Genomic DNA, 40,472 nt, shown 5'->3' with positions numbered 1-40,472 from the left:
GTCGTGTCACCGTGACCTGGTGTGAATGGTTTTCCTACTCCGTGTTGTGGTGGTGTTGGTGCTATAATCGGCCCCTACACCCCCGGGGGACGCCGAAGGCGCACTTGACGCACACCACCACGACTAGCACCATCACGCAGCCCGGAGACAAACCACATCCCCTCCAAAGGCCAACCACCACATCACGTCCGCAGCTCGACGTGATCCCGACACATCCGTGAGTCGGCGTGACCGCGTGACGTGCGTGGGCTGGCGTGACTGCGGGACGCGCGGAGGTCAGCGCGGCCGCAGCACCTCCGTGGGTTGGCGTGGGCGTGGCATGTCCGTGAGGCGGTGTGGTCGCGGCATGTGGTGGGGGGTGGGTGGAGTTGGGTCGGCTGTCGCGGACGTGGTGGGTGGGGGTGTCAGGCCAGGGTTGAGAGGTTTGAGGTTGGGCCGTAGAGGGCGGCGGGGTGGTGCTCGAGGTAGGCCCAGTAGCGGTCGCCGTAGGACCAGTGCCACCACTCGGTGGGGTAGTTGACCAGGCCGGCGGCGGTTAGTACGTCGGCCAATAGCGCGCGGTTCGTCCGGGCTTCGCGGGTGATGTCGGTGGCTGCGAAGAAGCAGGCGCTGTTGCTTTGTTCGGGGGTCGCGTCGATCGGCGTACCGAGGTCGAGGGGACCGTGGGTTCCGACCAGCGTGAGGTCGGCCGCGGCGCCGGCGACGTGCGGCGCGACTTCGACGGGGGAGACGAAGCGGCTCGCCAATATGTGTACGTCGTCAGCGGAGATGCCGGGGTGGAGGCGCTCGAGCTCGGCGCGGTAGCCGTCGTAGATCTCCTGCTGGGTCTCGATAGGACGCGACCCTTCCACCACGTGCAGCCGGATCCCCGCCGGCAGGAACGTGTCTGCCACCGCCAGCCGGTCCGCGACGCTCTCCCGGACGAACTGCCGGCCCGTCGTCGCGATGCCCCGCGTGAACAGGTCGACCAGCGGCTCACCACTCTCGATCGCCGGGATCCGCGCGATCCGCTCGTCGCTCAACAGAACGGTCACTGCTGCGTCACCGCCATCCGCGCGATCCGCTCGCCGCGCGTGAAGGGGTCGACCAGCGGCTCGCGGCCCTCGATCGCCGGGATCCGCGAGGTCCGCTCGTCGCTCGACAGGACTGTCATCCGTTGGCCACCGCCGTGCGGAGCAGGGTGTCGACTACCTCGGCGTACGACATGCCGGCGGCCGCCCACATCCGGGGGAACTGCGACGCCGGGGTGAACCCGGGGAACGTGTTGATCTCGTTGACTACCGGGTCCCCGTCCGCCGGGACGAAGAAGTCCACCCGGGCCAGCCCCTTGCACCCGAGCACCTCGAAGACGTCCAGAGCAGTACGCCGCAATCGCTCAGCCAACCCTGGTTCCAGCGGCGCGGGTACGACGAATCGCGTGGCACCGCTGTCGTATTTGGCGGTCGCGTTGAAGAACGGCTGGCCCGGATCGCTGTGGATCTCCAGCGCCGGCGCGGTCTCCACCCGCCCGTCCGGGAACTCCAGCACGGCCAGATCGATCTCCCGGCCGACCATCTCCCGCTCGACCAGCACCTGCGGATCGAGTACGGCGGCATCCGCGATTGCGGCCAGCAAGGTCGGCAGATTCGTCGCCCGGGCCACGCCGAAGCTCGAACCGCCGTTGCCTGGCTTCACGAACAACGGGAAGTCCAGACCGGCTTCCTTCAGCTTCTGCGTCGCGGTCTCGGTGTCGGTCAACTCCGATCCGCGCAGCGTCACGCCGGGGGTGACCGCGATCCCATGAGCCTTGAGGACTGCCTTGGTCAGGTGCTTGTCGAGCCCGACCGCGCTGGCTGCGACACCACTGCCGACGTACGGGACCTTCAGTTGTTCGAAGAAGCCCTGCAGTACGCCGTCCTCGCCGCCGTCGCCATGCAGGGCCGGGACGGTGACATCGCACGCCTGCAGGATCTCGATCGCCTCGTGCTGACCGTCCGACCAGTTGCCCTCGGCATCGATCATCAGGGGGATCGCGGTGTGGCCGAGGATCTCGACCGCCTTCGCGATGCCTTTGCCGCTGGCCAGCGAGACCTTGTGTTCGGGGCTCGCGCCGCCCATCACCACCGCGACCTTCATTGGATGCCTTCCTCGTAGCGTCGGGGCACCCGGGATCCGATGCCGCAGTAGATGTCGTGCGGGATGGTCCCGGCCCACTCGGCCCAGTCGAGCGCTGTCGGTGCGCCGTCCGACCCATCGCCGAAGACGGTCACGGGCTCACCGGGTTCGACCGCGAGGTCGCCGGCGTCGACGACGAACTGGTCCATCGCGATCCGCCCAATCACGGGCATCCGGACGCCCCGGGACAGCACGCTGGCTTCGCGTACGGCGACTCGCGGGATCCCGTCTGCGTACCCGAGCGGAACGAGAGCGACCGTGGTGTCCCGGTCCGCGATGTAGTCGTGCCCGTACGAAACCCCTTCGCCGGCGCGGATCCGGCGTACCTGGGCCAGCTTGCTCATCAGCCGCATCGCCGGCCGCGGCCCGATGCCGGTCTCGTCGATCCCGTACAGGCCGGCGCCGATCCGGACCAGGTCGCAGTCGGGCGCGTCCAGTGTGATCGCGCCGGCCGAGTTGGCCAGGTGGACGACGCTCGGCCGCAGCCCGGCGCGGCGGGCGAGGCTCACCCCGGTCCGCAGGAGCTGTAGTTGTCTCCTGCTCTGCAGGGCCTCGGGGGAGTCGCCGTGCGAGAGGTGAGACCAGATCCCGCGGACCGCGACGGCGCCGAGCGCCTCGTAGTGCGCCGCCGCCCGGGTGAGCTCGATCCACTGGTCAGGTGCACTGCCCGCCCGGTGGAGTCCGGTGTCCAGCTTGAGATGCACGTTGTGTACGGAAGGGATGGAGACGACGCGCTGGAGTTCGGCGACGGTCGAGACGCTCACGTCCACGTCGAGATCGCCGAGCAGCATCAGTTCGGCCGCGTCGTACAGCCAGGTGAGGATCGGAACAGTCAGGCCGCCCGCGCGCAGTCGCAGCGCCTCGTCGGTGCGGGCGACACCGAGCCAGGTCGCGCCCGCCTCGACGGCGGCCCGGGCCACCGGTACGGCGCCGTGCCCGAAGGCGTCGGCCTTGACCACGGCCAGGACGTCCTGCGGGATCAGTCGCCGGAACGTGCGGACATTGTCACGAATGGCAGACAGATCGACGACAGCTTCGGACAACGTCCCACGGACTGCCCGGCGATCGAGAGACTGCACCAGGTTCATGTCCGTCATTGTTGTTTCCAGCAACCATTGGCTTCATCGGATCGCGGACGGATGTTGTTCCACCCCGGCGTACGACCCTGGTAGCACGCACCGGCATGCCCTGGTCTGACCCGCCTCCTCCGCATGAATGACCGCGAGCACCCGGGGTCTCGTCATAATGGGTGGGTGGAGGCCACGGATCACCTGAAGGCGTCGCTGCTCGCGGCGATCGCGCTGGCGAACGCCTTCGGATCCGGTTCGCGCCAGGGGCGGCCGGCGGTTCCTCCCGACGACGATGCCATCCAAGCGATCTTGCGGTTGACGACCAACCGCGTCGAAGCAGTGGACGTCGCGGACTACGCCGCCGGCGGAAAGACGTTGTACGACGCTCTGAGCCGGCTACCGGATATCGACGGGGCCGTCGACCTGGTGAACGAGTTGCTCAGGGATACCGAGGCAGCACCGCAGCTCGTGCGCCACGAGGGCGCGCCGTGGCATCTGCACTTCGGTGCCGGCTGGTTGGCCGAGTTCGCGACCGCCGTCGCGATGCTGCTCGGGAGTGATGACGTCGAACGCCTCAGGCAGTGCGAGGCGACCCGCTGTGATGACCTCTTCCTCGACTCGACCCGGAGCCGCACGCAGCGGTTCTGCTCAACGGCCTGCCAGAACCGCACCAAGGTCGCCGCCCACCGCGCGCGCGTCTCCTGAGCCCGTGACCATGGTTGCCTCAGGCAACCAGCCGAGCTTCCGGTACAAGTGGAACCCATCGGTGGTGGCCATCAGCAACCCCGTACGAGCGCCACGCTCGAGCGCGCGTTGACTCAGAGCGCCCATCACCACGCTGCCGAGCCCACGTCGCCGATGCGCCGGATCGGTGACGATGTCATGCATCACCGCGTCGTCGCCGACGATCGCCACCATGCCGCGAGCCGCCACCGTGCCGTCCGTGGCATGCAGACGCACGTACTCCAACGGACCCTCGGCGCTGATGTCGAGCTCGTACTCGGTCGCCGGGTGAGGATGCTCAGGCAGCTCAATCGACATCAACGTCTTCTGCTCGTCGAACGGTCGCACACCCGCGGCAGTTAGCCGCTGGGCGATGACATCGCCGTGCTGCGTGGTCACCGTCAGCCAGATGTCCCCGGCGACCTGCGCGGCCAGCCGATCCACAGTCGCCGGGTCGTCAGCGAGCGCGAACAACTCCCGCTCGCGTCCGGGCAACCGCAGTACGGCGGCGACAGCGTCGTCGTACTCGATCAGTGGTCCCAGTCCGCGGCACAGCCGCCACCCTTCCAGCCATCGCCTCACCAAGTCCATGGCCGCGAGTGTAACTGTTTATCTGCGAATAGTCAGTTACTCAGATCCGAGCACGAAGGTCTGGATCGCGACCACCGCGGCGCCGCGGGCCCATTCGCTGAAGTCGGCGGGCTGCAGCACCATCGGCAGTTCCGCGGCGGACGGATGGCGGTCCGCATGCAGGGCTGCGAGCAGCTCGTCGTGCGCGACCTCGGCGAGCCGGACGCCTTCGCCGCCGAGAACGACCAGGTCAGGCATGGTGAAGTTCGCGGACGCCGCGATCAGCTTGCCCAGTGCGCGGCCGGCCCGGTTGATCACCACGCTGGCCTGGGGATCGCCCTTCGCCGCGAGCTCGAGAGCCTCGTCGTAGTCGACCGCCCGGCCCAGCGCCGTACTGACCTGCTCGATGATGGCGCTGACGGTCAGCAGACTGAGCGCGCAGCCGTGGTGGCCGCGGTCGCAGCGCGGGCCGTCCGGGATCAGCGGGTGGTGCCCGATCAGGCCGATGGTGACGTCCGGGCTGTCGACGGTCCGGTCGTGGACGACGAGGCCGTACCCGACGCCGGCGCCGATCGTGAGCAGGACGAAGCGGTCCGAGTTCCGGCCGGCGCCGAACCAGTGGGTCGCCTCGGTCAGCGAGGTGAGGTCGTTCGCGATCACGATCGGGACGCTGGTGTGGGTGGCGAGGATCTCGCCGAACGGTACGTCGACCCAGTTCAGGTACGGGCCCCAGCGGACCTCGGACTGGTTCGCGACGCGACCGCCGAGGGAGACGCCGAGCCCGGTGATCGGGGTCCTTCCCGGCACCTGGACCGCGAGATCGTCGGTGAGCTCGAGGACCAGTTCGGCCACCACGGAAGGAGTCGGGTCGGTCAGCGGGCGCTCGGCACTCGCAATCACCTCGGCGCGCAGGGTAGTCAGTACGCCGATCGCCGTGTCACCCGTGAGCTTGATGCCGACGAAATGGTGAGCGCCCGGGTCGAGATCGAGCGGCTGCGACGGCCGGCCGACGCGCGCGTCCGTGGGACCGGCGTCGACCTCGACCAGCAGCCCGGACTCGACCATCGGCTTGGTCAACCGGGTCAGGCTGCCCGGTGACAGCCCCACCCGGCGGGACAACTCCGCGCGCGATAGCGGACCGTCTCGCAGGATCTCCAGCGCAACCTGCCGCGAAGGTCCTGAGAGCGGCCGCCACTCACCCATTTCGCCAGCGTAACCGTGCAGGCACGAGTTGGACGCCGGGACGTGACCCGGTCCGCGGTTCTGGCCGCACAAATCCCGGCGTCGAGCTCAACCCAACGGCGTTTAGATGTCCACACCCCTCAAAACTGTGGACAACGTGCTGGCGCGGTACCCAATTCCTTTCGAAGTATGCACCCGATTTCGGTGGATGCCTCCTGGACAACGGTGTCAGATTCGGCCTCGCGTCCGGAGTCCGGGCAGGACCAGCGTGAGCCAGCGTGCGCGAACGTCAGCCGGCTGGTCGGTAGGGGCGGACGAGATCAGTAGATAGAAGTCGTCGACGGTGACGTCCGGGTGCAGATCGCCGTCGGCCTGGGCGATCTGGATCAGACCGCCGAGTGCTGCGCCCGCCCGGTCCTCCGCGGCCTGGTCGCTGGGATCGGCGCCGAGGGCGCGGGCGGCGGCTTTCACCGCGTGATCAGTGGCGGAGGCCTCGAGGACCCGGCCGAGCAGTTCGGTGATCTCGTCCATCGCGTGGGCGCCGGCCCGGACCCTTCCGGCGGCGGCCTCGATGTCGTCGGCGACGTGCCCCAGGTACTCCGAGATGACCGCGCTGACCAGGTCGGTCTTGTTCGGGAAGTGCCGGTACAGCGTGCCGACGGCGACCCCGGCCGCGGCGGCGATCTGGTCCATCCCGGCGTCCGGCCCGTTCCGGGTGATCTGGTCGCGGGCGGCGTCCAGGATCTTCGTCCGGTTCCGGACCGCATCGGCGCGCGGGCTCATAGATCTCCTTGAAATATTGTGAACCAGGGTTCATGATAATCGTGAACCGGAGTTCATCTTACCCTCCCAGGAGTGCAGACCCATGACCCCCAAGACCGCGCTCGTCACCGGTGCCTCGTCCGGCATCGGGGCGGCCACCGCACGCAAACTGCACGGGCTCGGCTACACGGTGTACGGCGCGGCCCGCCGGCTGGACCGGATGAAGGAGCTCGCCGAGGAGGGCATCCGGCTGCTCGAGCTGGACGTCACCGACGAGGACTCGCTGCGCGCCGGCGTCCAGCGGATCCTCGACGAGACCGGGCGGATCGACGTACTGGTGAACAACGCCGGCTATGGGTCGTACGGCGCTGTCGAGGAGGTGCCGTTGTCCGAGGCGCGGTACCAGTTCGAGGTCAATGTCTTCGGTGCGGCGCGGCTGATCCAGCTGGTGCTGCCGGGGATGCGGGCGCAGCGGAGCGGGACGATCGTCAACATCAGCTCGATGGGCGGCAAGATCTACACGCCGCTCGGTGGCTGGTACCACGGCACCAAGTTCGCCCTCGAAGCGCTGAGCGACTGTCTCCGCATGGAGGTCAGGCCGTTCGGGATCGACGTAGTCGTGATCGAGCCCGGCGGTATCCGGACCGAGTGGGGCGGCATCGCGGCCGCCAACCTCCGCAAGACGTCCGGCTCTGGCGCCTACGCCGCCCAGGCCGACGCGATGGCCCGCTCGATGGACTCCGAGTCCAGCGACCGCCGCAGCTCCCCACCCGAAGTCATCGCCGACACGATCGCCAAAGCCGTCACCGCCCGCCGACCGCGCACCCGCTACGCCGCCGGTTTCGCGGCCAAGCCGCTCATCGCGCTCCGCCACCTGCTCCCGGCCCGCGCCTTCGACACAGTCATCCGCAGAGCTACCGGCGTACCCGCTTAGTGAGGGAGTTTCCGGGTGTCGATGAGTTGCTGGGCGACGTCGCGGAGTTTGGTGTTGGTGTCCTGGGAGTAGCGCTTGAGGATGGCGAACGCGCGGTCGCCGTCGACGTCGAAGCGTTCCATCAGGATGCCCATCGCCTGGCCAACGAGCTTGCGGGCGTCGACGGCCTGGGCCATGGTCTCTTCGTGCCGGGCGGAGGCGAGCGCGACTGCGGCGTGCCGGGCGAGGATGTGGGCGATTGCTTCGTCGTCGGCGGTGAAGGCGTCGGGGTCGGGGCTGTAGAGACCGAGGACGCCGACGGTCTGGTGGGTGCCGCTGCCGGTGGCCAGCGGGACGTCGAGGACGCTGCGGACGCCGAGAGCGGCGACCTTGGCGGCCCATTCCGGCCAGCGCTCGTCGGTGGTGGTGTCGCGGATCAGGATCGTCGAGCGCTCGCGCATGGCCGAGACCAGCGGGCCGTTGTCGCTGGTGAGTTGCAGGTCGTACACGTCGGCGACGACGGAGTCGGTGACCGCGGCGATCTCCGGGTGGGAACCGCGGGTGTACAGGGCGACGCCCGCATAGGTGCAGCTCAGCGCCTGCAGGGCGAACTGGACGACCGCATCGATCGTCTCCTCCACCCCCGGCGCATCGTGCAACTCGATCGCGAGCCGCGCGAACGCGTCCGCGGACGTCGCGACAAGGTCTTGCTCGGACACAGGGGACTCCAGTCGTGCTCAAAGCCATCAAGCCATCGGGCACCCCGTGGCTGGAGTGGTCCTCAGGGGACATCATGCAGCCCAGGACCCCGGAAACGTTAGCTGAATCGGCAGCTGAAATTTTCTGGGTCCCTCAACCCAGATCGATAGAGTGATCCCATGACGGACTTCTCGGCGCTGCTGAGCGGCCGGACGCTGTGGCGGCGGGAGTTCGCGGCACCGTTGCGGGCCTTCCTGCGGACCGAAGCGGGCAGCTCCGGCGTCCTCGCCGCGGCGATCGTGGTCGCCTTGCTGTGGGCCAACCTCGCGCCCGGCATGTACGACGAGTTCTGGCGGACCGAGCTGTCGATCGGGCTCGGTCACGACGTCCTCAGCCTGGACCTGCGGGAGTGGATCAACAGCGGCCTGATGACGCTGTTCTTCCTGGTGGTGGGCCTGGAAGCGCGCCGCGAGTTCGACCTCGGCGACCTGCGCGAGCGCAGCCGGTTCGTGCTGCCGCTGCTGGCCGGTGTCGCCGGGATGATCGCCCCGGTGCTCATCTACCTGGCCTTCAACGCCGGTGGTGCGGGCGCGCACGGCTGGGGTGTCGCGATGTCCACCGACACCGCACTGGCCCTCGGCCTGCTCGCGCTGGTCGGCCGGGGCGTCCCGGACCGGGTCCGGGTGTTCCTGCTGACTGTGTTCGTGGTCGACGACCTGCTCGCGCTCGTCGTGATCGCGGTCGTCTACAGCGAGGACATCAAGCTGATGCCGCTCCTGATGGCCGTCGTGGCCTTCGGCGTCGTGCTGGTGCTCGCCTTCTTCCACGTCCGCAAGGCCTGGATGTACGTCGTTCTCGGTGTCGTCATGTGGTCGGCGCTGCTGACCAGCGGCGTCGATCCCGTGGTCGCCGGACTCGCGATCGGGCTGACGGCTTCGGCGTACTCGCCTGGTCGTGAGGAGCTGGAGCAGGCGACCGGTCTGTTCCGGTTGTTCCGCGAGCAGCCGACCCCCGAGCTGGCGCGCTCCGCGACCGTCGGGCTGACCTCGACGATCTCGCCGAACGAGCGGCTGCAGTACCTCTACCACCCGTGGACCAGCTATCTGATCGTCCCGCTCTTCGGCTTGGCCAACGCCGGCGTCACGATCGATGCGGACTTCCTCGGCCGCGCGTACACCGCACCGATCACGCTCGGCATCCTGGTCGGTTACGTGGTCGGCAAGCCGGTCGCGGTGACGTCGGTCTCCTGGGTGCTGGACCGCGCCACCCGGGGGAGGTTCCGGCCGCAGGTCGGCTGGGCCGCGGTGGTCGGCAGCGGCACCATCGCCGGCATCGGCTTCACGGTGTCCTTGCTGATAGCAACGATCGCGTTCGAGGGCCCGCAACTGGCGGAGGCGAAGGTCGGCCTGCTGTCGGCGGTCGTGGTCGCGTCGGCCCTTACCTGGCTGGTGTTCCGGGCGGCCAAGCTGTTGTCGCCGCCCAAGAAGGCGCTGGCGCTGCTCGGCGACGCGGAGCAGTTGCTCGACCTGACCGACCCGGTCGACCCCGAGCGCGACCACATCCGCGGGCCGGCGGACGCGTCGGTGACGCTGGTCGAGTACGGCGACTTCGAGTGCCCGTACTGCGGAATGGCCGAGCCCATCGTCCGTGACCTGCTGCAGGACGACGACCTGCGGTACGTGTGGCGGCATCTGCCGCTCAGCGACGTCCACCCACGCGCGCAGATCGCGGCGGAGGTGTCCGAGGCCGCGGACGCGCAGGGTGCGTTCTGGGAGATGCACGACATGCTGCTCACGAACCAGGAGAACCTCCAGCCGGCGGACCTGATGCGGTACGCCGACCAGCTCGGCCTGGACACCGCGAAACTGCACGACGACGTCAAGCGGCACGTGGCGGCCGCCCGGGTGGCGCAGGACGTGGAGTCCGCGGACACCAGTGGCGTGTCCGGGACGCCGACCTTCTTCGTCAACGGTCAGCGGCACTACGGCGCGTACGACGTCGAGACGCTGAAGACCGCGATCAGGGTCGCCCGGGCCCGCGCCAAGATCAGCGATCGGCGTGGCTGAATTTTGCTGTACTAGGGCATTTCTGCCACTGTCGCGGCGTGCCGCGGATGGCTGATGCTGGTGGCTCCCGATCACGAAGGAGCCTCGCATGACCGTTCAGACCTCGGCCATCCTGCAGACATCCGCCGCCGCGGCGGAGGCTGCCGTCGCGCACTTCGCCGGACGGCTGTCGTTCGAGGCGGATGTGTCGGACGTGGCCGCCGACATCGGCGCCGGCGTGACCGGGTGGGTGCTGGTCGACAGTCGCAGCCAGGAGAGCTGGGACCAGGGCCACGTGCCGGGCGCTCTCCACCTGCCGACCCGGGACATCGCGGCCCGCGCGGCGTCCGTCGTACCCGAAGGCGTCATGGTGGTCACGTACTGCTGGGGGCCGGGCTGCAACGGCGCGACGAAGGCCGCGCTGGAGTTCGCCAAGCTGGGCTATCCGGTGAAGGAGATGATCGGCGGCTTCGAGTACTGGGCTCGCGAAGGGCTGCCGGTGGAGACGGCCGACGGGATCGACCGGCGCCTGCCCGATCCCCTCACCGCGCCCCGCGGCGTCGCGTGTGCCTGCTGACGGACCGGGTTGTCAGTCGCGGGCGAACGCCGCCCGTACCTCCTTGTCGAGGTCGACCCAGGGGTCGCCGGAAACGTTCACGACGACCCGGTGGAGGGTTCCGCCGGTGAAGGCCCAGGGCGACGTGCCGGGGTAGTCGTCGGTGACGGGCGCGGCCCGGTCCCGTCCGATGTTGAGACCTTCGCCGGCGAGCGAGAACTTGCCGGGTTGGGTCCTGATCTTGGCCTCGCCGACCTTCTCCTCGTCGATGTAGAGGCTGAGCAGGCCCTCGGTCGGCATCCCGGTACCCGCCTTCTCGAAGGAGGCCGACAGGACGCAGTTACCCGTTGGGACAGGTTTGCTCGAGTCGACGATCTGCTCGAACTCGCCGACATAGTTGTAGGCGTACTTCAGCTTGCCGTCCCGGATGTAGAGGGCGTGGCCGCCGAACCGGGCCCCGTGCGCGAACAGCACCCCCGCCGCGTCGGTCGTGTCGATGGTGACCTCGGCCGCGATCGCGTACGAGCGGTTGCGGATACTCACCGCGACGGACTCGGGAACTTCCTCACAGCCCGGGTAGTACACGTACTCGTTGCGCGGCTTGGAGAGCTGTGGCCGCTCCGCCATGAGGATGGCCAGCGCGCCGCGGGACTCGAGCGGGAGAGCGTGGTACTTGCCCGCCTCCGACCACCACAGCGCGATCAGCTCCGCCAGCTTGGCCGGGTGTTGCTCGGCGAGGTCGTGGCACTCGCTCGGGTCGGTCTCGGTGTTGAACAGCTCCCACCGCTGCGTCGCGAACTCCGCCCAGCCGTCGGGTGAGGCCGGCGTCACCGACGCTGCCTTCCAGCCCTCGTGGTAGATCGCGCGAGTACTGAGCATCGAGTAGAACTGCGTCTGCCGGCCCTTCGCCTTCGGGTCGCTCAGGCTCGCCTTGAAGCTCTCGCCCTCGAGCGGGATCTGGGTGGCGCCCCGGTAGACCTCGGGCATCTCGACCCCGAGGCAGTCATAGATCGTCGGCACGATGTCGATCGCGTGCGTGTACTGGGTCCGGATACCCGGCGTCGTGATCTGGGCCGGCCAGGAGACGATCATCGGGTCGGCGGTGCCGCCCTGGTAGTTGGCGTAGCGCTTCCACATCTTGTTCGGTGTGTTGAAGGCCCACGCCCATCCGGTCGGGTAGTGGTTGTAGGTCAGCGGGCTGCCGAGCACGTCGGCGTACTTGAGGTTCTCCTTGATCGTGTCGGCGATGCCGTTGAAGAACTTGTTCTCGTTGACCGAGCCGTTCGGGCCGCCCTCGCCGGAGGCGCCGTTGTCGGAGACGAGGACGATGAGGGTGTTGTCGAGCTGCCCCGACTCCTCGAGGTAGTCGAGCATCCGCCCGAGCTGGTGGTCGGCGTGGCTGACGAAGCCCGCGTAGACCTCCGCCATCCGGGCGAACAGCTTCTTCTCGTCATCGGCCAGCGTTGCCCACGGGCGTACGACGTCGAGCGCGGGCCACTCCTGCCCCTGCGGTCCCTTCAGGTCCGTGTAGGGGTTGATCGGCGAGAGCTCGGCGTGCTCGGGGATGATCCCGAGCTTCTTCTGGTTGGCGAAGATCAGTTCGCGGTAGGCCTCGTAGCCCATGTCGAACTTGCCCTTGTACTTGTCCGCCCACTCCTTCGGCACGTGATGCGGCGCGTGACCGGCGCCGAAGGCGTAGTAGAGGAAGAACGGCTTGTCCGGAGCGATCGCCTTGGCGTCGCGGACGAACCCGATCGCCTTGTCGGTGATGTCGATCGAGAAGTGGTACCCCTCTTCCGGCGTCTTCGGCTGGTCCACCGGGTGGTTGTCGTAGACGAGGTCGGGGTACCACTGGTTCGTCTCCGCGCCCAGGAACCCGTAGAAGCGCTCGAAGCCGCGGCCGACCGGCCACTGCTGCCGGATCGAGGCCAGGTTCTCCTCGTCCTCGGCGCACAGGTGCCACTTGCCCACCATGAAGGTGTTCCAGCCCCGCTCGCCCAGCACCTCCGCGGCCGTCGCGCACTCCATCGGGATGTGCCCGTTCGCGTTCGGGAAGCCCGACGACGCCTCGCTGATACACGCCATCCCGTTCGTCGTGTGGTTACGGCCGGTCAGCAGGCAGGACCGTGTCGGCGAACAGAGTGCGGTGGTGTGGAAGTTCGTGTAGATCAGGCCGTTGTCGGCGATGCGCTTGATGTTGGGCGTTTCGATCGTCCCGCCGTACGACTCGAGCGCTGAGAAGCCGACATCGTCCAGGATGACGTACAGCACGCTCGGCGCCCCTTCGGCGGGCAGCGGCTGCCGGTATGGCTCCCAGTCCGGCGTCGAGTCCTGGATGTCGATGTTGATGGTGCCCCTGAACGGCTTGCCCATGTCCGTCACTCCTTGTCGTGTTACTGCTGTCGTCCAGCCGTCAGCCCGGACTGGAGCAGGACGGTGGCCGCTCACCCCGCCAGGATGCGCGCCGGCATCGGGCCAACGCTCCACCTCATCGGGGTGGAATCGGCGTCCGCGTTCACCCCCGCCGGATGAGGCGCAGGCGTGACGTGCCGCCCAGGCTGGAAGCTACGAAACGGACGCCCTGGTTGCGCGGGAAGGGGCTCAGCGGAAGAAGGTTGAAGATGGCAATCGGACCAGTGCAGCTCATCGTGCTGGGGTTCTCACAGCCTGAGTTTCACGGTGAGATCATCGCTGAGCTGGAGCGGCTGCGGGAGAGTGACACCGTCCGGGTGATCGACTCGCTGGCGGTCTACAAGAGCGCGGAGGGTGAGCTGGAGGCGGAGCATCTCAGCAACCTGTCCGAGCAGGAGGCGATCGAGCTCGGCAGCAAGATCGGGGCGCTGATCGGCCTGGGCTTCGAGGGCGAAGAGGGCATGGTGATGGGGGCGGAAGCCGGCGCCGAGGCCGTGCAGGAGCAGGGCGGCGTGAAGGTGTTCACCGAGGAGGAGGCGTGGGATGTGCTCGAAGACATCCCGAACGACTCCGCGGCGGCGCTCATCTTGCTGGAGCACCACTGGGCCGTGCCGCTCCGGGATGCGATTGCCCGGGCGGGCGGCTTCCGCATCAGCGACGGCTTCATCAGCCCGCTGGATCTGGTCGGGCTCGGGCTGATGTCGGCCGAGGAAGCCAAAGAACTGCACGACATGGAAAAGGCAGGCGCCGCCACCTGACCATGAGGTGTCTACCACCAGGAGGAAGCAGATGTTCGGATCACGCAGGGTCGCACGCCGTACCGGGCGGCGTACCGCACGGCGGGTTTCCCGCCGCAGGTAACGGATCACACCCGGCGGGCCCTGTCCGCCGGGACCACTGCCCCCACGCGCAGGGGCCGGGGTCGGGGTGAGCGCTGTGCGTCAGCAGGTCGGCCGGCGGCACCGCGCGGACCGTCCCGGGGCTGACCTCGTCGTCTCGAAACTGCGCCGTCCCGTGGTCCGGCTCGGGACAGTGCGCCGTTCGCCGCTGATCGAGCGGCTGGCGCGAGGCGACTCGCGTCCGGTCGTGTTGATGGTTGCGCCGCCGGGTTACGGGAAGACGACGTTGTTGTCGCAGTGGGCCGAGCGCAGCGACCGGGCGTTCGCATGGGTGTCGGTCGACGAAGCGGACGACGACCCGAAGGTCCTGCTCAGCTATGTCGCGGAGGCGCTCGACGCGGTGGAGCCGATCGATGCGCGGGTGTTCGACGCGCTGGCGTCTCCGGGGAGCTCGGTGACCGGCTCGGTCGTCCCGAGGCTCGCGGCGGCGTTCGCCTCGATGTCCACGCCGGTGGTGCTGGTGCTGGATGACGTGCATCTGCTGCAGGACCGGGCCTGCCGGGCGGCGCTGTCGGTGCTGGCCGATCACGTGCCGAGTGGCTCGCGGCTGGTGCTGGCGGGCCGGGGCGGACCGCTGCTCCGCGTCGCGCGGCTGCGCGCCGAGGGCAGGATCCTGGAGATCGGCCCGCGCGAGCTGTCGCTCACCGCCGAGGAGGCGTCAGCTCTGTTCCGCACTGCCGGCCTCACCCTGGGCGAGCAGGAAGTGGCGGCGCTGCACGAGCGGACCGAGGGGTGGCCGGCCGGGCTGTACCTCGCGGTGCTCTACCTGCGAGAGGGCGGCCCGTTGGCGAGCGCGGCGGTCTCCTTCGGCGGGGACGACCGGCTGGTCAGCGAGTACGTCGAATCGGAATTCCTGGTGCGGATCTCGCGCCGGCAGCGGTTGTTCCTGACCCGGTCCGCGGTGCTGGAGCGGATGCGCGGGCCGCTGTGCGATGCGGTGCTCGAGCAGACCGGATCGGCCATGGTCCTGGCGGACCTGGAGCAGTCGAATCTGCTGCTGGTGCCGCTCGATCGGCGCAAGGTGTGGTACCGCTACCACCACCTGTTCCGCGACATGCTCCTGGCGGAGCTGGAGCGGATGGAGCCCGAGCTGATGCCCGTGCTTCATCGGAGGGCCGCGCAGTGGTACGAGGACAGCGGGGCACCCGCCGAGGCGCTGGGGTACTGGATCATGGCCGGCGACGTGGATGCCGCGGCCCGCCTCGTCGGCGCGCTGGCGTTTCCCACGTTCATGCGTGGCCGGGCCGCGACGGTGGAGCGGTGGTTCGGGTGGCTCGAGGACCACGGCGCCATGGAGAGTCATCCGGCGGTCGCTGTCCTGGCGGCGATGGTTCCTGCCTTGACCGGGAACCCGGCCGTCGCCGAGCGGCGGGCCGAGATCGCCGAGCGCGCGGTCACCGTCGCGAGCCGGCCGGACGAGGTCGCGTCGATCGAGCCGCGCCTCGCGCTGATGCGGGCGCTGCTGTGCCGTGACGGGATAGACCAGATGCGGGTCGACGCGGAGCTCGCGACACAGCTCCTGGCCAGCGGGAGCTTCTGGCGGGTGTCCTCGCTGCTGTTCCTGGGGCTGGCCCACCTGATGGCCGGCGACCGGGACCGGGCCGATGTGCTCTTCGAGGACGACGTCGCCGAGGGATCGGTCGCCGGGGGCACGATCGGCGTCTGCATCGCGCTCAGCGAACGGTCGCTGCTGGCGATGGCCAGGGGTGACTGGGATCTGAGCGGACGGTACCTGTCCGAGGCCCGGGCGGTGGCCCGTGAAACCAGGATCGAGGACTACCCCGCCATCACGATCATGTACGCGGTGGCCGCGCGGCTGGCGCTGCACCAGGCCGACCGGTCGTGCGCCCGTGCGGAACTGACCCGGGCGCAGCGCCTCCGGCCGGCCTTGACGTACGCCGTGCCGCACCTCGCCGCACAAACCCGGATCGAGCTCGCCAAAGTTCACCTCGCGCTCGCCGACACAGCAGGCGCGCGGACGCTGATGCGGGAGGTCCACGAGATCCTCCGGCGCCGCCCCGGCCTCGGTGTCTTCGCCCGGCAAGCCGAAGATCTCCGGCACGAGCTCTCCCAGGCGCGCGGTTCGTCTGCCCGGGGAGCCTCGGCTCTGACCGGTGCCGAGTTGCGTCTACTGCCGATGCTGCCCACCCACCTGTCGTTTCCAGAGATCGCCGCCGAAATGTCCCTCTCCCCCAACACCATCAAGTCGACGGTGCACTCGGTCTACCGCAAGCTGGGAACTTCCTCACGGAGCCAGGCGGTCTCCCGGTTGCGCGACCTCGGCCTCCTCGAAGCCTGATGGAGAAGGTCAAGCCCGCCTTCCCGACCTGACGTTGCGGACCATCGAGGAGATCCGCTCGCTGTCCCCGGCGAGCTGGAGCTTCTGGATCAGAGACCGGCCAGGTATTCGGCGTTGCCGCGGATCGCTGCCTCGTAGCGCTTGATCTCAGCGCTGTCGACCCGGTCGGCGATGACCAGCAGCAAGGTGGCGAGCGCCTTGTCCTTCTGGCCGGCCGCGTGCAGGGTCAGCGACTTGAACACCCGCAGCGAGTCCGACTCCGGGAACTCGGCACACGCCTGCTTGAAGATGTACAGCGACTCGTCGAACCGGTCGAGGTTGCGCAGCGTGCTCCCGTACTGCAGGAGGCACTTGCGGCGGATCTCTCCGGTCAGGTGCGGCAAGGCGCGCTCGTAGTACGCGATCGCCTTCTCCTCCTGGCCGTCGGTGTCGTACGACCCGCCGACCTCGTAGAGCACGTACGGGTTGTCCGGGTGCTCGGCGAGCAGCTTCTCGAAGAAGTCGATCGTCGGCTGCATGTTGTCCCGATCCCGCCGCGCGAACGCCGCCTCGATCGTCGCCGCCAACTCCGGCGTCAGTTCGGCCGGGGCCGCGGGCTGGGGAAGATCCTGACTGGTCACCCCTCCATCATGCCGCGCGTGTCACGCTCATTTCGCCGGCGCTGCTGCCAGGGCCAGGCGCCGGAGATCTCGACCTCGAGGGCGAAGCTGAGCACGGTCCGGATCACCACGATCAGGCCGAGGACCAGGACGGTCTCGAGGGACGTCTCGACGATGATCGTGCGGATGATGTCGCCGACGATCAGGATCTCCAGGCCGAGCAGGATCACCCGTCCGAGGTTGACCCGGAGTTGCTGATAGCTGCCCGTGCCCTTGCGGAGGAGGTCGATCACGTAGCGGACCAGGACGACGGCGAGCCCGATGGCCATGATGAAGACACCGGCGCCCTCGATCACCCGGGCGACATCGGCGAACACCGCCTCGAAGTCCACCCTCAACAGGTACCAGTCAGGCGGCGGTCTCGGTGGTCGCCTCGCCGGGGCGGATGTTCTGGTTGAGGTGGAAGACGTTGGCCGGGTCGTACGCCGTCTTGAGCGCGGTCAGCCGGGCCAGCTTGGCCGGCGGGAACGCGCGGTTGATCGGGTCGCCGTTGAGCGTGTTGACGTAGGCGCCGCTCGCGTACACCTCGAGCGTCGCGGCGTACTCGCGCAGTTCGGCGATCCGCGTCTCGTCTTCTGCCGGGTCCTCCCAGCGGGTCGCGGTGACGAACTCGAACAGCGTGTCCCGGTGGCTGAAGGCCGCGTCGTCATCGGGTACGTCGGCGATCGCGCCGCCGTACGCCTGCAGGCTCGCGGAGACTCCCGGTGTGCGGAGCAGCGCGCGGATCGCGTCGTCGGGGAGCGCCTTGAAGTAGTGGCCCTTCCAGTACCGGCGGTACCGGTGTCCCTGCACGTTGTCGTCCCGCGTCTGCAGCGCCAGGTACGACGTCTCTTCCACGGACTCGTCGCTGACCGGACCCAGCGCCCGGAACGCCGGCAGCAGTGCATAGCCGCCCTCGCCGACCCACACGTAGCCGACGGTGATCGAGTCGGCATTGATGCTTGCGGTGAACGTCGCCTCCCGCGGCGCACTCGCGTTCAGTTCGCGCCACCCCCGCAGTACCTCGAACCCCGCCGACGCCGGGTAGGTGAACTCGACGCTCAGCGCCCGCGTCCCCACCTGGTGCAGCCGGAACTCGAACGACGTCACGATCCCGAAGTTCCCGCCCCCACCGCGCAGTCCCCAGAACAGCTCAGGGTTCTCGTCGGCACTCGCCCGTACAACCGAACCGTCCGCCGTCACCAGCTCGTACGACGCCACGTTGTCGCAGGCCAGACCGAACCGACGGGCCAGCCAGCCCATCCCGCCGCCGAGCGTGAGTCCGCCGACGCCGGTGTGCGAGACGTTGCCGGCGGTCGTCGCCAGACCGTACTCCTGCGCGGCCTTGTCCAGCTCGCCCAGCAGCGCACCGCCCTGAATCCAGGCCAGCTGCCGCTCAGGATCGACGCGGACCGCGTTCATCGGCGTCAGGTCGATCATCAGCCCACCCTCGGGTACGGCGAGACCGGCGATGTTGTGTCCACCGCAGCGAACCGCGATCTCGAGACCGGCGGACCGGGCGAACCGGACGGCCTCGACCACGTCCTCGGTGCTCTCGCACCGGGCGATCACGGCCGGGCGGCGGTCGATCATCGCGTTCCAAACGGTCCGGGCCTCGTCGTACCCGTGGTCACCGGGGCGCAGCAGCGTGGTCATCGGTCTCCCTCTTCTCTGATCGGCTTGTGCTCACAACCCTGACAGCGAAGCGGTACTCCGATAAGGTCCAGTTGCGTGAGCCGAATCAGGACCAGTTCGGGGGCCGGCGAGTTGCTGGTCGAGCTCCGGCGGGACACCGGCGTACCGCTGCACCAGCAGCTGGAGAGCGGAATCAGGACGCGGATCCGGGCCGGTCTGCTGCGCGCGGACACCGTGATGCCGTCGACCCGGGCGCTCGCGCAGGATCTCGGGCTGTCTCGCGGCGTCGTGGTCGAGGCCTATCAGCAGCTGGTCGCGGAGGGGTACCTGATCAGCCAGGGTGGCGGCTACACCCAGGTCGCCGATATCGCCGTGGTCGAGGCCGCGGCTGTTCGTTCGCCCGTGGCCGGTCCGCCGCGGATCGACTTCCGCTACAGTCGGCCGGACGTCTCGCAGTTCCCGCGTGCGGCCTGGCTCCGGTCGATCCGCCGGGTCCTGAACGAGACGCCGTACCGCAGCCTCGCGTACCTCGACGGCCGCGGCACCATCGAGCTCCGTACGGCGCTCGCCGACTACCTGAACCGGGTGCGCGGTACGGCGGCCCGCCCGGAGCACATGCTGATCTGCAACGGGTTCGCCCAGGGATCGCGGTTGCTCCTGCAAGTCCTGGCTGCCCAGGGCTATCGACGGCTCGCGGTCGAGGACCCGTCCGACAACGACCTGCGGGACGTCGCGGCGAAGGCCGGCCTCGAGACGGTCGGCGTACCGGTGCTCGAGTCGGGGATCGATGTCGGCGCGCTGGAGCGGTCCGGGGCGGACGTCGTACTGGTGACGGCGGCGCATCAGTTCCCGACCGGGGCGGTGGCGTCGGCCGAGACGCGAGCGGCCTTGGTGGCGTGGGCGGCGCGGGGTGACCGGCTGATCTTCGAAGACGACTACGACGCGGAGTATCGGTACGACCGGGAGCCGATCGGCGCGATGCAGGGGTTGGCGCCGGATCGCGTGGCCTACGCGGGTACGGCGAGCAAGACGCTGGCACCCGGGTTGCGATTGGGGTGGCTGATCCTGCCGGCCCGGTTGGTCGAGCCGATGGCGGACGCGAAGCTGATGGACGATCGTGGTTCGCCGGTGTTCGATCAGCTGGCCTTTGCGGACTTCGTTGCCCGGGGTGAGTTCGACCGGCATCTGCGCAGGATGCGGCCGCGGTATCGCTTGCTGCGGGACACGCTGGTGGACCGGCTGGCGGCGCGGTTGCCGGAGTTCAAGCCGGTCGGGGTGTCGGCCGGGTTGCACGTGATGGCGTTCCTGCCGCCGGATCTGGCCGAGGAACCACTCGAGGCGGCCGCGCGCGAACGCGGGCTCGGGGTTTACGGGCTGGCGCCGTACTGGGTGTCGGCGCCGGGGCCGGCGGGGCTCGTCTTCGGGTATGGCTCACTCACTCCGAAGGAAGTTGTCGAGGGCATCGACCTGCTCGCGGACACGATTGCGGGCCTTCGCAGTCTGTGAATAATTATCCATTCGATTGCAATTTGATCCGGGCGGTTCTAATCTTGGCCGAGTGATGACCGCTGCTCGGATCAACCATCTGATGAACCAAGGCTGGCCCGCCGCGCACAGCGCGGAACTGGATGGCTGGCTGGTGCGACGCAACTCCGGCGTCACCATGCGAGCGAACTCGGTGCTTCCCGCGCGTGCGCCGTTCGACCTCGGAAAAGCCTTGGATTATGTGGAAAGCCTGTATCTGGCACACAGCATCACGCCGTGCTTCCAGATCAGCCCGGCTGCTCAGCCGACCGACCTGGACGCTCACCTCGAGGCGCGTGGCTACCAGGTGCGAACGCCGACGCTGGTGCAGTGCGCGGAGATCTCCGAGGTCCTCGCCAACCTTCCCGCATCGACCACCGAAGTGAATATTTCCTCGGAGCCGTCCGATGCCTGGATGGACTTCTGGTGGAGTGGCGACGGCCATGGTGGTGGTCCCGTCGAGCAGGCGGCCGCCCGCCAGATCCTCGACGGTGGCCGAGCCCTGTATGCCCTCGTCCCTGACGTGAAGGCGATCGGGCGGCTCGCCCTGGTCGACGACACCGCCGGGTTGTACTGCCTTGCCGTCGACGAGCAGTTCCGCCGGCAGGGCCTCGCGCTCGCCGTCATCCGTGCTTTGTTGCAGGAGGCAATGACTGGCGGGGTGCGCTGGGTCTGGCTGTCCGTTGTCGAGGACAACGAGCCGGCCCGGGCCCTGTACGACCGCCTGGGCTTCCGGACCGTCTCGCAGTACCACTACCGCGTCAAAGCGTGACCTTCTCCAGGTGATCGAGGGCGACGAACTCGGCTCCCGCCTTCTCCACCGACGCGCGGACCGGCGCCAGATCGGTCCAGGGGACGCTCGGCTTGTCCAGCGGCTTGTCGAAGTCGTCCCAGTGGGTCGCGATGACCTTCTTGACCTTGATCGTCTGCAGCAACCGATCGGTGATGCCCGGTTCGCCACCTGGTGCCGCGAAGGCCACGTCGACCTGGAGTCCGCGCAGTGCGTTCGGGTCGAAGTTCGCCGTACTCAGACTGAGGATGCGCAGGCCGCCGATCGTGATCACGTAGGCGAGCGTGCCGCCCTCGACCAGGTCCTCGATCACCCGCGGGCGAGGCGGTACGGACTCCAGGCGGTAGCCCGGGTACGCGTACGTGTGCCGCTTGCCGCTGCACGAGTGGAGCGACGGGAACACCTCGACGGTGAAGCCCTCGAACGGCAGGTATTCACCGCCGCGCACGGGTGACAGCAGTTCGGCGGGCGTGCGCATCGCGCGCAGCAGGTTGACGTGCGTCTGGGTGCCGAGAACGGTCGCCTGCGTTTTCTGCGCGACGTACGGCACGTCGGCCATGTGGTCGTAGTGCCCGTGGTGGACGAGGATCGCGTCGGCCGTGGTGAGGTGGCGGTCGATCACGTCGGGCTTGATCACCAGCTTGGTCTTCGGGTCCGCGCCCTCGGGGGTGAACGTGCCGGTCTTGAACCGGGTGAGCCAGGGGTCGGTCAGTACGACGCTGTTGCCGGACCGGAGCTCCCACGCGTGGGTCCCGAACCAGGTGATCTCCACTGGCGTCCTTGGTGTGCCCTGGGTTGCTTGGGTGTCCGCCTGTGTTGCTGTTTGGGTGTCCGCCTGTGTTGCTGTTTGGGTGTCCGCCGTGGCTGCCTCCTCGCGGGTCGCTGCACCGATCACGCCGGCCGCTCCGACCGCGGCCGCCCCCGTCAGCACGCCTCTCCGACTCACCTTCACCCTGTCTCCTCTCGTCGTACCGGAGGCCACAGTCAAGGCGAGGCCGCTGCAGGGTGTCGAATATGCTCTTACGCATGCGCCGATTGTCTGGAGATATAACCCCAGGTCAGCTGGGTCATGCTGACTGAACGGCATCTGCAGATCTTCATCGCGCTCGCCGAGGAACAGCACTTCGGCGACGCGGCCCGTGTCGTCGGCATCACCCAGCCGCCGCTGTCGCAGGGCCTGCGCCGACTGGAGGCGCTCGTCGGCGCCAAGCTGTTCGAGCGCGGTCAGGGCCGGGTCGAGCTGACCTCGGCCGGCGCCGCCCTACTCCCATACGCGCGGCGCGCGCTGACCTCAATGGAGGAACTGCACCAGGCCGCGGTCGCCCGCGATCCGGAAGGCCCCGAGATCCGGCTCGGCCTCGCCCCGGAGGTCCCGCCCTCGGCCGGTGCCGCTGTGGCCGCGGCCAGTGGTGCGGTGATCCCGGGCAGCCGGGTGACGGTCGTGTCCGCGCCGACCAGTTCGCTCGTCGGCCAGGTGTCCGCGGGTCGGCTGACCCTGGCCGTCGTACAGCATCCCGCCGTACTGGACGGCCTCGAAGCGGGCGCGATCACGCTCCTGCCGACGTGGGCGCTGGTACCCACCTCGGCGATCCCAGACGATGGCGCCGATGTGAAGCTCCGCCAGTTGAGTGGTCTCCCGGTAGCCGTCCGCCCGCGAGCCGAGGCCCCCGCGGCGCGAGACCTCTTCCTGGACACACTGGCCCTACACCGCCCAGACGGCGGAACAGTCGTAGTCACCGACGAACGAGCCGGCTTGGCAATGGCCGCCGCAGGCCAGGTCATCGTAGTAACAGCCGATCCCGCCCTGTCCGCCCCCGGCGTAGGCCGCCACCGCCTGCTCGACGACCCACTGCCGCTCCGACTCCGACTCGCCTGGTCCCGAACCCGCACCCCCTTCCTCCGCCCAACAGACGCCATGACCCAACTAACCAACGCCCTGGCGACCCCATGACCGCCCGGATCCGCGCGGTCTTCGAGGACGCCGGCGTTCGCGGCTGGTTGCACGCGGTCGCCCTCGACGCACCGGACTCGACGATCGCGGTGGACGCGGATGACGTCGTACCGATGGCTTCGGTCTACAAACTGCCGCTGCTGGCCGGCTTCTGCCGACTCGTGGATTTGGGTGAGGTGGACCCCCGCGAGCGGCTCACGCTGGATCCGTCAACGCGCACAGCCGGCCCGACCGGACTGTCCCTCTTCGCCGATCCGGTCACATTGTCGCTGCGGGACCTGGCCGTATCGATGATGACGGTCTCCGACAACGCCTCGGCAGACGCACTCCTGCACGTAGTCGGATTGCCAAGGCTGGCCGAGCTCCTGAAGTCCTTCGGCCTACAACGAACCTGGGTACGCCGGGGGGCCGCCGGGCAACTGCGTCACCTCCAGCGCCAAACCGGCGTGGACAGTCCAGACGCAGCCCTCGCCGTACTCGCAGACAACGACCGCACCGATCCAGCCGGGGTCTACGACGCAGCCAACGCATCGGCGAGCACTACCCGCGACATGACGTCGCTCCTACGGCGGCTGTGGGCGGGCGACTTGCTCTCACCCGAACAAACCGCGTTCGTGCTGGCAACGATGCGGCGCCAGGTGTTCCTCCACCGCCTGGCGTCCGGCTTCCCCCACGACGCCGTCCGCATCGCCGGCAAAACCGGAACCTACGGAGCCCTCCGCCACGAGGTAGGCGTAGTAACCCTCCCCGATAACGCAGCCTTCGCCGTAGCCATCTTCACCCAAGCCGCCCGCGGCGACCTCCGCCAACCCCGAGTAGACAAAGCCATAGGCGAAGCCGCCCGCATAGCAGTAGACCTCCTCCGCTAGCCCCACCCCGCCGACCGCACCCACCCGCGCTCTCTGGCCTCGAATGCTGCTGGCGGTCGGAAGGTGATGTGGAGGAGTGGGATCAGGCGACTACTGCGTAGGCCTCGACCTCTAGGAGGGCGTTGGGGCTGAAGAGGGCTACCACCTGGACGGCGGTGCTGGCGGGTGGGTTGGTGGTGTCGACGTACTCGTCGCGGGCTGCGCGGATGGCGGGCAAGTAGGCGATGTCGGTGACGTAGAAGTTCAGCTTCACCACGTCGGCAAAGGTCGCGCCGGCGGCCTTCAGGCAGGCGTCCAGGTTCGCGAACACCTGCCGCGCCTGCGCCTCCGGATCACCGACGCCGACGAACTTCCCGTCCGCATCCAGCGCCACCTGACCGGCAATCGCCACCCACTGTCCCGGCCCGGTCACCACATGGCTGTAACCGTTGCCCGGGGCAACACTATCCGGCTGCGGAAACGAAAGCTTGCTCAAGAGTTCCTCCGAAGAGTTGTCGGTTCCTCCATCCTCCCAGGGCGTACCGACGGACGGGAGGTGGTCGGCCCGGCGCGGGACGTTCAGGCGGGAGACAAGGTCACCGGCCGGCGGTGGTGCCCACCACTACCCGTTCTTCGGTACGACGGCTACCGGTCAACGGGCTGTTCGGCGGCGGGTTGCGAGGGTGGCGATGGCGAGGAGGGAGGGGACTGCGATGGCGACCGGTAGCGCGCCTCCGGTGTCGAGGGTCTGGCGGCGGGCGACGGTGATTCGGACCGGTGGGCCGGCGACGAGTGGGCCGACAACCGATCGACCGGGGACGGCGGGGCCGGAGGTGGGGATCAGTACGACGTACACGGCGAAGTGGCCGGGGTTGACTGCTTGGAACTCCCAGTCCAGTTGGGTTTCCGGGCCGGCCGGGACCGGTTGGGTGACGTCTTGGGTCCAATCCTCCAGGTCGACGTACACCCCGTCGAGGCTGACCACGTTGAGGTGGGCGATGGCCGGGCCGGAGGTGCTGACGACCGACTCCACGGTCAGGGTCTGGCCGATCTGGGCGGTCAGTTGATCGTGGTTCATCGTGATCGTCGGGTCGGCGAGCAGGACGGTGGCGATCAGGCTCAGCAGGTCCATCGCGACCCCGCAGTCAGTCGGGCAAGGCGTGGGGTGGTGGTCGGGCTCGGGAGGTTCATCGTGAACCTGCGGTTAGTCGGACGAGTCGTGGGCCGGCCGCGAGTAGGGCGGTGACGACGAGCAGGGTGAGTACGAGTGGCGCGGCTAGGTAGGCGAGGTCTTGGGTCCAGTTGCGGTGGTTCACGAGGATTTGGGAGATGTAGTGCAGGGATGAGCCGATCGGGTTGATTCGGGTCAGAGCCTGGCCGAAGCCGGTCTTTGGGAGGGCGGGCAGTTGGGTGGGTGCGAAGAGGACGAGGAGGAGTAACAACCCGCAGGCCAGGCTGGTTTTGTTGGAGTTCGTCCAGGCGCTGAAGAGGAGGCCGAGGCCGCCGAGTCCGATCGCGACCAGGGTTCCCACGACAAGGGCGAGGAGCGCGGCTTGGCCGGCACCGGCTACGCCGCGTCCGAGCACCCACAGGTAGGGGAGCGTCACGATCAGGCAGGCCAGCCACATGGTCGAGGCGGCCGCGAGTTTGCCGACGATGATCGCGCGGCGCGACACGGGAGTGAGCAGCAGTCCCTCGAAGGTGCCGCGTTCGCGTTCGCCGCTGATCGCGTCTGCGCTGACCACGACCGTGAGCAATACGCCGACCGCCAGGCTGACCTGGACCGTGAGGTTGACCGCCTCGCGTTGCTCGAGGAAGTTCATCGCTTGGTTGGTCGCGGCGAGGTACGTCATCGCGCTGAGTAGAACGCTGAACCCGAACACCAGCACCGGTCCGCGTCCACCGATCCAAAGGTCCCGGCTCTCCTGCTCAGCGACCACAGTCCACCTATTCATGGCCGTGGTCCTCGGTGAGGTTGAGGAAGGCGGCGCTGAGGCTGCCTGCGCCCGCGATGACGTCGGCGAGCCGGCCGGATGCCCGGAGCTTGCCGTGGTCGAGGATGAGCACGGTGCCGCAGACTTGCTCGACCTCGGTCAGGGTGTGGGTCGACAGCACGACCGTTGCCCCGCGCTCCCCGGCGATGTCGGCGATCGTGGCCAAGATCTCCCGCTGGCCGGCCGGATCCAGGCCGAGGGTCGGCTCGTCCAGAAAGACGACTGTCGGATTGTTGACAAGCGCCCGGGCAATCCCGAGCCGCTGCTTCATCCCCCGGCTGTACGTCGAGATCCGTGCACCCGCCCGATCACCGAGACCGACCTCGGTGAGCAACCGCCCGGCAACCGCGGCTGCGTCCCGGCGGCTCTGGCCGAACAACCGCGCCGCGTAGCGGAGGTACTCGGCGCCCGTCTGCCGTCCGGGATACCCCGCGCTCTCGGGCAGTACACCGATGCGTGGCCTGATCCGGTCCGGTTGGTCGCCGGGTACGCCGGCCACGGTGAACGTTCCGGCGGTCGGTTCGAGGATGGTCGTGAGCAGGCGGATGGTGGTCGTCTTCCCGGCGCCGTTAGGCCCGAGCAACCCGATCACCTCGCCCGGCTCCGCGGCGAATGTGAGCCCGTCGAGCGCGTTGCGAGCGCCGTACCGCTTGCTCAGGCCGATCGCCTCGATGCTCGCCATGGCCCGACGGTAGGTCCGGAGTGCTGAATCCTTGCTGAACGGTGCATTCAGCGGGGATTCAGCGACAATGAGAAAGGATCGCCTGGAGGTGGGTGATGCGGGCACTGGTGGTGGAGGACGAGCCGCGGTTGGCCACGGGCCTGCGGAACGGCCTGGAGGCCGAGGGGTACGCCGTCGATGTCGCGCTGACCGGGACGGATGGGCTCTGGTTCGCCCGCGAGCACGGGTACGACGTCGTCCTGCTGGACCTGATGCTGCCGGAGCTCGACGGGTTCGAGATCTGCGCGACGCTGCGGGCCGAACGGGTGTGGACCCCGATTTTGATGCTCACGGCAAGGAACGCCGACACCGACCAGGTCCGCGCGCTCGACACCGGCGCGGACGACTACCTGACCAAGCCGTTCTCGTACGCCGTCCTGATCGCAAGACTGCGAGCCTTGGTACGACGAGGAGCCGCCGAGCGACCGTCCGTCCTTGAGGCCGGCAAGCTGCGGATGGATCCCGCGGCCCGGAAAGCCTGGCTCGGTGAGGCCGAGCTGGTACTGACGGCACGCGAGCTGTCGTTGCTGGAGTTCCTGATCCGGCGGCGTGACCAGGTGGTGTCGAAGCGGACCATCCTCGACCACGTCTGGGACTACGACTTCGACGGTGACCCGAACATCGTCGAGGTCTATATCCGTCGTCTCCGCATCAAGCTGGGCGCCGGGTGCATCACCACGGTTCGCGGTGCCGGCTACCGATTGTCCGAGGTGTGAGCCGTGCGTGTGCGGGTGACTCTGGCGGCGGTACTGGTGGTAGGTCTTGCGCTGGTCGCCGGTGCCTTGGTGCTGGTTGCGCTGCTCGGGGCGGTGCTCACCGACCAGGTGTGTCAGGACACGCGAGAGCGAGCGGTCCAGCTGGCGTCGAGCGCCACCACCGAGCGGCCGTCCTCGACGAGCACCGAGCTGATCCAGTGGACGGATCGCCCCGGTGATGGCCAGCGGTTGGCCTCGCCAACAACTGACTGTGTCGCGGTCGAACCGCCGGGTCACGGCGAGGATTTCGCCTTCGCCGCGGCCAAGCTGGAGTCGGGCGGCGAGGTGATCGTGGGCCGGCCGCTGGTGGACGTGCTGGACTCGACCCGGTTCGTGCAGCGGGTGCTGGTGGTCGGCGTACCGCTGATGATGCTGATCGTCGGCGGGGTGACCTGGGTGGTGACCGGCCGCGTGCTGGCGCCGGTGACCGCGATCCGGCGGGAAGCCGACGAGATCACCGCGTCCGAGCTGCACCGCCGGGTTCCGGCCACCCGCAAGGACGAGATCGGCCGGCTCGGCACCACGATGAACCGGATGCTCGACCGCCTGCAACGGTCGCAGGAATCCCAGCAGCGATTCGTCTCCGACGCCTCGCACGAGCTCCGCTCGCCGATCGCGGCGATCCGTCAGCACGCCGAGGTGGCCCAGGCACATCCGGACCGTACGACCGTCGACGAGCTGGCCACGACCGTCCGCGCGGAGGGCCTGCGGATGGAGCATCTGGTGGACGATCTCTTGTTGCTGGCGCGTTCCGACGAGAAGCACGCCGACTCGCCGGGTATGCCGGTCGACCTCGACGACCTGCTCTTCGCCGAAGCCGGTCGGTTGCGCTCGGCAACAAATCTGACCATCGGCACAGCCGGGGTGTCCGCCGGTCAGGTCCGTGGTGACGAGGCCGCACTGGCCCGGATGATCCACAACCTCGCCGACAACGCCGCCCGGCATGCCCGGACCGAGATCACCTTCGGCCTCACCGAATCCGGCGGCGCCGTCGTACTCACGGTCTCCGACGACGGTCCCGGAATCCCGCCGGACGATCAGACCCGCGTGTTCGACCGGTTCGTCCGGCTCGACCCCGCCCGCACCCGCGACACCCGCGACACCGGCGGCGCCGGCCTCGGCCTAGCGATCGTTGCCGAGGTCATCGAACGCCACCACGGCACCATCCGCATCACCGACGGCTCCACCTTTGAAGCCCGTTTCCCAAGCGCCGCTAAGTACGCAACGCCGAGCTGAAGAAGTGCTCGACGATCTCCTGCATCTGTCCGTCGAAACGGTGAGGGCCGGGGAGAAAGGTGCCTTGGTACGTGCCCGGGCCGGAGTTGAAGTAATCAGTGAGTTGGCGGTCGGCGTCGCGCATGCCTTGTGGGCTGAAGAGTTCGTCGTCCTCGGCGTAGACGACGAGCTGGTGGTGGGCGGCGCGGCCGGCGGTCAGGGCCGGGTGGTCGAGGTGCCGGGCCAGGCCGGGTGTGGTGGCGAGCCACGAGTGCGCATCGAGGTACGCCGGAACGAGCGAGTCGAAGGTGTACATCATGCAGACCACCGCGGACGCCGCGATCGCCGGATCGAGCGCGGTCAGCACTGCAGCCCGGCCACCGCCTCCGGAGAATCCGAAGACGCCGACCCGGTCGACGCCCGCGTGCGAACGCAACACGCTCAGCGCGACGAGATCGTCGTACGCGACCATCCCGGCGAACGACGTACCGAGCAGGCCGGCCGCCTTCGCGATCGTGTGTTCGTGATGACCGGCGGCGACGTCGTACCAGTTCTCGTCGACCGGTACGTCCTTCATCACCTCGCGCAGCCGCCACGGCATCGGGTCGAAGTCGAAGCGACGGGATCCCCAGGCGAACGTGTCGTGGCAGAGGACCGTGGAGCCGGCGCGGGCGAGTTCGTTCGCGACCGCGCGGTCGCCGTAGTGCGCCGTACGTTGCCGGAGAGCTCGTGCGCTGGGGCTTGGGGTAGCGACGAGGCGCTCGGCGCCGATCGACTTCACGCCGGCGTGACAATGCAGGCCAAGCAGCCCCGGACCCGGGGGAGCGTCGGCCGGTCGCACCAGCCAGGCACGCGTCGGTGGACCGAAAGGATGACTCCACTCGAGCTCGGATCCTTGGACTCCATCGGCGTTCCATTCCATGATGGTCCGCACGGTCGGCAGCCCGCCCGGCGTCGGTACGCCGAGGAGCCCGGCGACCCGGGTGGTCAGTTCGTCCCCCGTCAGTGCCGGGGTGTCACGGACGAACTCCGGCCAGTCGTCGTACCCGCCCAGTGCGCTCGGTCGCATGGCCCACCGCTCCGATCAGAGTTGAGAAACCGGTTTCCATCGCGAGAAGATACCGCAATGGGCCGGACACCGAAGGACTCGATCACGATCGCCGACGTCGCGCGGGCGGCAGAGGTATCGCGGGCCACCGTGTCACGGGTGATGAACGGGGCCGCCACCGTCGCGCCCGAGATCGCCGAGCGGGTCCGAGCCGCCGCCGACCTGCTGAATTACCGCCCCAGCGATCTCGCCCGCAGCCTGTCCCTCGGCCGGACGAACATGGTCGCGCTGATGGTCCCGGATCTCGGCAACCCGCTGTTCCAGCAGATCCTGCGCGGGATCACGAACGCCTCCGCCACGGCCGGCTACCGCGTGCTCGTCGCGGAGACCGTCGAGGATCCGAGCGCCGAGGCAACCATCGCGGTGGAGGCGCGGCGTCGGTGCGACGCACTGATCATGGTGTCGCCGCGGCTGCCGGAGGACAGCCTGCTCGAGCTGCTGCCGCAGGTCCAGCCGGTGATCCTGGTCAACCGACAGGGTCCGCCGGAGGTCCCGTCGGTGGTGGTCGACTACGGGCGCGCCGTACGGATCGTCGTGGATCACCTGGTCGGCCTGGGTCATCGGCGGCTGGCGTTCCTGTCCGGGCCGCCGGCGAGCGCGTCCAATGTGGCCCGGTTGCGATCGCTCGAGGTAGCCGAGAGGGAGATCCCCGGCCTGGAGCTGGTCCGGCTCGACTGCGGTTGGTCGATCGAGGACGGGTACGCCGCAGTCGAGCGAGTACTCGAATCACAGGTGACGGCCGTGGTCGCGTTCAACGACCTGGTCGCCTTCGGCTTGCTGGCACGGCTCAACGAGGTCGGCGTCGCCGTACCCGCTGATTTGTCGGTGACCGGGATGGACGACATCGGGTTGTCGCGGTTCGCCGTACCGTCGCTGACGACTGTGCGGGTGCCGCAAAAGGATTTGGGGGAGCTGGCGTGGCAACGGTTGCACGCTGCGATCGCGGGCACGGATGTCGAGGCGGACGACGTACCCGAGTTGCGGCTGGCGGTGCGGGCGAGCACCGGGCCCGTGCCGCAGGCACCCAGGCTGCAAGCGTCGGCTGGGCGGGTCGGGTGGCAGCGACTGGGGGACACGTTCGAGCTCGGCAGTGACGCCGGGATGCTCGCGCGGTACGAGTTCGGGCGGCGGATGCCGAGTGTGCACTCGCCGCGGCCGTACCTGCATCCCGTACGGACGCTGGGCGGGCAGCCGCTGACGGAGGTCAGCCCGGTCGACCATCGGCATCACTACGGCGTCTCGTTCGCGGTGGCCGGGGTCAACGGCACGTCCCACTGGGGCGGCCGGACCTTCGTCCAGGGCCAAGGCCCGACCCTGCTCAGGAACCACGGCCAGCAACGCAGTCGCGGTACCACCGTCGACGACGGCCTGACCGACGACATCACCTGGTACGACGAACAAGGCCGACCGCAACTGATCGAACGCCGGCAGCTCCGTGGCGCGCTTGCCGAAGACGGCTGGCGGCTCGAGTGGCACAGTGTTCTCACCGCGCGCTACGGCCCGATCCGCATCGACAGCGCGGCCACCACGGGCCGCCCGAACGCCGGGTACGGCGGGATCTTCTGGCGACTCCCGTCCGCGGACACCACGACCGTGCTCAGCTCAGCAGGAGAAGGCGAGGAGGTTGCCTACGGGTCGCTGAGTCCGTGGCTCGCCTTCGTCCAGCATCGCGGGGATGCCGTGACGACCCTGCTCCTTGTGCAGCCGGGCGACGTACGGCCGTGGTTCCTGCGATCCAGCAGGTACGTCGGTGCTGGGCCGGCGCTGGCGTGGGACCGCCCGCTGAACCTTCAGCCGAACCAGGATCTGACTCTGTCCCTCACAGCACTGCTGCTGGACCGCCCGCTGGATCTGGCCGAGGCCGCTGCCTTGTCTAGAACGTCGGTAGGCCAGTCGTAGGCGAGGACGCGTGGGCCGACTGCCAGCGGCGGGGGACGCGGCCGGCAAGGCGGGCGGCTCGGCCGGCGGAGACGGCGTCGCGCATGGCGGCGGCCATCAGGGCCGGCTTCTCGGCCCGCGTGACCGGGGTCGCGAGCATGACCGCGGCACAGCCGAGCTCCATGGCCAGCGCCGCGTCGCTCGCCGTACCGATGCCCGCGTCGACGATCACCGGCACGTTCGCGGCCTCGGCGATCAGCGCGATGTTGTGCGGATTGCGGATGCCGAGCGCGGAACCGATTGGTGCCGCCAACGGCATCACCGCCGCGCAGCCCGCCTGCTCCAGGCGGCGGGCGAGGATCGGATCGTCGTTGGTGTAGGGCAGCACGGTGAACCCGTCAGCCACCAAGGCGTCCACGGCGTCGAGCAGCTCGATCGGATCGGGCAGCAGCAGATAGTCATCGGCGACGACCTCGACCTTGATCAGGTCGGTCCCCAGCGCCTCGCGCGCGAGCTTCGCGGTCAGCACGGCTTCGGCGGCAGTGTGGCAGCCGGCCGTGTTCGGCAGGACGTCGATGCTGTGCTTCTTGAGGACGTCGAGCACCGAGCCTTCATGGCCGGTGCCGAGCCGGCGCATCGCGACCGTGGTCAATTGGGTGCCAGAGGCAACCAACGCCTCCTCCATCACTTCCAGGTTGGCCGAACCGCCGGTTCCCATGATGAGGCGCGAGCTGTACGTGCGCCCGCCGAGCTCCAGTGGATCATCCATGTCAGCCTCCCTGCACCGCGCTGACGATCTCGACCCGATCGCCGGGCTTCAGGGCGGTCTGCGCCCACTCGGCCTTCGTCAGCACGTTCTGATTGAGCGCGACCGCGATCCCGGTCGTGCGGTCGGAGTACTCGTCGACCAGCTCGGCGACGGACTTCCCCGGTGCGACGTCCGTCGCCGTACCGTTGACCCACACAGGCTCCTGCATCGCTTCCTCCCTACGCCGGAATTACCCGATTCAGGTTCAGCGGTCGGCGACGGTTCGGTCGCCCTCTCAGCCCGCTCCTGCGAGCTCCCGCGGCGGTTTCGACTCTAGCTCACGTCTTCCGGCGACGCTAACGCGCTCCACGGACGCCGGAAACGGCTACCGTGAGTACAGGGAAAGGTGAGCAGTGATGGGGAAGGTCGATCGGGCTCACGGGGGTACGAGGCTTGGCGTGCTGATCGCAGTCGCAGTGGCGCTTCTGGCTGTGCTGGCGGTGGCTGTTGTCGCGCTGAACGGATCCGACCCGGGCGACTCCGGTCCGCCGGTCGGCACTCCGACGACGTCCCAGCCGGCGGCGACGTCGGCTCCCACCGGGCCGCCCAGTGGGACGCCCACGTCACGGCCGACCGGTCCGCCGACGAGTCGTGAACCTACCTCGCGCGAGCGGTACGAGCAGGCCGCGAAGCGGGAGCTCGAGGAAGGCCTGGTCGCCTACAACCCGCCGGCTCAGGCGCGGGTGCAGGACGACTTCGAGGTCACCGTGCGGGTCCAGCGCGGCACCGCGACCGTGTCTCCGTCGTTGCGAACACTGCCCGGCACGGCTCCGGTCACCATCGAGCCCCTTCCTGTCGGGACCTACATGCGGGCGGAGCTCCGGGGTTCGGGGCTCGACGTCCAGCCGCTCAGCGACAAGCTCCAGCTCATCGACGGGGTGACCGAGTGGGCCTGGCGGGTGACACCGCAGGCCGATGGTGTGCAGACTCTCCGGCTGACTCTGGTGGTGGAGCTGAACGACCTGCCGCTCAGCAGCCGTACGTTCGCGCGGGTGATCGAGGTCGACGTCGAGAAGCAGCCGGCGTGGTACCAGCGGGCGTGGGGGTTGCTCGACGTCGCCGGCGTGGCGACGGCGCTCGTGATCGCCGCGATCCTGGGATCCGCCAAGCTGGCACGCATGTGGTGGGTACGCCGGAAGGCGGAGGAGGACGCGGCCGACATCGGCACGGCGTATGAGGCTCCGGACGCGCCTGCCCCGACGGTGAGCGCCGACGGGAAGCCGACGGCCGCCGCCAACGGGAACAAGCCGAATCCGTGAGTACCAGCGGCTATCGTGACGGGGTGGGGACTGGGAAGCGGGTCGACATCTCGGATGTCGCCGCTCGGGCGGGGGTCAGCCCGACGACGGTCTCGCACGTGATTTCGGGGCGGCGACCGGTGTCGGAGGCGACGCAGGCGCGGGTGCGGGCCGTGATGAACGAGCTCGGCTGGGAGCCGCACCAGGTCGCCCGGAGCCTGCGGATGCGCCGGACCCACACGATCGCGCTGATCGTCCCGGACATCACCAACCCGTTCTATCCTGCGGTCGCGCGCGGTCTGCTCGACGTGGTCAGCGAGCCCGGGTACCAGGTGCTGATCGGCAACACCGAGGGGGAGTCCGCGGCCGAGCGCGCCGCGGTGACGCAGATGGTGACCAGAAGCGTCGACGCGATCGTCTTCGCCGGCTACTACAGCAAGGCGAGCGACGTCGAGGCCGCCGTCGCGGCGGGGATCCCGGTGGCGTTGATGGGCGGCCGAAGGGCCGAGCCCGGGATCGATGTCCTGTCGTCGGACGACCTGGCCGCGGGGGAGATCGCGACCCGCTACCTGATAGGTCGCGGCTACCGCCGGATCGGGTTCATCACCGGGCCGTCCGGTTACGGCCCGCCGGCTGATCGGGTCAAGGGGTATCGGCACGCGTTGTCGGAAGCTGGCATCCGGTTCAGCCGCGAGCTCGTCGTCCGTGGCGAGTTCTCGCGGGCCGGCGGACTGCAGGGGCTGCATGCATTGCTGCAGTTGACGAAGCCGCCGCGCGCTGTGTTGTGCACGAACGACGTGGTCGCGATCGGCGCGCTCGATGCTGCCCGGGAGCGCGCCCTGCGGGTTCCGGACGACATCGCGGTGATGGGCTTCGATGACATCGAGGCCGCCGCGATGATCTCGCCGTCGCTGACGACGGTCTCCGGCGATCCGCGGGAACAGGGTCGCGCGGTCGGACAGGTGTTGCTCGACCGACTGGAGGACGGCGCCTCCAGCCGGCCGCAACACATTCTGTTCTCGCCTTCCGTCGTACCGCGGGATTCCGCCTAGGGTGCGGTGACCGACGTGACGGTCGAGCCGGCGATGTACGTCGGCCAGACGCCGACCGTCACCGTGACCTGGCCGCTCGCGTTCGGGGTCAACGTGTTGGACAACCCGTACTGGCTGGTGACCGTGATCGGACCGGTCGCGTTCACTGTCACGGTCGTGTTGGCGCCGCTCGCTGCCCAGATCGCCCGGAACGGTGTGCCGTCGTTCGCGGCGAATACCTGGTCGATCAGCCCGTTGCCCGGGAACTCCTTGCCCAGGAACGTCGCGCCTCGGAGTTGCCGGGCGGCTGTGGCATAGGCGACGTACGACGGTTTGGGCGTGTAGGCACCGAGGGCGTCGGCCGGGTTGTGCACGAGGCCGAAGTTGTTCTCCTGCGCGGCTGGGTCGATGCCGTCGTTCATGAAGTCGTAGACGTAGTAACGGTCGACGCCGTGGCCTTGGATGCCGAGTTGGGCACGGGCTTGGTACATCGCCTGTGTCGGCTCGTCGACAGAGGCTGTGGCCGTCCCGGTGAACCAGCCGCTCTCGGTGATCCAAATCGGTTTGTCCACGCCGCCGTTGTACTGCCGGATCGTTGCTCGAACCTGGTCGATCGCGGCGCCGAGGCTTTCGGGTGCGTGCAGGAAGTTGTACGGGTGGATGGAAACCACGTCGAGGTACTTCAGTCCGCCCAGCTGGCAGAACGTCTGGAACCAGGCCTGCTGGGTCACGTCGGTGTCACCGCCGCCGACGATGGTGAGATCCGGGTGGGTGGCTTTCAGTTTCGTATAAGTTGCCTTGAGCAACGCCAGGTAGCTGTCGGGGGTCTTGTTCGCCGGGCCGGCGGCGTTGACGTCCCACTCGTTCCAGACCGCCAGGTTGTGGACCTGCGGGTACTGGTTGGCGAGCGCGTTGGCGTAGTTGGCGAACGCGGTCCGGCCGGCGTCGGTGTACGGCGCGTTGAAGAGCTGATCGGGGCAGTCGTAGAGACAGTTGCCGTAGTCGGCGACGAGCAGTGGGTCGATGCCGTTGGTTTGATAGGCCTGCAGGTAGTTGGTGACCTTTGCGGGGAACGCGTACGTGCCGGGTGTCGTCTCGGCGCTCGACCAGTACGCCTCGTCTCGGCCACCGCGTGCTCCGGACTGCGCGAGTACGGGCACCAGGTCCGTGCTCCACGATCCGCCGAAGTGGGTGCCTGCGCCGATCATCGATCCGGACGTGGTCGCCGTGACCGTGTCGATGTTGACGGTGGCCGTCGTACCGCCGCCGATGATCAGGCTGTGATCGAGGGTCAGCATGATGGCCTTCGCCGGGCCGTGCCAAATGCCGTCGTCGGCGCCGCCGAAGTGGAGATAGCCGGTGCCGCCGTCGAAGCGGGTGACGGTGAGCTGCTGCCAGGCGCTCGATCCGGACAGCGTCAGCCGCTGCTGGTGGACCTGACCGGTGGAGTCTGTCAGTCGTAGTCCGATTGCCGACAATCCTGTTGTCTTCACCCAAAGGCTCAGGGCGTTCAGGTTGACGGGCGTGAAGGTCCGCTGGATCGCGACGTAGTTGCCGCCGCCAGAGAAGTTCGCGGCGACCTTGGCCGATTGGGCGCCGGCCTGTGGGCTGACGGTGTCGAGCGCGAGACTGCCGGTGGCGCCGGGGAATTCGCTGCCTGGGTAGAAGGTCCAGCCCTCCGCCGCGCTCTCGTAGTCGCCGAGCGGAGTGGTCGGCTTCGTCGCCGGCGCATTGACGGTGAAGTCGTCGAGGTTGACGCTGCCGCTCGTCGCGCCCGGTATGGCGCCCTTGTCGAGGATCACCTCGACCGCCTTCGCCGGACCATGCCAGACGCCGTCGTTGACCCCGCCGAAGTGCGAGTACTGTTTCCCGCCGTCGAAGCGGGTCACCGTCAACGGTTGCCAATCAGTTGCCCCCGACAACGTCAGCCGTTGCTGGTGGACCTGGCCGGTGGAGTCGGTCAGGCGGAACGTGAGGAACGACAGGTTCGCAGTCTTGGCCCAGAAGCTCACGCTGGTCGCGTTGACGGATGGCAGCGGCCGATTGACGCTGACGTACGCGCCGCCTGCGCTGAAGTTGCCGGTCAGCTTCCCTGAGCCGGTGCCGCTGTGGTTGTCGGTGGTGTCGAGCGCGAAACCGCCGGTCGCACCGGGGAATTCGCTGCCTGGGTAGAAGGTCCAGCCTTCGGTGGCGGCCTCGAAGTCGCCGACCCGGGACGTGCTGAGGCCGGCGACTGCCGACGTACTGACTGGGCTGAGGATGGCGAACGTGGTCTGAGCCGTGGTCGTGCCGGCTTGGACCGTCAGCTTGTACCAGCCGCGGGTGGTGACGGTGACCTGCAGAGTGGTCGCGGCGGCTTGGCTGCCGCTGGCGACCACGGTGCCGTTGACGTCGGCGGCCGACCAGGTAACCGAGGCCGCGTCGGTGTTCAGGCCGAACTTCACCGCCTGACCGTCGGTGAAGACGTTGCCGCGGGTGATGGGGGTGAGCGTCAGGACCGCGGCCTGCGCGGGGGTGATGGTTCCGAGGCAGAGGAGGAGAACTCCTAGGGCGATCGCGAGGGTGCGTCTCATGGCGGGCTCCCATGCACTTGTTTCAGGCATGCAAATCGATTTGTATCGGAACTATCACCTCACGCCCGGAGGGTGTCAACAGCTCAGTCGGGGTCGGATCCGGTGAGCAGGGCGGCCAGTTCGGTCGGCTTGTAGAGCACCTGCTTGCCGGTGCGTTGCGGTTCGACCAGTCCGGTACGACGAAGTAGTTGCAGGTGCTGACTCACGGCCGACGGCGTCACCTTCAGCTCGGCGGCCAGGTCGGTCGTGGTCCGGGGATGCGTGAGCAGGGCGAGGATGTGGGCGCGCGGCGTACCGATCAACTGGGCCAGATCCCTTTGTGACGGCGGTTCCACGACGGACCACAGGTGCGCCTGCCCGCGCGGCGGATAACCCAGCAGCGGCTCCGCGCCGATGTCGAACGGGATCACCGCATGCGGCCCGAACAACGTCGGCTGCAGCACCAGCCCACGCCCGTCGACCTGCTCCGTCCGGCTCGGATCACTCACCCGATCGACCTTCAGCAACCCGTCGTCGTACGTGATCGCCGGCCCGAGTCCGTTCAGCATCGCCCCGGTCCCGTGCTGCGTCAGCACATGCCCGCGATAACTGATGTCAGCCGAGAGAATCGTCCGCATCCGATCCCAGTACGGCGCCATCACCGCCTCCCAGTACTCACGGAGCGCATCGACAACCCTGGTCACACCATCCGCACCGGCCAACTCGTCGGGAAGCTCCTTGTTAACCGCTGCGAACTGCCGCTCGAACGTCCCCCGATCCACCCCTGCGATGATCTCGAGCTCATCAGCGATCTGCGTCAACGGCGAGGTGGGCCGCGGTGTCAGAAAGTCCGGACTCCCCATCGTGTCGTTCACCAACCACCGCAACACCGACCAATCGAGGTCGTCCACCTGCGGCTGCACCGCCCGCACCCACGCCAACTGCAACGGAAACCGCCCAGGATCCCGCAACGCCCGCAACGACAAAACCATCTCCGCCACCGGCGAAACCGCAAACCGAACCCCCTCCAGATCCCGCGAGTCCAGCTCGTAAGTCAGCACACCTCAACCCTCCGCCAATGAAGCCAGATCCTAAATCGTCCCTCTCCCTCGCGGTCGCTAGGCTGCCTCAGGTGACGGGAGCTGAAACCGCCCTGGCCGTCGCCAGGGCCGATTGACATGCCGGAAGAGTCGCCCGCGGACATGGCGGATGAGTCGCCCGCTGTCATAGCAGCAAGAGTCGCCCGCTGACACGGCGCAAGAGTCGCCCGCCGTCTGGTGCATCGTGGCCAACGTCGCCGCCGAACGCCCGTACGGACCTGGCGGCGCCGAAACCCGCCACGGTCTGAAGATCTTCTCCGCCGGCACGAAGCTCTACGTCCCCGACGGCTTCGGCGGGATGGGCTGGGAAACCGTCGAGGTAGTCGGCCGAGGCCGCGGATCCGCCCGCTACGTGGCAGTAGCAGTCCAGACTCACCAACTCACCAACTGGCGAGTCAAAGCCGTCCACAGCCCAGCCGCCCTACGCCAAATACAACGAATCCGAGCCAACCGCCCCGGCTTCTGGCTCCACCCCGCCACCTACAACGACCTAACCACCCAGGCCTACCACGACGCCCTCCTCGAGATAGCCACCGAACTGTCGGAGCGTTCAGAGGTCTGAACGGCCCGCAGTTCTTTGAGGAGCGCGACGTCTCGGCTATGCGTCGGGGTCTCAACCAGCAGCGGAACTCCGCGCAGCGCGGGCACCGAGACCAGCGCCTCGGCTCCGGCCAAACCGATCGCGCCGAGCCCGATCGATTCATGCCGGTCGCGGCGAGAACCCACCGGATCGCGGCTGTCGTTGACATGGATCAGTCCGATCCGGTCCGCGCCGAGAGCCGCGGACACCTTGTCGACCGCCCGCGCGATCGCGAGCGCGTCGGTCATGTCCTCGCCGGCAGCATGAAGGTGGCAGGTATCCAGGCACAGTCCGATGCGAGCGTCGTTCAGAGCGAGCATGTACTCGATACTGGTATCGATAGTCGACGCGCCAGCCTCACCGGCACCGGCGGTGGGCTCGATCAGCAATCGCGCCTGAGCGCGGTCAACAATCGGTACGACGAGATCACGCAAGCCGCCCAACACCTTTGCGCGACGCCCCTTGGCCACCAACGCCCCGGCATGTACGACCACCGCAGTGGCCCCGATCGCCTCCGCCCGCTTCATCGTGACCTCGAGAGCGGCCAGCGATCGACTCAGCACCAGCTCCGACGGTGAGCAGAGGTTGATCAAATGAGGCGCGTGCACCACGACGGGGATCCCCCGATCCGCGCAGGCCGCCCGAAACGCATCATCCCCGGCCGGATCAGCCGCCCGCGGCGCCCAACTCCGTGCATTCCCCGCAAACACCTGAATGATCTCAGCCCCAACCGCGATCGCCTCGCCCAACCCGCTCTTCACCAGGCCACCAGCCACCGCGACATGCGACCCGATGAGCGTCATCCCTGTCCTCCACCGTCGATTATTGACTTCAGGGTACAGAATTCGTAGCGTGACGAGCATGGCCCGGCCGATGAAGTTCGATGCGGACAAAGTCGTCGACAAAGCGGTAACAGTCTTCTGGCGGCAAGGCTTCGCCGCGACCACCCCACAGAACCTGGTCGACGAGCTCGGCATCGGCAAAGGCAGCCTCTACAACACCTTCAAAAGCAAGCACCACCTGTTCGCCCTCGCGATGCGCCGCTACAGCGCCCAACGCGCAGCCGAGCTCGCCGACGGCCTCGAAGGCCCGGGACCAGTACTCCCCAGGCTCCGAGACGCAATGCAAACACTCGCGGGCGTAGGCGAGCACCAACTCGGCTGCCTAATCGTCAACTCGGTCGCCGAACTAGGCAACTCCGACCAAGCCGTCGCCGAGGTAGCCAAGGACCTCTTCGCCCAAACGGAAGAAGCCTTCCGCTCCGCCATCGAACGCGCCCAAACCACCGGCGAGATCACCTCCCGCCGCACCCCCACCGACCTGGCAAGCGCCTTACTAGCAGTGGTAATCGGCGCCAACGTCTTGGCGAAGGCCGGCAGCGATCCTGAACATTTGAGCCGGATCCTTGACGGCGCCGTCCAAGACGCCTGACTCGACGCCGAGGCCCGCGGTCCGGCATGCCCGGCTTCAGTCCGTCTGGTCGCACTGGTGACAGTCCGGGTCATCCGCTGGATCTTCCACACCAGCGAGGCTCGCGCAGAGTTGCTCGACGCAACCGTTGCACCCTTCTACGCGTGCACTTCGTTGGCTTTCCTTGCCGTGCGGCTCATCTCCTACACCGTCGGCCACACCTTCTTGCCGGACGACATGGCGCTCACACTCAGCGCCGTACGGGGACTGGCAGGTCGTCGGTCTCGTGGGCTGCCGGTGGACCCGGAGCGGTGCGTCCGGGTCCACCGACAGCCGATCAGGTCACTGGCTGAGCTTGGTCAGCCGGGTGAACCAGTTGCCCAGGCTCGTGCGGGTGCCGCCGCAGCTGCCG

General features: G+C 68.4%; 41 protein-coding genes and 1 riboswitch (1 of these 42 cut by a window edge). Of the genes, 17 read left to right on the top strand and 24 right to left on the bottom strand.

Features of this window, described 5'->3' with window-relative positions:
• Nucleotides 1-404: 404 nt before the first annotated feature.
• From AB0E63_RS17810 to alr, 4 genes are read right to left on the bottom strand one after another with little or no spacing between them, the layout of a single operon-like run.
• The gene (locus AB0E63_RS17810; protein WP_360366677.1) at nucleotides 405-1,034 is read right to left on the bottom strand and encodes a M15 family metallopeptidase; all 630 of its coding nucleotides are present in this window, start codon (nucleotides 1,032-1,034) and stop codon (nucleotides 405-407) included.
• Nucleotides 1,031-1,153: a hypothetical protein gene (locus AB0E63_RS17805; RefSeq protein WP_360366675.1), complete on the bottom strand. Its 123-nt coding sequence runs from the start codon at nucleotides 1,151-1,153 to the stop codon at nucleotides 1,031-1,033. Before AB0E63_RS17805 ends, AB0E63_RS17810 begins: the two co-directional genes overlap by 4 nt.
• Nucleotides 1,150-2,115 (bottom strand): D-alanine--D-alanine ligase family protein, encoded by a 966-nt coding sequence (locus AB0E63_RS17800; RefSeq protein WP_360366673.1) that lies wholly within the window; start codon nucleotides 2,113-2,115, stop codon nucleotides 1,150-1,152. Before AB0E63_RS17800 ends, AB0E63_RS17805 begins: the two co-directional genes overlap by 4 nt.
• Nucleotides 2,112-3,242, bottom strand: coding sequence for an alanine racemase (gene alr / locus AB0E63_RS17795; protein ID WP_360366671.1), 1,131 nt, complete (start codon nucleotides 3,240-3,242; stop codon nucleotides 2,112-2,114). Before alr ends, AB0E63_RS17800 begins: the two co-directional genes overlap by 4 nt.
• 165 nt (nucleotides 3,243-3,407) lie before the next feature.
• Between alr and AB0E63_RS17790 the strand changes: the two genes are divergently transcribed.
• Nucleotides 3,408-3,929: a CGNR zinc finger domain-containing protein gene (locus AB0E63_RS17790; protein ID WP_360366669.1), complete on the top strand. Its 522-nt coding sequence runs from the start codon at nucleotides 3,408-3,410 to the stop codon at nucleotides 3,927-3,929.
• On the opposite strand, the gene AB0E63_RS17785 is transcribed toward AB0E63_RS17790, so the two are convergent.
• From AB0E63_RS17785 to AB0E63_RS17775, 3 genes are all read right to left on the bottom strand, one after another.
• Nucleotides 3,873-4,538: a GNAT family N-acetyltransferase gene (locus AB0E63_RS17785; protein WP_360366667.1), complete on the bottom strand. Its 666-nt coding sequence runs from the start codon at nucleotides 4,536-4,538 to the stop codon at nucleotides 3,873-3,875. The genes AB0E63_RS17790 and AB0E63_RS17785 overlap by 57 nt on opposite strands.
• A gap of 36 nt (nucleotides 4,539-4,574) precedes the next feature.
• A complete protein-coding gene (locus AB0E63_RS17780; RefSeq protein ID WP_360366665.1) occupies nucleotides 4,575-5,720 on the bottom strand; it encodes an ROK family transcriptional regulator in 1,146 nt (381 codons plus the stop codon).
• Between the two features lie 207 nt (nucleotides 5,721-5,927).
• Nucleotides 5,928-6,482, bottom strand: coding sequence for a helix-turn-helix domain-containing protein (locus AB0E63_RS17775; protein WP_360366663.1), 555 nt, complete (start codon nucleotides 6,480-6,482; stop codon nucleotides 5,928-5,930).
• Between the two features lie 82 nt (nucleotides 6,483-6,564).
• Here AB0E63_RS17775 and AB0E63_RS17770 point away from each other — a divergent pair, with 82 nt between their 5' ends.
• Nucleotides 6,565-7,395 carry an oxidoreductase gene (locus AB0E63_RS17770; protein WP_360366661.1) on the top strand — a complete coding sequence of 277 codons (831 nt, stop codon included), beginning with the start codon at nucleotides 6,565-6,567 and terminating at the stop codon, nucleotides 7,393-7,395.
• Here the strand turns inward: AB0E63_RS17770 and AB0E63_RS17765 are convergent.
• Entirely contained in the window at nucleotides 7,392-8,093 is a 702-nt protein-coding gene (locus AB0E63_RS17765) for a GAF and ANTAR domain-containing protein (RefSeq protein ID WP_360366659.1), read from the bottom strand. The genes AB0E63_RS17770 and AB0E63_RS17765 overlap by 4 nt on opposite strands.
• Nucleotides 8,094-8,252: 159 nt before the next feature.
• Here AB0E63_RS17765 and nhaA point away from each other — a divergent pair, with 159 nt between their 5' ends.
• Both nhaA and AB0E63_RS17755 read left to right on the top strand, forming a co-directional pair.
• A complete protein-coding gene (gene nhaA, locus AB0E63_RS17760; RefSeq protein WP_360366657.1) occupies nucleotides 8,253-10,139 on the top strand; it encodes a Na+/H+ antiporter NhaA in 1,887 nt (628 codons plus the stop codon).
• An 88-nt stretch (nucleotides 10,140-10,227) separates the two neighbouring features.
• A complete protein-coding gene (locus AB0E63_RS17755) occupies nucleotides 10,228-10,695 on the top strand; it encodes a rhodanese-like domain-containing protein (protein WP_360366655.1) in 468 nt (155 codons plus the stop codon).
• Between the two features lie 12 nt (nucleotides 10,696-10,707).
• Here AB0E63_RS17755 and AB0E63_RS17750 read toward each other — a convergent pair whose 3' ends face one another.
• Entirely contained in the window at nucleotides 10,708-13,047 is a 2,340-nt protein-coding gene (locus AB0E63_RS17750) for an arylsulfatase (RefSeq protein WP_360366653.1), read from the bottom strand.
• A gap of 248 nt (nucleotides 13,048-13,295) precedes the next feature.
• Between AB0E63_RS17750 and AB0E63_RS17745 the strand changes: the two genes are divergently transcribed.
• Together AB0E63_RS17745 and AB0E63_RS17740 are read left to right on the top strand one after the other, a co-directional pair.
• Nucleotides 13,296-13,844, top strand: coding sequence for a hypothetical protein (locus tag AB0E63_RS17745; RefSeq protein WP_360366651.1), 549 nt, complete (start codon nucleotides 13,296-13,298; stop codon nucleotides 13,842-13,844).
• 169 nt (nucleotides 13,845-14,013) lie between these two features.
• Nucleotides 14,014-16,284 carry an AAA family ATPase gene (locus AB0E63_RS17740; protein WP_360366649.1) on the top strand — a complete coding sequence of 757 codons (2,271 nt, stop codon included), beginning with the start codon at nucleotides 14,014-14,016 and terminating at the stop codon, nucleotides 16,282-16,284.
• Between the two features lie 89 nt (nucleotides 16,285-16,373).
• On the opposite strand, the gene AB0E63_RS17735 is transcribed toward AB0E63_RS17740, so the two are convergent.
• Genes AB0E63_RS17735 through AB0E63_RS17725 form a run of 3 tightly spaced genes read right to left on the bottom strand, consistent with a single transcriptional unit; the run spans nucleotide 16,374 to nucleotide 18,578 of the window.
• Nucleotides 16,374-16,904, bottom strand: coding sequence for a tetratricopeptide repeat protein (locus AB0E63_RS17735; RefSeq protein ID WP_360366648.1), 531 nt, complete (start codon nucleotides 16,902-16,904; stop codon nucleotides 16,374-16,376).
• A complete protein-coding gene (locus tag AB0E63_RS17730; RefSeq protein WP_360366646.1) occupies nucleotides 16,901-17,275 on the bottom strand; it encodes a DUF1622 domain-containing protein in 375 nt (124 codons plus the stop codon). Before AB0E63_RS17730 ends, AB0E63_RS17735 begins: the two co-directional genes overlap by 4 nt.
• A 16-nt stretch (nucleotides 17,276-17,291) precedes the next feature.
• Nucleotides 17,292-18,578, bottom strand: a complete 1,287-nt coding sequence (locus AB0E63_RS17725) for an FAD-binding oxidoreductase (protein WP_360366644.1) — start codon at nucleotides 18,576-18,578, stop codon at nucleotides 17,292-17,294.
• A 75-nt stretch (nucleotides 18,579-18,653) separates the two neighbouring features.
• Between AB0E63_RS17725 and AB0E63_RS17720 the strand changes: the two genes are divergently transcribed.
• Nucleotides 18,654-20,063: a PLP-dependent aminotransferase family protein gene (locus AB0E63_RS17720; RefSeq protein WP_360366642.1), complete on the top strand. Its 1,410-nt coding sequence runs from the start codon at nucleotides 18,654-18,656 to the stop codon at nucleotides 20,061-20,063.
• Nucleotides 20,064-20,118: 55 nt separating this feature from the next.
• A complete protein-coding gene (locus AB0E63_RS17715) occupies nucleotides 20,119-20,853 on the top strand; it encodes a GNAT family N-acetyltransferase (RefSeq protein WP_360366641.1) in 735 nt (244 codons plus the stop codon).
• On the opposite strand, the gene AB0E63_RS17710 is transcribed toward AB0E63_RS17715, so the two are convergent.
• The gene (locus AB0E63_RS17710) at nucleotides 20,843-21,823 is read right to left on the bottom strand and encodes an MBL fold metallo-hydrolase (protein ID WP_360366639.1); all 981 of its coding nucleotides are present in this window, start codon (nucleotides 21,821-21,823) and stop codon (nucleotides 20,843-20,845) included. The two genes, AB0E63_RS17715 and AB0E63_RS17710, sit on opposite strands and share 11 nt — an antisense overlap.
• A gap of 117 nt (nucleotides 21,824-21,940) precedes the next feature.
• On the opposite strand from AB0E63_RS17710, the gene AB0E63_RS17705 reads away from it, so the two are divergent.
• Nucleotides 21,941-22,822 (top strand): LysR family transcriptional regulator, encoded by an 882-nt coding sequence (locus AB0E63_RS17705; RefSeq protein ID WP_360366637.1) that lies wholly within the window; start codon nucleotides 21,941-21,943, stop codon nucleotides 22,820-22,822.
• Nucleotides 22,819-23,691, top strand: coding sequence for a serine hydrolase (locus tag AB0E63_RS17700; protein WP_360366635.1), 873 nt, complete (start codon nucleotides 22,819-22,821; stop codon nucleotides 23,689-23,691). Before AB0E63_RS17705 ends, AB0E63_RS17700 begins: the two co-directional genes overlap by 4 nt.
• Before the next feature lie 82 nt (nucleotides 23,692-23,773).
• On the opposite strand, the gene AB0E63_RS17695 is transcribed toward AB0E63_RS17700, so the two are convergent.
• The 4 genes from AB0E63_RS17695 to AB0E63_RS17680 form a co-directional block, all read right to left on the bottom strand.
• Nucleotides 23,774-24,166, bottom strand: a complete 393-nt coding sequence (locus AB0E63_RS17695; protein WP_360366633.1) for a RidA family protein — start codon at nucleotides 24,164-24,166, stop codon at nucleotides 23,774-23,776.
• 156 nt (nucleotides 24,167-24,322) lie between these two features.
• Complete coding sequence (locus tag AB0E63_RS17690) at nucleotides 24,323-24,802, bottom strand: hypothetical protein (RefSeq protein ID WP_360366631.1); 480 nt, start codon at nucleotides 24,800-24,802, stop codon at nucleotides 24,323-24,325.
• Nucleotides 24,803-24,857: 55 nt separating this feature from the next.
• Nucleotides 24,858-25,625 (bottom strand): ABC transporter permease subunit, encoded by a 768-nt coding sequence (locus AB0E63_RS17685; protein ID WP_360366629.1) that lies wholly within the window; start codon nucleotides 25,623-25,625, stop codon nucleotides 24,858-24,860.
• Nucleotides 25,618-26,346, bottom strand: coding sequence for an ABC transporter ATP-binding protein (locus tag AB0E63_RS17680; protein ID WP_360366627.1), 729 nt, complete (start codon nucleotides 26,344-26,346; stop codon nucleotides 25,618-25,620). Before AB0E63_RS17680 ends, AB0E63_RS17685 begins: the two co-directional genes overlap by 8 nt.
• A gap of 95 nt (nucleotides 26,347-26,441) precedes the next feature.
• Here AB0E63_RS17680 and AB0E63_RS17675 point away from each other — a divergent pair, with 95 nt between their 5' ends.
• On the top strand, nucleotides 26,442-27,101 hold the full coding sequence (locus tag AB0E63_RS17675) for a response regulator transcription factor (RefSeq protein ID WP_360366625.1): 660 nt from the start codon (nucleotides 26,442-26,444) through the stop codon (nucleotides 27,099-27,101).
• A gap of 3 nt (nucleotides 27,102-27,104) precedes the next feature.
• Nucleotides 27,105-28,376: a HAMP domain-containing sensor histidine kinase gene (locus AB0E63_RS17670; RefSeq protein ID WP_360366623.1), complete on the top strand. Its 1,272-nt coding sequence runs from the start codon at nucleotides 27,105-27,107 to the stop codon at nucleotides 28,374-28,376.
• Here the strand turns inward: AB0E63_RS17670 and AB0E63_RS17665 are convergent.
• A complete protein-coding gene (locus AB0E63_RS17665; RefSeq protein ID WP_360366621.1) occupies nucleotides 28,354-29,424 on the bottom strand; it encodes a hypothetical protein in 1,071 nt (356 codons plus the stop codon). The genes AB0E63_RS17670 and AB0E63_RS17665 overlap by 23 nt on opposite strands.
• Before the next feature lie 57 nt (nucleotides 29,425-29,481).
• Between AB0E63_RS17665 and AB0E63_RS17660 the strand changes: the two genes are divergently transcribed.
• Nucleotides 29,482-31,362, top strand: a complete 1,881-nt coding sequence (locus AB0E63_RS17660; protein ID WP_360366619.1) for a DUF6807 family protein — start codon at nucleotides 29,482-29,484, stop codon at nucleotides 31,360-31,362.
• On the opposite strand, the gene AB0E63_RS17655 is transcribed toward AB0E63_RS17660, so the two are convergent.
• Nucleotides 31,337-32,110 (bottom strand): thiazole synthase, encoded by a 774-nt coding sequence (locus AB0E63_RS17655; protein ID WP_360366617.1) that lies wholly within the window; start codon nucleotides 32,108-32,110, stop codon nucleotides 31,337-31,339. The two genes, AB0E63_RS17660 and AB0E63_RS17655, sit on opposite strands and share 26 nt — an antisense overlap.
• Before the next feature lies 1 nt (nucleotide 32,111).
• A complete protein-coding gene (gene thiS, locus AB0E63_RS17650) occupies nucleotides 32,112-32,318 on the bottom strand; it encodes a sulfur carrier protein ThiS (RefSeq protein WP_360366616.1) in 207 nt (68 codons plus the stop codon).
• Nucleotides 32,309-32,419: riboswitch (TPP riboswitch) on the bottom strand. It overlaps the preceding gene by 10 nt.
• Before the next feature lie 86 nt (nucleotides 32,420-32,505).
• Between thiS and AB0E63_RS17645 the strand changes: the two genes are divergently transcribed.
• Together AB0E63_RS17645 and AB0E63_RS17640 are read left to right on the top strand one after the other, a co-directional pair.
• Nucleotides 32,506-33,408, top strand: coding sequence for a hypothetical protein (locus AB0E63_RS17645; protein WP_360366614.1), 903 nt, complete (start codon nucleotides 32,506-32,508; stop codon nucleotides 33,406-33,408).
• Between the two features lie 23 nt (nucleotides 33,409-33,431).
• Nucleotides 33,432-34,439: a LacI family DNA-binding transcriptional regulator gene (locus tag AB0E63_RS17640; RefSeq protein WP_360366613.1), complete on the top strand. Its 1,008-nt coding sequence runs from the start codon at nucleotides 33,432-33,434 to the stop codon at nucleotides 34,437-34,439.
• Here the strand turns inward: AB0E63_RS17640 and AB0E63_RS17635 are convergent.
• The gene (locus tag AB0E63_RS17635) at nucleotides 34,436-36,991 is read right to left on the bottom strand and encodes a glycosyl hydrolase (RefSeq protein WP_360366611.1); all 2,556 of its coding nucleotides are present in this window, start codon (nucleotides 36,989-36,991) and stop codon (nucleotides 34,436-34,438) included. The two genes, AB0E63_RS17640 and AB0E63_RS17635, sit on opposite strands and share 4 nt — an antisense overlap.
• An 83-nt stretch (nucleotides 36,992-37,074) precedes the next feature.
• Nucleotides 37,075-38,031: a DUF5937 family protein gene (locus tag AB0E63_RS17630; RefSeq protein ID WP_360366609.1), complete on the bottom strand. Its 957-nt coding sequence runs from the start codon at nucleotides 38,029-38,031 to the stop codon at nucleotides 37,075-37,077.
• A 223-nt stretch (nucleotides 38,032-38,254) separates the two neighbouring features.
• On the opposite strand from AB0E63_RS17630, the gene AB0E63_RS17625 reads away from it, so the two are divergent.
• Complete coding sequence (locus tag AB0E63_RS17625) at nucleotides 38,255-38,632, top strand: hypothetical protein (RefSeq protein WP_360366607.1); 378 nt, start codon at nucleotides 38,255-38,257, stop codon at nucleotides 38,630-38,632.
• Here the strand turns inward: AB0E63_RS17625 and AB0E63_RS17620 are convergent.
• On the bottom strand, nucleotides 38,575-39,555 hold the full coding sequence (locus AB0E63_RS17620; protein ID WP_360366605.1) for a deoxyribonuclease IV: 981 nt from the start codon (nucleotides 39,553-39,555) through the stop codon (nucleotides 38,575-38,577). The genes AB0E63_RS17625 and AB0E63_RS17620 overlap by 58 nt on opposite strands.
• On the opposite strand from AB0E63_RS17620, the gene AB0E63_RS17615 reads away from it, so the two are divergent.
• Nucleotides 39,512-40,081 carry a TetR/AcrR family transcriptional regulator gene (locus AB0E63_RS17615; protein WP_360366603.1) on the top strand — a complete coding sequence of 190 codons (570 nt, stop codon included), beginning with the start codon at nucleotides 39,512-39,514 and terminating at the stop codon, nucleotides 40,079-40,081. The genes AB0E63_RS17620 and AB0E63_RS17615 overlap by 44 nt on opposite strands.
• Before the next feature lie 321 nt (nucleotides 40,082-40,402).
• Here AB0E63_RS17615 and AB0E63_RS17610 read toward each other — a convergent pair whose 3' ends face one another.
• Nucleotides 40,403-40,472: the final stretch of a hypothetical protein gene (locus AB0E63_RS17610; protein WP_360366601.1), read on the bottom strand. It continues 1,931 nt past the right edge of the window; 70 of the gene's 2,001 nt are visible here — the last part of the coding sequence; the start codon falls outside the window, past its right edge; it ends in the stop codon at nucleotides 40,403-40,405.

Origin of the sequence: Kribbella sp. NPDC026596 (assembly GCF_040638415.1) — a bacterium.
Classification (GTDB): Bacteria; Actinomycetota; Actinomycetes; order Propionibacteriales; family Kribbellaceae; genus Kribbella.
The sequence above is the reverse complement of the archived record's forward strand: the minus strand, read 5'-3'. Positions and strand labels throughout refer to the sequence as shown.

Excerpts from the sequence above, each read along its gene's own strand:
- AB0E63_RS17645 (WP_360366614.1), top strand. The coding sequence starts at position 32,506 with ATGGGGAAGGTCGATCGGGCTCACGGGGGTACGAGGCTTGGCGTGCTG.
- AB0E63_RS17655 (WP_360366617.1), bottom strand. The coding sequence starts at position 32,110 with ATGGATGATCCACTGGAGCTCGGCGGGCGCACGTACAGCTCGCGCCTC.
- AB0E63_RS17715 (WP_360366641.1), top strand. The coding sequence starts at position 20,119 with ATGACCGCTGCTCGGATCAACCATCTGATGAACCAAGGCTGGCCCGCC.
- thiS (WP_360366616.1), bottom strand. The coding sequence starts at position 32,318 with ATGCAGGAGCCTGTGTGGGTCAACGGTACGGCGACGGACGTCGCACCG.
- AB0E63_RS17705 (WP_360366637.1), top strand. The coding sequence starts at position 21,941 with ATGCTGACTGAACGGCATCTGCAGATCTTCATCGCGCTCGCCGAGGAA.
- AB0E63_RS17800 (WP_360366673.1), bottom strand. The coding sequence starts at position 2,115 with ATGAAGGTCGCGGTGGTGATGGGCGGCGCGAGCCCCGAACACAAGGTC.
- AB0E63_RS17745 (WP_360366651.1), top strand. The coding sequence starts at position 13,296 with ATGGCAATCGGACCAGTGCAGCTCATCGTGCTGGGGTTCTCACAGCCT.
- nhaA (WP_360366657.1), top strand. The coding sequence starts at position 8,253 with ATGACGGACTTCTCGGCGCTGCTGAGCGGCCGGACGCTGTGGCGGCGG.
- AB0E63_RS17805 (WP_360366675.1), bottom strand. The coding sequence starts at position 1,153 with ATGACAGTCCTGTCGAGCGACGAGCGGACCTCGCGGATCCCGGCGATC.
- AB0E63_RS17615 (WP_360366603.1), top strand. The coding sequence starts at position 39,512 with ATGGCCCGGCCGATGAAGTTCGATGCGGACAAAGTCGTCGACAAAGCG.
- AB0E63_RS17665 (WP_360366621.1), bottom strand. The coding sequence starts at position 29,424 with ATGCGACCGAGCGCACTGGGCGGGTACGACGACTGGCCGGAGTTCGTC.
- AB0E63_RS17685 (WP_360366629.1), bottom strand. The coding sequence starts at position 25,625 with ATGAATAGGTGGACTGTGGTCGCTGAGCAGGAGAGCCGGGACCTTTGG.
- AB0E63_RS17785 (WP_360366667.1), bottom strand. The coding sequence starts at position 4,538 with ATGGACTTGGTGAGGCGATGGCTGGAAGGGTGGCGGCTGTGCCGCGGA.
- AB0E63_RS17660 (WP_360366619.1), top strand. The coding sequence starts at position 29,482 with ATGGGCCGGACACCGAAGGACTCGATCACGATCGCCGACGTCGCGCGG.
- AB0E63_RS17750 (WP_360366653.1), bottom strand. The coding sequence starts at position 13,047 with ATGGGCAAGCCGTTCAGGGGCACCATCAACATCGACATCCAGGACTCG.
- AB0E63_RS17700 (WP_360366635.1), top strand. The coding sequence starts at position 22,819 with ATGACCGCCCGGATCCGCGCGGTCTTCGAGGACGCCGGCGTTCGCGGC.
- AB0E63_RS17690 (WP_360366631.1), bottom strand. The coding sequence starts at position 24,802 with ATGGACCTGCTGAGCCTGATCGCCACCGTCCTGCTCGCCGACCCGACG.
- alr (WP_360366671.1), bottom strand. The coding sequence starts at position 3,242 with ATGAACCTGGTGCAGTCTCTCGATCGCCGGGCAGTCCGTGGGACGTTG.
- AB0E63_RS17680 (WP_360366627.1), bottom strand. The coding sequence starts at position 26,346 with ATGGCGAGCATCGAGGCGATCGGCCTGAGCAAGCGGTACGGCGCTCGC.
- AB0E63_RS17770 (WP_360366661.1), top strand. The coding sequence starts at position 6,565 with ATGACCCCCAAGACCGCGCTCGTCACCGGTGCCTCGTCCGGCATCGGG.
- AB0E63_RS17635 (WP_360366611.1), bottom strand. The coding sequence starts at position 36,991 with ATGAGACGCACCCTCGCGATCGCCCTAGGAGTTCTCCTCCTCTGCCTC.
- AB0E63_RS17755 (WP_360366655.1), top strand. The coding sequence starts at position 10,228 with ATGACCGTTCAGACCTCGGCCATCCTGCAGACATCCGCCGCCGCGGCG.
- AB0E63_RS17775 (WP_360366663.1), bottom strand. The coding sequence starts at position 6,482 with ATGAGCCCGCGCGCCGATGCGGTCCGGAACCGGACGAAGATCCTGGAC.
- AB0E63_RS17675 (WP_360366625.1), top strand. The coding sequence starts at position 26,442 with ATGCGGGCACTGGTGGTGGAGGACGAGCCGCGGTTGGCCACGGGCCTG.
- AB0E63_RS17780 (WP_360366665.1), bottom strand. The coding sequence starts at position 5,720 with ATGGGTGAGTGGCGGCCGCTCTCAGGACCTTCGCGGCAGGTTGCGCTG.
- AB0E63_RS17725 (WP_360366644.1), bottom strand. The coding sequence starts at position 18,578 with ATGACCACGCTGCTGCGCCCCGGTGACCACGGGTACGACGAGGCCCGG.